Genomic DNA, 56,951 nt, shown 5'->3' on the forward strand with positions numbered 1-56,951 from the left:
CTGGGCGTGACGCTGGGGTTGGGCACGGCCATCATGCTGTTCGTCAATGGACTGTTCCTGGGGGCGCTGGCGCAGGTGTACGCGGCGAAGGGCATGGCCGGCTGGTTCTGGGCGTGGATCCTCCCGCACGGCATCCCCGAGGTGACGGCCATCTGCATCGCGGGCGCGGCGGGGCTCGTCATCGCGCGCGGGCTGGTGGCCCCCAAGGGTCTCACCCGGGGACAGGCGCTGCGCCTGGAGGCGGTGACGGCGGTGAAGCTGCTGTTCGGGACGCTCGCGCTGTTCGTGCTCGCGGGCTTCATCGAGGGCACCGTGTCGCAGATCCATCCGCCCAGGCTGTCGGTGGCCTTCAAGGTGACGTTCGCCCTGGTGGTGGGCTCGGGCGTCTATGCGTACCTGTTCTCGGACTGGCTCCGAGACTCCCACCCGGCCGGGCCGGGCCCGGACGCTCCCCCGGCGTCCTGACGGGCATCGTGGGCGACGGGGCCGTGCTACACGGGGCGGGTGCTGCTCCTGCCCCCGCTGCCGCCCCTGCCCGAGGTCCTCATCGAGTGCCCCCGCTTCTCGTTCGTGAAGCGGCGGGCGGATGGCTCGGTGGACTTCGTGTCGCCGGTGCCGTGTCCGTACAACTACGGCAGCATCCCGGGGCTCGTGGCGGATGATGGAGACCCGCTCGACGCGGTGGTGCTGGGCGCGCGGCTCGCTCGCGGGCAGCGGGTGCGGCTGCCGGTGGTGGGCGTGCTGGGCTTCGTCGACTCGGGGCGGGGCGACCCGAAGGTGATTTGCGGCGCGGCCCCGATGAGCGCCGCCGAGCGCGCGGGACTGGAGTCCTTCTTCCGCGTCTACGCGCTCTTCAAGCGGGGCCTGCACCTGGTGCGCGGCAACGACACCGACACCCGCTTCACGGGGTGGCTGCCGGTTCCGTCAGTGTCTTCCGCATCCTGAGGACGCGGTAGCTCAGCTCGCCCAGCGCCATCGGCCCCACCCACGTCTCCGGCTGGAAGCCCTCGCGCGTCCAGAAGCGCAGCGCCGCCGGGTTGGGCTCGGCCACGCCCACGCGCAGCACGTGCTGGCCCGAGGCGCGCAGCCAGTCCTCGTAGCCCGCGAGCAACCCCGCGCCCAGCCCGTGTCCCCGCGCCCCGGGCTCCAGGAGCAGCAGGCCGAGGTACGCCTCGCCTCGCGTCGGGAAGTCCTGGAGCCCCTCGAAGAGGCCCACCCACGCGCCCGTCGGGTCCACGAGGGCGAGCAGGTGCCCCTCCTCGGGCGTCACGCCAGGAGGACGCTCCAGGGTGAGTCGAAGGGCCTCGTCCGCACGCGCGGGGCGGCCGTAGCACAGACGGAAGAAGTCCTCGCAGCGCTCCATCAGCGGCTGGAAGCGCTCGGCCTCGGCGTCGCCGATGCGGTGCGCGGCGACGTCGCCGGATTGAAAGAGCGGGTGCATGGCGGGGTTAGAGGACGCCCCGGGCCTTGATGTCGAGGTAGCGGTTGACGGCCGCGAGGCTCAGGTCATCCGGCTGCACGTCGAGCATCTGCACGCCACCCTGGCTCACCCGCGCCTTGAGCACCTCGCGGTCCGTGAGCAGCTCCGAGGCCACCGCGTGCTGGAAAGACTCCTCGGGGCCCGGAGGCGGCGTGCGCAGGAGCTTCTGCAGCGCCGTGTCCTTCACCGACAAGCACAGGGGCACGTGCCGCCGCGCGAGCCGGTGGAGCGGGGCCACCATGGTGGACGCCTGCTCCTCGTCGAGGAAGTCCGTGAAGACGCACAGCAGGCTGCGCCGCGTGAGGCGGACGTTCAGCTCCTTGAAGAGGGCCAGATAATCCACGTACGTGAGGCTGGGCGTCGTGGAGTAGAGCGCGTCCACCATCTTCCGGTACTGCGTGCGCCCCGCCGCGGGCGGCAGGTACGTCTTCACGCCGTCGGCGAAGACGGCGAGCCCCACCCGGTCTCCGTTGCGCACGGCGACGAAGGCCAGGAAGAGCGCGGCGTTCACCGCGTGGTCCAGCTTGGTGAGCCCGTCCACCTGCGCGGCCATGGAGCGGCCCGCGTCCACGCAGATGAGGATGGACTGCGAGCGCTCCGACTCCAGCACCCGCGTCACCGGCCGTCCGCGACGGGCCGTGGCCTTCCAGTCCACGTCGCGCGCGCTGTCTCCCTGCGCGTAGTCGCGCAGTCGCGCGAACTCACTGCCGCGTCCGTCACGGCGAAGTTGCCGCAGGCCCAGGTTCACCAGGTCCAGCGCGGCGCCGGACAGGAGCAGTCGGCTGGCGCCTCGCAGGTCCGGGTACACCGAGAGGGTCTGCGTGGTGGGGAACACGCGCTCGTGGAGGACGAGCCCCAGCGGGCCCGACACGCGCGCGGTCACCTCCGTGAAGTCGAAGCGGCCTCGCCTCGCGGGCGTCACCCGGTACACCCAGCGCGTCTCGCTGTCCGGGGGCAGCTCCAGCGTGGCCTCGTCGGGCACGGCGGTGAAGGACTCCGGCACGCCGTCCTTGACGCGCACCCGGGCCGTCCGGCCGCCCCGGTGCACCAGCCGCAGCTCCACCTTGTTGGGCACGCCCACGTTGAGCCGCTGCGGCAACACGCGCCGCGCCTCCAGCCGCACCGCGCGCGCCCACAGGAAGTCCAGCACGGCGAGCGCCAGGGCCAGCGCGTCCAACGCCAGCACGGCGCCGCCCAGGCCGGGGAAGAACCCCGCGGCCATCATGGGCACGGCCAGCAGCGCGAACAGCGCCCAGAGGCGCCCGGTCGGAATCACCGGGGGACCTCCACCGCCTGCACCACCTCGCGCAGCACGTCCGACGGCGTGGCTCCGTCCAGCTCCGCGTCCGGCGACAGCAGCAGCCGGTGCTTCAGCACGGGGCCCGCCAGGAAGCGCACGTCGTCCGGCGTGACGAAGTTGCGCCCGCGCAGGGCGGCCAGGGCCTTGGACGCGAGCAAGAGGTGCACGCCCGCGCGAGGACCCGCGCCCAGGCGGATGCGACTGGAGGTCCGCGTCGCCGCCACCAGCTTGCGGATGTAGCCCAGCACCGGCGGCTCCACGTTGACCTCGTTGAGCGCGGCGCGCGCACCCAGGAGGCCCTCCTTCGTCACCGCCGGGCGCACCCCCGCGCGCGCCAGGTCGCCGGCGTCGAAGCCGCGGTGCACGGAGGCGAGGATGGCGTCCTCCTCCTCGGGCGCGGGGTAGCCCACGTCGATCTTCAGGAGGAAGCGGTCCAGCTGCGCCTCGGGCAGCGGGTACGTGCCCTCCGACTCCACCGGGTTCTGCGTGGCGAACACCGTGAAGAGGGGGGACAGCGGCAGGTTTCGGCCCTCGAGCGAGACGCCGCGCTCCTGCATGGCCTCCAGCAGCGCGGACTGCGTCTTGGCCGGGGCGCGGTTGATTTCATCGGCCAGCAGCAGGTCCGTGAAGATGGGGCCCTTCACGAGCACGAAGCCCTGGGACTTCAAGTCGAACACGCTGGTGCCCAGGATGTCCGCGGGCATCAGGTCCGGGGTGAACTGGATGCGCTTGAAGTCCGAGCCGATGCTGCGCGCGAGCGCCTTGGCCATCAGCGTCTTGGCCACGCCGGGCACGCCCTCCAGCAGCACGTGGCCGCCGGCGATGAGGCCGCAGAGCATCAGCTCCAGCACCTCGTCCTGGCCCACCACGGCCTTGCGCACCTCGCGCAGCACGCCCTCGCGGATGGCATGGGCGGCCTGCACGGCGGAGCCGGTCTGGACGAGCGGGGAGGCGGGGTCGTTCGCGTTCATGGGGTACCGGAAGTGCTGCGCCGGGCCTGGCCGGCGGGGTGGAGACCTTGCCGCAGCGTGGCCGCTCGCGCGGTGAGCTGCTGGAGGTCGGAGTCGTTGTTCACCGTGTCGGCCCGGCCGACCACTTCGCGCAGGCCGCGCGCGAGGTCCTCCCGGCCGCGCTCCTGCAGCGCCTCCGAGACGGCCTTGGGCGCCGCGTGCGCGGGCAGGCCCGCGTGCAGCGCGAACTCCTGGGTGAGCCCTCGGGCGACCAGCTTCGCCGCGAAGCCGTGGTGGCGTCCCTCGCGGTACAGCCGCGCCATGGCGAACAGGGCATCGGTGGCGCCCACGCGCACGGACTCGGGCGGAGGGCGGGGGCGGCCGAAGCGCTTGAGCGCCACGGACCACAGCGCCACGCCCGCGAGCAGCTGGAGCACCGCGAAGTGCAGGCCGTAGCGGCGCGCGAAGTCGACGACGGAGCGCTCGTTGGTGAAGCCGTGGTGGAACTCGTCGAACTCGTACGGGCCGGGGCCCAGCGCCGCCAGGGCGGAGAGCCAGAACTGCGCGTTGTCCGCGCGCGACAGCGCCACGTTCATCGCCAGCTCCGGTGCGCCCAGCACCAGCACCCGGCCCTGGCCGTGAGGCACCACCGCCGCCACCATGCGTCCCAGGCGCTCGTCCTCGAGGACCGGCACCGCGGTCGTCGGCAGCTCCAGGTACGCCTGCACCTTCACCTCCACCCGCTCCACGCCGAGCGTGTAGGGGGAGGGGAAGGGGGGCACCAGCGTGCGCATGGGCAGCGTCGTGTCGGCCTTGATGAGCTTCACGCTCAAGGCGTCGAGCAGCGGGTTCTCCCGCGAGCCCCAGGGGACGTAGACGGCGGAGCCGCCCGCGGACACGTGCGTGAGCAGCTCCGTCACCTCGCGGTCGTCGAGTGCGCTGGCGCGGAAGGTGTTGAAGCCCGTGCGCGGCACGTCCTCGTCACCCAGACCGGCGTCCGGCTCGGCGGCGAGCTGCGTCTGCTCCAGGTCATCCTCGCGAGCGCCCTGCACCTCCACCGCGAGCAGCACCGGTGTCGTCGAGCCCGTCGTGCCGATGCGCAGGTCCGCCATGCGGCGAGTCACCGGCAGGCCGCTCTCCTCCGCCAGGAGGTACAGCGCGCGCGCGCCATCTTCCTGCGCGCGGTAGGTGGACAGCGTGTCGGCGAACTCGCCACGACGCGCGCTCGAGATCAGCATCGAACCGAGCACCACGGTGAGCACCAGGCCGCCCACCGCGAGCAATGGGAGGCGGTCACGCACCGGCGGCCTCCCGGCGAGGGCGCGCGGTGCGCATCGACGTACTGACCACGGCGAGCACCCCATGGCCCACCATCAGCTCGAGGCGGCGGTCACGCACCGGCGGCCTCCTGGGGCGTGGGGGCGGCGAGCATCGGCGCGCTGAGGGCGCGGAACTCCTGGTAGCCGCTGCTGCCCACCGGCGTGTTGCCGTACCACGCGAAGTCGAAGCGCAGCGTCAGCTCCCGGAAGCGGGGCTTCCACTCCATGCGCCCCTTGAACTGGCTCAGGTAGTCCCAGTTGGACAGCGTCACGTCGTAGAGGATCGCGCCGTCGCGGTGCAGTCGGGACAGCAGTGCCAGGTAGAGGCTGCGCACCGCCTCGCGATACTCGCCCTTCGCGGCCAGCTCGTCCGCGAGCTGCGCCCAGCCCTCCGGCGGACGCGACAGCGCATGGCCCGCGTCCCCCGCGAGCGTCGAGGCGTCCAGGGTGGACACCTCCAGCCCCTCGCCCGCCTTGCGGCGCACGTTCTTCTTCAGCGCGCTCCAGAGCACATACAGCAGCACCGCCACCGTCAGCGTCGCGATGACCACCACCAGCGTGTTGGCCACGGCGCCACCGGACACGACGGGCGGCGTGAAGTTCCGCGTGGGCGGCGCCTCGTCCCGCTCGAAGAGCTTCTTGAGGAACTCCCCCAGCCAGGTCGTGAAGCGGCGCCACCAGTCGGGAGGCTGGGTTGGCTCCGGGGGCTCCTCGGCGGCCTTCTCCACCGGCGGCGCCACCGCGAACTCCGGCCGCGCCAGGATGTCCCGCGCCCGCGCCGAGGCCTGTCGCGCATCCACGGCCGCCTGCGCCTGCACCGTCCGCGAGCCCTGCTCCAGCCCCTGCTCCAGCGTGCCGAGCGCCGAGTCACAGTCCTCGTCGTCGTAGGCCTGCCGCTCCACCGCGCGCACCAGCCGGTCCAGCTTGCCGCGCTCACCCGTCCCCAGCGCCCCCAGCTTCTCGAAGCGCGCGTCCTCCTCCGGACCCGCGCCCTCGCACACCGTGGCCACCTGGCCCAGCCGACGCACGGCCTCGCGGCTCGACGTCACCGGCGCGCGAGGCGCGTCCTCCTGCGCCCGCGCCGGCGTGCCCGTCAGCAGCCCCAGCCCCAACACCACCGCGAGCATCGCCGCGCTCCGCTGTCCCAGGGGCTTGCCCGTGGAGCGCGGGGGCAGCTGCTGCGCCGCGGCCAGCAGGTCCAACCCCTCCTGGCGCACGCGCCCGTCGACGAGCAGCAGCGTGGCCGTCGCGGCGCGCACGGGCTCGAACAGCGTGAAGGTGAGGGCGGCCAGGAACAGCAGCCACGGCATGTTGTCCAGCGAGGCGTAACGCTCCGCGAACGTCAGGTCCACGCCCAACAGCTTGCGCGCCATCATGAGCAGGAAGTTCAGGCCGATGTGCAGGTTGAAGAACACCAGCACCTGCACGGACATGAGGAAGCGCACCTTCAGCGCCGTGCCTCGCGCCGGGCCCAGGAGCCGCGAGCACTGCCCGTACAGCCGCAGCACCGAGCCGCGCCCCTCCATCACGGCCGCGTAGCCCACGCTCTGCGCCGACACGACGAAGAACGCGATGCCCAGCGTCAGGTTGAACAGCAGCCAGTTGAAGACGAAGAGGTACGCCACCGCGACGAAGATCGAGGGCAGCCTTGCCAGCACCGCCTTCAGCGAGGCCCACGTGGTGGGCTCCGCCGGGCCCAGCAACACCGCCTGCACATGGTGCGCGGCCGCGCTCTGGCCCACGCCCCGCGCGAACCACGCGAGGGTGAACGCCAGCGACGGCAGCACCAGCGAGTGCCCCATCCGCGCCGCCTCCGCCAGGTACAGCACGGACGCGATGACGGCGGCTCCCCCCGGCAGCGTGAGGGCCCAGACGCCCGTGCTCCGGGCGCACAGGCGCAGCGCCGCGTCCATCACCGCGATGGCGTTCCGGGGCCGCAACTCGAGCGCGGAGACGGCCATGGCTCAGCCCATCACCAGGTGGAGCGTCATGTAGACCGCCCCCCAGACGATGCCCAGGCCCGCCACGGCGAGCAGGCCGCTGCCGACCGTCCACTCGCGTCGCTCGGCGGGGCCCTCGAGCGCCTGGAGGCGTCGCCCCAGGCAGCTCGCGCAGCGGTTGATGCCCTCGAACTGCGTGGTGCACTCCCGGCAGATGACCCGCCGGCACTCCACGCAGACACCGAGGCCGGCGCGCTCCGGGTGGTAGTGGCAGCGGCCCGAGCCCTGAATCATGCCGCCACCTTAAGCAGAGCCGGGCCCGCCACACCACCCCCAGCGCGCGGCTCAGAGCTCGTCGAGGAACTCGTCGTTGTAGGTGTAGCGCGACAGCCGCTTCACCAGGGCCTCCATCGCCTCCACGGGCTTCACCGCGAAGAGCATCTGCCGCAGCTTCTTCACCTTCTCGTACTCGCGCTGGGTGAAGAGCTTCTCCTCCTTGCGCGTGCCGGACTGGGCGATGTTGACCGCGGGGAAGACGCGCTTCTCGGCGAGCAGGCGGTCCAGGGTGACCTCGGAGTTACCCGTGCCCTTGAACTCCTCGAAGATGACCTCGTCCATGCGGCTGCCGGTGTCGATGAGCGCCGTGCCGATGATGGTGAGCGAGCCCGCCTCCTCGGTCGCCCGCGCGGCGCCGAAGATGCGCTTGGGGCGCTCCAGCGCGCGGCTGTCCACGCCGCCGGACATGGTGCGGCCGGAGTTGTCGACCTCCTTGTTGAAGGCGCGCGCCAGCCGTGTAATCGAGTCCAGCAGGATGACCACGTCCTTGCCCGTCTCCACCAGGCGCCGGGCGCGCTCCAGCGCCAGCTCCGCCACCTTGAGGTGGTCCCCGGTGGGCCGGTCCGAGCTGGACGCGAGCACCTCCGCCTTGATGCTGCGGCGCATGTCCGTCACTTCCTCGGGCCGCTCGTCGATGAGCACCACCATGACGTGCGCCTCCGGGTGGTTGGAGATGACCGCCTGGGCGATGCGCTGGAGCATGATGGTCTTGCCCGTCTTCGGGGGCGCGACGATGAGCGCGCGCTGTCCCTTGCCGATGGGCGAGATGAGGTCCAGCACCCGGGTCACCATCTCCTTGTGACCGTTCTCCAGCTTGAGCCGCTCGGTGGGGTCCACCGACGTCAGGTCCGCGAAGTGCGGCAGCCGGGACACGCCCTCCAGCGGGCGGCCGTCCACCGTGTCCACCTTCTGGATGATGCCCTTGTTGCCGCGCATCTGCGCGAAGGCCGTCAGGTACTGGCCCTGACGCAGCCGCAGCTTCTGCACCAGGTTCTTGGGCAGCTCCGGGTCGTCCGGCGCCGCCAGCAGGTTGCGCTTGAGCTGGCGCAGGAACGCGTTGGGCCCCTTGACCTCGGTGTCCAGCACGCCCTCCACCGGCGCCAGGTTGGACTGCTGCTGCGCCTGACCCTGGCCGCCGTGGTGCTGGCGCTGATGCTGCTGGCCGCCGCCGTGGCCCTGATGCTGCTGCTGTTGCTGGGGCTGCTGCTGGCCCTGCTGTTGCTGCTGCGCCTGGCGCTGCTTGTACTGCTCCAACTCCTGCGGCGTCAGGAAGACCTGGACCTGCTGGCCGTCCGGGCCCGCCGTCATGCGGTACGCCTGACCCTCCGGCGTGAAGAGCACCTGCGCGCCACGACGACGACGGCGCCGACGGCGGCGGCGTCCCCCGGGCTGACCGGGCTGGCCGGGCTGGCCGCCCGACGCGGAGGCGCCTCCGCCTTCGCCCTCGTCGCCACCCTCGTCGTCGCCTTCGTCGCCGTCGTCATCCGCCTCGGGAGGAGGGACGGGACGGGCAGCCGCGGGCGGCGGGGTGGCATCACGGGGGTCGCGGTTATCGGAGTTTTCGCTCATGAGGTTTCCAGACCGTGTGCGCCCCTCACGGGCCATCCCGAGGGGAGGGCGGGGGGACGCAGGGTGACTCAGGCTGTGGGACAGGAAGCCGGGCGCGGGGCCTTCGAGATACGCGAAAGGCCGAACCGCCGGTCCCTGGAACACCCTGGTGGCCCAAGGCCGACCGGAGTGCGGAGACAACACTAACAGAGGAGGCTCGCGGCGCTCCCGGTTTTTTCAGCCGGTGTTGGCGGGCCGACCTCGCGGCCCGCCTGGGGGTTGCTCAGCGGACGGTGAGGGTGAAGGGCATCATCGCCTTCATCCCCGGGCGCAGCATCTCCAGGTCCACGCCCGCCTGCCGCGCCAGCTCCCGCAGGGCGGACGGGAAGGGCTCCACGGGAGCGGGCAGCAGGGCGAGCGCCGCCTGCACGCCCGGCTCCCCGCCCAGGCTGGAGAAGAAGCCGCGCGCCTCGCCCATCAGCACCAGGTCCAGCTCCTCCGACGCCGGGACGCCCGCGTGGCGGCGGGCCGACTCCACCGCGTCCTGCAGGCCGCCCAGCCGGTCCACCAGCCCTCGCGCCAGGGCGTCATTGCCGCTCCACACCCGGCCGCGCGCCACGGCGTCCACCTCCGCCTTGTCCTTCTTGCGCACCTTGGCGACCTCGGTGATGAACATGTCATAGGACGTGTCCACCCACTGCTGCACCGCGGCCTGCTGCTCGGGCGTCCACGCCTTCCACATGCCGAAGACGTCCGCCATGGGCGAGCGCGAGAGGGTCTGCTGGCTCACGCCGAGCTTCTCGCCCAACAGGCCCTCCAGCGCGGGCTTGAAGTAGAAGACGCCGATGCTGCCGGTGATCGTCGTGGGCAGCGCGAGCACCTCCGTGGCGCCCATGGCCGCGTAGTAGCCGCCGGAGGCCGCCGCGTCGCCCATGGAGGCGATGACGGGCTTCACCTTCGCCGCGTCCACCACCGCCTGGTACATCAGGTACGAGGCCAGCACCTCGCCGCCGCCCGAGTCCACGCGCAGCACGATGGCCACCACGGACGGGTCCGACTTCGCCGCCTCCAGCGCCCGCACCACCGTCTCCGCCCCGGCGATGCGGCTGAAGCCCAGCGGGTCCTCGCGGCTCTTGCCGCCGGCAATCGTCCCCAGCACCGGCACCACCGCGACGCGGCGGCGCGTGCCCCAGCGGCCCTCGCGCTCGTCGCGCGGCGCGTACGTGGCGCTGAAGCGCCCGCCCGGCACCAGCTCGCGCACCTTGCCGTCCAGCTCCGAGGGAAGGATGAGGCCGTCCAGGAAGCCCAGCTTCAGCGCCAGCTGCGGCGTGGCAAGCCCCGCGGCCCACAGCTCGTGCAGCTTCTCCACCGGCACGTTGCGAGCCTGGGTGACGGCGCGCTCGTACCAGGCCACCTCGTTGTCCAGGTAGGCGTTCACCACCTCGCGCGAGGCCTCGCTCGGCTCGGTGAGGGTGAGCTGCTCGGGCGCCGTCTTGTACTTGCCCACCCGCGCCACGTCCCACGTCACGCCCAGCTTCTGCATCGTCCCGCCGTACGTCTGCAGGCTCGCGGCCAGGCCGTTGATGGGCAGCGACGACTCGGGGAGCGCGTAGACGCGCTCGGCGGCGGACGCCACGAAGTAGCCCAGGTCATCCGCCGACAGCAGCACCGCCATCACCCGCTTGCCGGACGCGCGCAGCCGCAGCACCGCCTGGCGCAGCTCCTCCGCCTTGCCCCAGTCCACGCCGGGCAGGCCCTCCATCTTCAGCACCACGCCCGACAGCCGCTCGTCCTTCGCCGCCAGGTCCAGCCACCGCGACAGCCGGAGGAACGGGTCCGCCTCGCTCACGCCCAAGAGCGACAGCAGCGGACTGCCGCCGCCCGCCAGCACGTCGTTGAGGTCCAGCATCGTCACCACGCCGCCGGGCGGCCGCAGCGAGCGGTAGTTCTCCGTGGACAGGCGCACCTGCGCCACGTGGTTCGTGCCGTTCTCCCCGCCGCCCGCCGCGTAGGTGAGGCCCAGGTGGCCGGTGTCCACCGTGACGGCCAGCTGGAGCGCCAGGGGCACCGCGTCGACGAAGCCGTGGGACACGCCGCCGCCCAGCCGCAGGCCCGGAATCACCTCCGCCTGCAGCGTGTACGTGGCCTGCCCCTGGCGGAAGGCCCCCTCCGAGAAGAGCCAGTCCACGCCCAGGGTGAAGCGCTCGCCCAGCGGGCGTAGGCCCAGGCCGAAGTCGTACGCGCGCTCAATCTTGAAGGCGCCCTCCCGTGGGGCGTTGAGGTTCCTGGCCACCGCCGCCAGCGACAGGTAGCGGGCGGGCCGGGCGGTGAGGCCCACGTCGAAGGTGTCCAGCGAGTCCACGTCCTCGTCGTCCGAGCCGAACGTGTGCCAGGACGCGCCCAGCTGCAGCGTGGGGGCCCCCAGGGACAGGCCCAGCGACGTGCGCCGGTAGTCCGGCCCGTGGCGGGGGCGCATCCACTCCATCGACGCGCCCAGGCCCAGGCCCAACAGCTTCGCGCCCAGGAAGACGCCGTCGGCGGTGCTGTCCTGCTCGAGGTTGCGCTCGTGCAGGTAGAACAATTGACCGGAGCGCACGAAGCCCAGGCCCGCGGGGTTGAGCGACAGGGCCGTGGCTTCGTCCACCAGCGCGGCGCCGGTGGGTGGCAACGTCAGCCCCCGTGAGGGCAGGGGGGCCTGGACGATGGAGCTCGTCTGGGCGAGCGCGAGCGACGGGAGCAGCAGGAGGGCGAGCAGGCGCATAGAGCCCCGGACTCTAGGCATCGCCCGTCCGGGGACAAGCGCCTCGTGTCACCAGTCCTCGGTTCCAGACACCCCGTCGAGCGGATCATCCCCGGGCTTCTTCGTCTTCTCCTGCTTGCGCGTCCGGCCGCCGCGGTCCTCGGCGCCCCAGTCCTCGGTGCCGCCCCGGTTGTCGAGCGGATCCGAGCTGCGCACCACCTTCTCCCCGCCGCCCTCGCTGGTGTTCACCAGCTGATTCACCATGCGCTCCATCTCCGACTTGAGCTGACCGAACTCGTCGCCCTGGAGCACCACGCGCCGGCCGCCCAGCTTCCGGCCGTTGCGCAGGTCGTAGTAGCCCAGGATGAGCTCGGTGCCCTCGCCGTGGCTCCTCACCGTGCCCACCATGGCCCGCTCCAGGCCCAGCGACTTGCCCAGCCCCGCGACGCCGTTGGCCTGGCTGATGCCGCGCGACACCTCGCTGGCCACCCGGTCCAGCTGCGCGTCATAGGCCTTGTACGCGGCCGTGGGCACCAGCTCCGTGCTCACCTCCACGTCATCCGGCGTCACCTCCATGAGCTGGCCGTACTGGCGGAAGCCGGGCCGCTCGACGCGCAGCAGGTGCTTGCCCACCGTCAGCGCGGGAATCGTCACCGGCGTGTAGCCGGCCATCTCCCCGTCCACGTAGACGCGGGCGCCGGCGGGGCGCGACTTCACCGTGGCGCTGCCGCGCAGCTGGGACGTGCGCCCGGTGGCCACCTGCACGCGCAGGGCGATGAAGTCCCGGCTGAAGCGCTTGGGGTTGAGCTCGAAGGTGGGGGACACGGCGATGAGGTCGATGAGGACCAGCTTCGCCTCCTCCACGTCACCGCGCAGGTGCAACAGCGCCGCGTACAGCGCCAGCGACTCGCACAAAGGCGAGCAGCCGCGCATGGCCGCCGGAGCGTTCTGCAGCTCCTTGAGCGTGGCGCGGACCTTCGTCTCCGCGTCGTCGTACTCCTTCTTGTCGAAGGCGGCGGCGCTCTCCGAGTAGCCCTTGCGCGCGCGCTCCATCGCGGACTGGGCGTTGGGGTCGGCGGGCAGGCCGAAGATCTCCTCGGACTTGCGGACGGTGAACCCGGCGAAGTTCCCCAGCGCCTCGTTCATGTAGCCCTCCATCTTCACGCTGCCGGACTCGGCCGCGGGGTCCATGGGGATGAGGAGGCTGGTGGCGCGCCGCGCGGGTGCGGGGGACGCCGCCAGGGCGAGCGAGGGAAGCAGGGCGAGGACGAGGGCTCTCATGGGGTAACCTCAGAAACGAGCGACGCGAGCGGGCGAACCGTCATTCAACCCGGAGCTCAGAAGCCTGTTCCTCCGGTGATGGGGTTGAACGGGCGGCCCTTGTCCTGGGTCGCCACGAAGACGGCGCCCGCCGTGACGGCCGCGGCGCCTCCGACGACGGCCCAGAACCAGGGCCGCTTGAGCAGGGACTGGCCGGACGCGCCGCTCTCGGCGACGCGCGGGGAGATGGCGCCCTGGATGAAGTCGCGCGCCTGCTGGGCGGCGGCCTCCGGGCTCTGGTCGCGCTCGCGGCCCGACAGGTCGATGTCCACGCCGCGCAGCCGCGCCTGGGTGCGCACGTCCCACGCCTGGAGCTCCGCCTTGAGCCGGCCCTTCTTGTCCTGCGACACGGCGGCCACCACCACGTAGCGCGCGTCCAGCCGGTCGGCGATGGCGGCGGTGTCCGGCGGCAAGGTCTCGCTGTCGAAGGCGGCCTGGGAACCTGCGCGCACGGAGGCGTCGCGGATGGCCGTCAGTCCCGGCCCGGGGCTGAGCTCCGCCTTCACCTGCGCGCTCGCGCCGGACTTCACCTCCGTGTACTCGGCGTGGGGCGTGTGGCCCGGCAGCGTCACCACCACGGCGTGGTGGCCGGCGGGGACCGTCACGCCCCTCAGCGGCGTCACGCCCAGCTCCTGGCCCCGCACGCTCACCTTGGCGCCCGCGGGCTTGGACTCCACCACCAGCGTGCCGGCGGGGCGCGCGCCCACCTCCGCGCGGGCGTCCTCGAAGGCCTTCTGCACGTCCTGTCCGAAGAGCGCCTTGTCCGGACGGGTGGAGGGCTCGGCTACCGCGGCGCGCACGAACGCCGCCTTCGCGCCCGCGGCGTCGCCGTTGAGCAGCCTGGCGGCGCCCAGGAAGAGGTACGTCTCACCCAGCCGCTCCGGGCGGAAATCGCCGGGGGACTTCTCGTACGCCTCCGCGGCGGCGCGGAACTTCGTCTCCGCGGCCTCCGGGTCCAGGTTGTCGTACGCGGCCCGGCCCTCGTCGTAGAGGCCATCCGCCTGCGTCAGCGGCGTCGGCTCCGGGGGAGGGAAGGCCGTGCCCAGGTCCACGAACGGGATGTCCCCGCCGCGCTGCAGGTGCCTCGTCAGCTCCCCCTCCAGGCGGGCAGCGGCGTCGGAGGCGGCCGGCGTGCGGGCCACCGAGAACAGCGCCACCGTGCCGGACGCCACCGCGGGGGTGTTCGCCAGCGAGGGCCGCGCGTTGGGATTGACGGGCTCGTGGGGCTTCGTCGCCGGAGGCGGCACGGGCGTGGCCACCGTGGGCTTGTCCGTGCCGACGGGCTTCTCCGGGGGCGTGGGCTGCTCGGGCTCACCGAAGACGAGCGGCTGCGGCGACTCGACGTCCTGGACGTCCGTCGGCTCGGCGGTGACCGGGCTCTTCTGGCCCTTGATGCCGGGCTTCTTCTTCTTCGCCTTCACCACCTTGCTGGAAGGGGTGGCCTTCTTGCGCGCGGCCTTCTTGCGCGTCGTCTGGGCGTGGGCGGGGAGGACGGCCAACAGCAGCGTGAGCAGCAGGGCGAGTCGGCGAAAGGTGTTCACGGCGTCGGAATCTAGCCGAGCTAGAAAGGGCCGTCACGAGCCCCCGCCTCGGCCCTCGGGGCAACACCCGGGGTGGCGGGGACTCGCGGCAGGATGACGGATGGCTAGACGTCCAGCGCCTCGACCTCGCCGGCGCGCTCCATGATGAACCGGAAGCGGGCGCTCACGTCCCGGCCCATCAGGTCATTGATGACGCGGTCCGTCTCGATGGGGTTGTCGATGGTGACCCGCAGGCTCATCCGGTTCTTCACGTCCAGGGTGGTCTGCTTGAGCTCGTCGGCCGTCATCTCGCCCAGACCCTTGAACCGCATGATGTTGGGCTTGGCGTTGCCCTTGACCTTCTCGCGGATGATGCGGTCGCGGTCCGCCTCGTCCAGCGCCCAGTACGTCTCCTTGCCGATGTCCACGCGGAACAGGGGCGGCTGGGCGATGTGGATGGCGCCGCTCTCGATGAGCGGGCGCAGGTGGCGGTAGAAGAAGGTGAGCAGCAGCGTGGCGATGTGGTGGCCGTCGCTGTCGGCGTCCATCAGCAGGAACACGCGGCCGTATCTCAGCTTGGAGATGTCGAAGTCCGCGCCGATTCCGCAGCCCAGCGCGCTGACGATGTCCTGGAGCTCCTTGTTGCCGGCGACCTTGTCCGTGGACGCCTGCTCCGCGTTGAGCACCTTGCCGCGCAAGGGGAGGATGGCCTGGGTGCGCCTGTCCCGGCCCTGCTTGGCGGAGCCGCCTGCGGAGTCACCCTCCACCAGGAACAGCTCGCTGACGTTGGGGTCCGTGGACGAGCAGTCCGCCAGCTTGCCCGGCAGGTTGAGCCGGTGGCTGACGGCCGTCTTGCGGCTGACGGCCTGGGACGCGGCGCGGCTGGCCTCGCGGGCGCGGGCGGCCAGGATGATGCGGGCCACCACCGCCTCGGCGACGCTCTTGTTGTCGTTGAGCCACTTCTCCAGGGCGGGGCGCAGCACGCCGTCCACCTGGGCCGTCACCTCGGGGTTGTTCAGACGCGACTTCGTCTGCCCCTGGAACTGCGGCTCCACCACGTAGACGGACAGAATCGCGGTGATACCCTCGCGGATGTCCTCCGCGGTGAGCGACACGCCCTTGGGCGTCAGGTCGTGCGTCTCGATGTAGTTGCGCACCGCCTTGACGACGGCGCCGCGCAGGCCCGCCTCGTGGGTGCCGCCCATGTTGGTGGGGATGCCGTTGACGTACGAGCGGATGTGCTCGTCGGTGGCCTCCGTCCAGCCCAGCGACGCCTCCAGCCGCACGCCGTTGTCGCGCGAGTGGTAGAACGTGGCGCTGCCCGCCGGCACCAGGGGCTTCTGCCGCTCGGCCACCACCTTGGTGAGGTACTCGGCGATGCCGCCGTCGTGCTTGTACGTGACGGACGTCGCGGGGCTGGCGGTCTCATCCTTCCAGATGACCGTCATCCCCTTGTGCAGGTAGCTCTTGGCCTCCAGCCGCTCGCGCACCAGCTCCGCGTCGAACTTCAGCTTCTCGCCGAAGATCTCCGGGTCCGGCTCGAAGGTGATGGAGGTGCCGGTGCCGCGGGCGGCGCCGTCCACCTTCAGCTGGCTGGTGGCCTTGCCGCGCGCGTACGTCTGGACGTACTTCTTGCCGTCGCGCTTGATTTCAATCGTCAGCTTGCGCGCGAGCGCGTTGACCACCGAGCTGCCCACGCCGTGCAGACCGCCGGAGTGGATGTAGTTGCCCTGCTCGAACTTGCCGCCCGCGTGCAGCGTCGTGAGGATGACCTCCACGGCGGGCTTCTTGAGCTTGGGCATGATGTCCACGGGGATGCCGCGCCCGTTGTCCACCACGGTGATGCTGCGGCCATCCTTGTGGAGCACGACCTCGACGGTGGTGGCGTGGCTGTTGATGACCTCGTCCACCGAGTTGTCGAGGATCTCCCACAGCAGGTGGTGATAACCGGTGCTGTCGGTGCCGCCGATGTACATGGCCGGGCGCTTGCGCACCGGCTCCAGGCCCTCGAGGACCTGGATGTCCGCGCCTGTGTAGCTTTCCTTCTTCGTCGCCATGGCGTCCTCTGGCTAATCCTTCTTCTCGGGCAACGGGATGAAGACGACGGGCCGGGCCACGTCCTCCACCGCGTCGCGCTTGGACATCTCGTGGCCCTTGCCGCCGCGGCCCGTCACCCCGTACTTGGCGGGAGCGAGCTGCAGCTTGCGGCCCTTCTGCGTGTCGAAATCGATCTTCGCGTCCTTCTGGTTGGGCGCGCTGACCAGGAACTCCACCACCTGGTCGTCGTCATCCACCTTGATGACGGTGACGCCCTTGCCGGGGCCGGCCAGCTCGTTGACCTCCGCCACCTTGCACACCAGGGCGTTGGTCTTCTTGGTCAGCACCGCGAGCAGGTCCTTCTCTCCCGCCTCGCGCACGCCGATGATCTCATCGCCCTCGCCCGTCTTCGCGTAGCGACGGCCGGCGCGCGTGGAGACCTCCAGGTGCGGCTCCAGGAGGAAGCGCATGCCCATGCCCTGCTTCGTCACGCCGACCAGCTTCGCCGGGGCCTCGAGCCGGGCGTCCAGCGACCAGGCGGCCACCACGCGCTCGCCGTCGTCGAACTTGAACAGCTTCTGCACCGGGTCGCCGTAGCCGGTGGACGCCGGGATGTCGTTGAAGCGGGTGACGTACGCGGTGCCGAAGTTGCTGAACAGCACCAGGTTGGCCTTGAGGCTGCCGGCCAGCACCGCCATCACCGCGTCGCCCTCGCGCAGACGGGTGGAGGACGGGTCCTTCACCTCGCGCACGCGCTTGACCCAGCCGTCGCGGGTGAGGACCACGTGGGCGTCCTCGTCCGCGATGAACGCGTCCGCGTTGAACTCCACCTCCTCGGAGCCCGCGCCGCCGATCTTCGTGCGGCGCTTGTCGTTGTACTGGCCCTTGATCTCCCCGAGCTCGTCCTTGACGGTGGACCAGACCTTCTTCTTGTCCTTGAGGATGCCCTCGATGCGCTTGATCTCCGCGCGCTTCTCCTTGAGCTCCTTCTGGACGACCAGGATCTCCAGGCGGGCCAGCTTGTAGAGCTTCATCTCCAGGATGGCGTCCACCTGGAGCTCGTCCAGATGGAAGCGCTTCATCAGCTTCTGGGCCGCGTCCTGCTTGCCCTCGGACTGGCGGATGATGCGGATGATCTCATCCAGCGCGTCGTAGGCCTTCTCGAAGCCCTCGAGCAGGTGCACGCGCTTCTGCAGCTCGCCCAGCTCGTGCTGGAAGCGGCGCGTGACGACGGCGAAGCGGAAGTCCAGGAAGTGCTGGAGGATGTCCTTGAGGTTCAGCCGACGCGGCGTGCCGACCTCCGGGTTGTCCTCGCTGGGGACCAGACACGTCAGGTTCACGCCGAACGTCGTCTGCAGCGGCGTGTGCTTGTAGAGGTACGCCATCACCAGCTCGGCGTTGGCGTCCTTCTTGAGCTCCAGGACGATGCGCACGTCCTTGGTGGACTCGTCGCGCACGTCCACGATGAGCGGCAGCTTCCGCTCGCGCACCAGGTCGCCGATCTTCGAGACCAGGGTGGACTTGTTCACCGTGTACGGGATGGACGTGATGATGATCTGCGTCCCGCCGCGCTTGAGCTCCTCGGTGTCCCACTCGCCACGGATGCGGACGCTGCCCTGGCCCGTCTCGTAGATCTCCCGCAGCTCCTTCTTGTCGTTGAGGATCTGCCCGCCGGTGGGGAAGTCCGGTCCCTTGACCCACTTGAGCAGGTCCTTGGTGAGCAGCGTCGGGGTCTCGATGAGGGCCACGAGCGCGTCCACCAACTCGCCCAGGTGGTGGGGCGGGATGTTGGTCGCCATGCCCACGGCGATGCCCGTGGTGCCGTTCATCAGCAGCTGGGGCACGCGTGCGGGGATGACGATGGGCTCGTTGCGGGTGCCGTCGTAGGTGGGCCGGAAGTCCACCGTCTTGCGCTCGAGCTCCCCGAGCATCTCGGTGGCGAGCTTGTCCAGGCGGCACTCGGTGTAGCGGTAGGCGGCGGCGGAGTCGCCGTCCAGCGAGCCGAAGTTGCCGTGGCCGTCCACCAGCGGGTAGCGCAGGGAGAAGTCCTGCGCCATGCGCACGAGCGCGTCGTAGATGGAGGCGTCGCCGTGCGGGTGGTAGCGACCCATGATGGCGCCGACGACCTGGGCGCACTTCTGGTACTTCGTGTCGAACGACAGGTTCAGGTCGTTCCACATGCCGTACAGGATGCGGCGCTGCACGGGCTTGAGGCCGTCGCGCACGTCCGGCAGGGCGCGCGAGGTGATGACCGACAGCGCGTAGTTGATGTACCGGCGACGCGCCTCGTCGGCCAGCGAGGCCGGGACGAACCCATCACCCCCACCACCGGAGCCCGCGGCACCACCCCCGCCGCCCGAGCCCCCCTGCTTCTTTCGCGTCTTCAATTCGGCTTCTGCGCGCATGCTCTTCGAACCCAGGTGAGAACGTCTCGTACCCGAACGCGGTGCGTGACTCGCGCACTCCGCGCCATGGACTCTGAAATCTTCAACAAAGCGGCGGGACTACCATGCCCCCCTGACAAAGGGAACGAATTCGGGGGGTTGCACGTACTCCGAGGCATCCCACCTGAATCTCCGTCCAGGCCCGCCTCCGAGTGGAACATCTCTGTAACCCCCTGAAATTCCGGCGGCCGGGGCACGCGAGACTCCCCAGCGGGCGGGACGGTGGGTGCGGGTAGGATGGGCCGGCGAGGGACGCTTTGGACCCCGTGGGGTAGGGGGACCAGGGATCGTTCGGCCGCCCGGCTGCCTCCTGATGCGCCGTGTCACGGGCCTTCGTCAGGACGCGGCGCGGCCCTGTTCTTCCGGGTTCGGAAGGTGCTCGGCGGAGGGCGTCCGCTCGCCTCCGTGGCTGCTTCCCCGGCCCGCGCCGAGCACCGAGTAGAGCGCCGGGAGCACCAGCAGCGTCAGCAGGGTGGAGGACAGGACGCCGCCCACCACCACGGTGGCCAGCGGTCGTTGGACCTCCGCGCCGATGCCCGTGTTGAGTGCCATGGGGAGGAAGCCGAGCGCCGCCACCGAGGCCGTCATCAGCACCGGACGCAGGCGGGAGACGGCGGCCTCGCGGAGGGCTTCGGGGAGCGCGCGGCCCTGGCCGAGCAGCTGCCGCAGCCGGGACACCAGCACCATGTCCCCGAGCACGGACACGCCGCTGACGGCGATGAAGCCCACCGCGGCGGAGATGGAGAACGGCAGCCCGCGCGCGAGCAGCGCCAGCACGCCGCCCATCAGCGCGAAGGGGACGCCCGCGAAGATTCGCAGCGTGTCCACCCAGCGGCGGTACGTGAGGTGGAGCAGCAGGAGGATGAGTCCCAGCGCGATGGGCACCACGAGGGCCAGCCGCGCCTGGGCCCGCTCCAGGTTCTGGAACTGGCCGCCGTAGCGGAGGTGGTAGCCCGGCGGCAGCTCCACCTTCGCCAGCGCGGCGCGCACGTGGGTGACGAAGCCGCCCAGGTCGCCGTCGCTCACATTGGCCTGGATGACGATGCGCCGCTGGCCCCACTCGCGCTGCAGGGTGGTGGGGCCGGACACCTCGCGAATCGTCGCCAGCCGACCCAGGGGCACACGCTCACCTCCGGGCGCGGTGACGGGCACGGTGGCCAGCCTCGTGGGCTCATTGCGGTACGCCTCGGCCAGCCGCACCGCCAGGTCGAAGCGGCGCTCGCCCTCACGGACCTCGCCCACCACGCGTGTGCCCACCGCCTCCACCACGTCGAGCACCTCGCGCGCGGCGATGCCATGCCGCGCGATGGCGGCCCGGTCCACGGTGACCTCCAGCACGGGCTGACCCGTGAGCTGCTCCAGCGTCACGTCCGTGGCGCCGGGGACCGCGCGCACCAGCGCCTCCAACTCGCGCGCCTTGGCCTTGAGCACGTCCAGGTCATCGCCGAACAGCTTGATGCCCACGTCCCCGCGCACGCCGGCGATCATCTCGTTGACGCGCATCTCGATGGGCTGGAGGAACGCCATGCGCATGCCGGGCAGGTCCGCCAGCTCCGCCTTCATCTCCGCCACCAGCTCCTCCTGCGTCGCGGCGCGCTTCCACTGCTCGCGGGGATGGAGCGTGACGAACACGTCGGACAGCTCGATGCCCATCGGGTCCGTCGCCACCTCGGCCGTCCCGGTGCGCGTCCACACGCGCGCCACCTCGTCGGGGAACCGGCTCCGGAGCACCTTCTCCACCTGCCCGCCGTAGCGCACCGACTCGGTGAGGGACACCTCGGCCAGGCGCACGGTGTTGATGACGAGGGTTCCCTCGGACAGCCTCGGGACGAACTCGCGACCGAGCCCCGTGGCCGCCAGCCCCGTGCCCACCACCAGCAGCCCCGCCACGATGAGGACCGTGCGCGCATGGGACACGCTCCACTCCAGCAGCGGCCGGTAGCCCCGCTGCAGCCAGCGCACGAGGCGCGGCTCGGGGTGTCCTCGCCTGCCTCGCTCCAACGCGAACGACGCGAGCACCGGCATCAACGTCATGGACAGCAGCACGCTGCCCAGCAGGGCCAGGATGACGGTGAGCGCCATGGGACGGAACAGCCGCCCCTCCACGCCCTCCAGTGCGAGCACGGGCAGGTACACCACCATGATGATGAGCTCACCGAAGAGCGTGGGCTTGCGGACCTCCACGGCCGCGTCCCGCACCACCTGCTTCAGGCTCCGTCCATCGCGGGCGCCGGCCAGGTGCCGCTCCGCGTTCTCCACGAGGATGACGGACGAGTCCACCACCAGCCCGAAGTCGATGGCGCCCAGGGACATGAGGGTGCCGGCGATGCCGAAGCGCAGCATGCCGCTGAAGGCGAACAGCAGGGACAGGGGAATGGCGGAGGCGACGATGAGCCCCGCGCGCCAGTTGCCCAGGAAGAGGAAGAGGACGGCGATGACCAGCAGCGCGCCTTCGAGCAGGTTGGTGCGCACCGTGCGCAGCACCAGGTCCACCAGCTCCGTGCGCTCGTAGACGACGTCCACCTGCACATCGTCGGGCAGGCGCTGCTTCACCTCGTCCATGCGCCGAGCGAGCGCCCGCGTCACCACGTGCGAGCTCTCGCCCATGAGCATGAAGCCCAGGCCCAGGACGACCTCACCCTCGCCGTCCGCGGTGGTCGCGCCTCGACGAATCTCGTGCCCCACCTCCACCTGGGCCACGTCGCGCACGCGCACGGGCACGCCGTCTCGCGCGGCCACCACCACGTCGCCCACGGCCCGGCCATCCTCCAGCACACCGATGCCGAGCACGAGGCTCGCTCCACCACCGCGCTCCACCATGCCGCCGCCCACGTTCGCGTTGTTCGCCTCCAGGGCCCGGTACAGGTCGCCCAGGGACAGGTCGAACTGTCGGAGTCGCTGCGGCTCCACCACCACGTGCCACTGCTTCTCGCGGCCTCCCCAGGCATTCACCTCGGCCACACCGGGCACCGCGCGGAGCTGGGGCGCGATGACCTGGTCGTGCAGCGTGCGCAGCTCCTCCAGGCTCCGGCTCCTGCTCTTGACCAGGTAGTGGAAGACCTCGCCCAGCCCCGTCGCCACGGGCCCGAGCGTGGGTGCCTCGATTCCCGGAGGCATCTTCACGCGGCCCATCCGCTCCGAGACCTGCTGCCGCGCGAACCACACATCCGTGCCGTCGCGGAACTGGAGCGTCACCTGCGACAGCCCGAACTTGGAGATGGAGCGCAGTTCTTCCAGCTGCGGCAGTCCCGCGAGCTGCTGCTCGAGCGGAATGGTGAGCTGCCGCTCCACCTCGACGGGCGAGAGCGCGGGCGCCACCGTGTTGACCTGCACCTGCGTGGGGGTCGTGTCGGGGAAGGCATCGAGCGGCAGGGCCCGGAACGCGAGCAGCCCCGAGATGACGAGCGCCACGGTGCCCAGCAGCACCGCGCCACGGTGCTCCAGTGACCCATCGATGATGCGCGTGAGCATGGGCTACGGGCCTCCTTCCTCGCAGCAGCCCGCGCCGATGGAGTCCTTGAGCACCTCGGTCTTCAGCAGGAAGGCGCCCGTGGTGACGACCTCCATGCCGGGCCGCAGGCCCTTGACCACCTCGACCTCGTCACGCGTGCCCGCGCCCAGCTCCACGGGGACAGGCTCGTAGAGTGTCTCGTCCTTCTTCACGAAGACGAGCACCTGTCCCTTGGCGCGCTGGATGGCGGAGTGGGGCACCATCAACGCCTCGTGCTCCTCGGCCACTTGAATCCGCGCGCGCAGGAACATGCCGGCCTTGAGGGCGCGGTCGGGGTTGGGCAGCTCGACGCGGGCGCGCACCGTGCGGGTGGCGCGGTCCACGGAGGCACCCACGCGGGTGAGCGTGGCCTCGCGGACATCTCCGGGCAGGCCCTCGAAGCTCAGCGTGACCTTCTGCCCCGAGCGCGCCTGCGCCGAGTCCGCCTCGGGAATCTCGAGCAGGGCCCAGAGCGTGGAGAGGTCGGCGACCTCGAGCAACGTCTGTCCCGCGGCGACATGTCGGCCGGACACCGCGTCGCGAGCCACCACCGTCCCGGCGAAGGGCGCGGAGAGATTGTAGAGACCCTCGCTGCTCCCCTGTGACGCGCCCGCCGCGCTGAGGGACGCGCGCGCCGCTTCACGCTCGCCCTCGGCCGCGGCGAGCTCGGCCCGGGCCTGCTCCAAGTCCTTGCGAGGGCTGATGCCGCGCTCCACCAGCTCCTGCTCTCGCGCGAGCGCCGCGCGTGCCGTCTCCAGTCGCGCGAGGGCCGCGGACAGCCGCCCCTTGTCCTGTCCGACGGAAGGAGAGGTGAGCGCGAGCAGGGGCTGGCCCGCCTTGACGTCGTCGCCCTCGTCCACGCGCACCTCGCTCACCAGCGCGTCGCCTCGCGCGGACAGTCGCGCCAGGCGGTTCTGGTTGAAGGTGAGCTGGCCCACGACCTCCAGCGAGCGTGCGAAGTGCCTGCGCTGGAGTCGATGCGTCTGGAGTCCCGCCTCCCGCGCGGTGTCTGTGGAGGCCAATCGGATACGTGTGCCGGGCGTGGGGAACAGCGGCATCTCGGCGCCCGCGGCCTTCACGAGCTCCGGGTGACAGAAGGGGCAGACCGACTCCGGCAAGCCGTGCTCGCGGCAGTAGTCACCCGCGGCGATGAAGCCGGCCACCAGCTTCGGGTTGCATTGGGTGCACTTCGATTCGGGGACCGCGTGCTCCTTGCACCAGTCGGCGGGCGTGGCCGGGGCGGTGAAGGAGAGCGATGGGTTGCATTGACGGCAGTGGGACTCGGGCAGCCCGTGCTCGTCGCACCAGTCGTCCTGGGCCTTGTAGACATCGACGAGGTCGGGGTCGCACTTCGTGCACAGCTCCGAGGGCACGCCGTGCTCGCACAGCGTGACGGCGCGAGTCTCGGGGGACGGGGGCCCCGCATCGGAGGTGGTGCTCTTCGCGACCTCGGGCTGGGACGACTTCGTGCACGAAGCGCCCAGGACGAGCAGTCCCGCCAGCGCCAGGAGACCGATGCGGGGGCCCATCTACTTCACGCCCTTCTTGGCGAGGTCCGGGTGGCAGAGCGAGCACTGGGACTCGGGGCGCTCGTGCTCGGCGCACCAGTCGTTCTTGGCCTTGAAGACCGCCGCGAGCTTCGGATTGCAGCGCGTGCACAGCGACTTCTGCACGCCGTGCTCACACTTGGGCTTCTCGGAGGCCTGCGACTGCTGCGCGGGCTTGGGCTCCTCGGCCGACGCGGCGAGGACGGGGAAGGACACGAGGGACACGACGAGCACGAAGGTCTGGAGGGAACGCATGACATGACTCCGGCCAGGGCGGTACCCCGGCGGCGTATGTCCGCGCGGGAGTGCGCGGAGGGTGGCTTCAGCTTCAGCGGGGCAGCACGGTGACGTGCGCGTCCGCGCGAGACCCGGGAAGGGGACTCGCTGGACACACGTCTCCCGTGAGGGGCGGAATCACCCTCTGGGAGGCTGGAAGATGTCGCGTCCCACGCCGTTTGGGAGCAGCACGTCAGGGTGGACGTGGATGGGGGGCCGGACGAGCGGCTCCTCCACCTGGCTCACGAAGGGCAGGGGCGCGGGCGCGGCCCTCAGCGGGCAGCAGAGGCACAGCGCACAATCCGTGGCGCAGTCCGAGCAGTCCCCCGACCCGTTTTCCTCTTCGCAGTCCGCGTGCGTGTCCGATGCGAAGGCGAGCGTCTGGAAGACGCCACCCGTCATCAGCACGAGGAGGAGCGCGAGGGTGCGCAGGAGGAACCGCATCGACCCGAAGGCTTACTGGAGGTCTCCGCGGAGAGTCAACGCGACGGGGCCGACACTGGTACGGGGTGCTCGCGGATCAACTTCTCCAGCAGGCGGCGCATGGCTCGGGAATCCCACGCTCGAGGCCCCGAGAATCGAGCGACCAGGCGCCCGTCCACCACCAGGACGCTCTGGGGCAGGGTGTCCACGCCGAACGCGCGGGCGACCTGGTGTCCCTCGTCCAGGCGCAGATGCAGCGCGGCGGGGTGCGGCCCTTCGAAGAAGGTCTCCACCGCCTTCGCGTCCGTGTCGTGGCTGAAGACGACGACACGCAGCGCGTCAGGGGGCGCTTCGGCCAGCGACACGAGCTGCGGCGTCTCGGCGCGGCAGGGCGGACACCACGTGGCCCAGAAGACCACCAGCAGGGCCCGCGAGTCGGGGACCTCCGCGAGCCGTGGGGCCGGCCCTTCGACCCGGAGATAGCTCGGAGGTGGTGGCTCCGTCCGACACGCGGTGAGCGGCGACGAGAGGAGCAGTGCGGCGACACCGGCACCGAAGCGGGAGCCGCGCACCCGAACTCGAAGGTGCGACGGACCCGTGTGAAGCCGCGAGTACTGGGAGCCTCGCGCGAGCACCTTCACCGCGCACCTCCGGAGGCGATGACGTGATGGCCCCCCGGCACCCGCCGCTCGATGGCCCCACCCCCGGACGGGCCCCGACGCACGCGCCCTGCGAGCCCATCGCGGGCCCGAGGACGCGACACGTGTGGAGACGGGAACGTCAGGGGTCGGCCTTGGGCGCCTTGCCCCAGTTGCCGTCCTTGAAGATCTTCACGTTGCCCTTGGCGCCGCCTCCGCCAATCAGGCCCGTCACGTTGGCCTGGATGGGCTTGCCACCGGGCGGCTGGTAGACGACGCGCGCCTTGCGGCCGGCGGGGATGGACGGGTGGGTGCTGTCGATGAGCAGGTAGACGGTCTTCCCATCGGACTGGATGCGGTCGGTGTCGTGCTTGTGGCTCAGCTCGGCGAGCAGCTCGCCGTCGTCCACGCTGCTCGCCTCGTTGTTGAGCAGGCGCACCTTGACGCGCAGCCAGTTCTTGGCGCCCTTGCCGCTCTCCGTCGCGTACTCCCGCACGCCCTGGATGATGACGGCCAGGTCGGCGCCGTTGCCCGGCGCCCCCGCCGCGAGCTTCAGGCCCGTCTGTTTGCTGGAGTCCGCGTCGATGAGCAGCGTGGCGTTGGCACAGCGGTTCTTGCATTCCTCGCCCCACGGCTCCTTGTCGAAGCGCAGGCGCATGGCGAAGTCGCTGCCCTGGGGCGCGATGACGGCGTCGACGATGACCGGACGCTCGCCGTCCGGAGGCGCGGTGTACTTGAAAGTGGACCGTTCCTTGGCGACGACGCTCGAGCCGGCGAGGAGGGTACAGGCGAGCAACGGCAGAGAGCGCTTCACGGGGTGTGGACCTCCAGGGAAAAGACGTCCATTCAAGTGGGAAGCGCCCATGCCTTCAAGTCTTGGGCGTTAGAGTCTCCCCGGGAGGTGTGAGAGATGCGGAATCCCTACGTGCGTCAGCTCAAGTTGGGCCCCATGGACAACTTCGTCTACCTCGTCGGCGCGGCGGACTCGCCCGACGTCGTGGTGGTGGACCCGGCGTGGGACGTGGATGCGATTGAACGGGCAGTGGAAGAGGACGGCAAGCGCCTGGCGGGCGCGTTCGTCTCGCACTGCCACTTCGACCACATCAACGGCCTGCCGGACCTGCTCTCCCGACACGACGTGCCTGTCTACGCGCAGCGGGCGGAGGTGGAGTTCTCCGCGGAGCTGCGCGAGCTCTCGGGCGCGCTGCGCCTGCTCGGGCCCGGAGACGCGGTGCCGGTGGGCGCCGAGACGTTCCATGCGCTGCACACGCCCGGACACACCCCGGGCTCGCACTGCCTGCTCGCCGGAGACGCGCTCGTGTCCGGGGACACGCTGTTCATCAACGGGTGCGGGCGGTGCGACATGAACGGCGGCGACCCGGAGGCGATGTACCGCTCCTTGTCGCAGGTGCTGTTGAAGGTCCCGGACTCCACGCGCCTGTGGCCGGGGCACGACTACGCGGATGTCCCGGTGGCGGCGCTGGGCGAGGTGCGCCAGAAGAACCCGTACTTCTCCTTCCCGGACGTCGCCTCGTTCGTCGCGTTCCGCATGCGCCCGAGGAAGTGAGCGCCTGGGCCGACGCGGGACCGGAGGCGCGAGGACACGCCTCCGGCCCGCTCACGTCACGACGGGACTACCAGTAGACGGCGACCGACGAGACGCGGTCGTTCCACGAGTGCCAGCGGCGGAACGGCCAGAAGCCCGTGTACCAGCCGTAGCTGCCCATGTTTCCGATGGCCCACGCACGGCCGACCCACAGCACGTGGCCGCCGAAGTAGGAGTGCTCCGTCATCAGCGTCCAGCGGCCGCACTGGGTGCTCCACATGGAGGAGATGCGGTCATTCCACCAGCCCAGCGTGTTGTAGCCCCAGCCCGGGTAGACGGAGAACGCCGCCCCGCCGTACCACGAGTGCTCGAAGAAGACCGACCAGGGGTTGCACGGCGCCATGCCCGTGGTGGGCTGCTCGGAGGGGAACTGGTGGGTCTGCTGGAAGTACTTCGTCAGGTCCGCGGTGGTGCGGAAGCCCTGCACCACGGCCATCGCCGCGGAGTTGCCGTCGAGCACGTAGTGGGACAGGTGGATGTCCCGCTCCTGGAGCTGCTGCGCCGTGTAGCGCACGCCGTCGACCAGGATGGGCAGCTCCGGCAGGAAGCCCTCGACCGGCGCCTGCTCGATGTCCTCACGCGGCGCGTCCCGCAGGACCTTGCTCAACGGGATGCGCGCCAGCTCACCTTCCTTGTTGGGGAGGTCGCCCGTGTTGTGCTCGGGCACCGGCTCGATGTTCTGCGCGAACGCCGCGCCCGTCGACAGCAGCGACGCCAACACCAGTGAACCCATCACTGACTTGAGATTCATTGCCTGCTCCTGGGGTGTGGGGATGACAGCGGCCCATCCCGGCCGCGTCGCCCGCACTCATAGCGTGTCTGTTTTGTGGCAGACAAATCAGTGAATTTTTGTTTAGCGGTTAATTCGTGACTCACGTTCCACTGGACCTGGGGCGCGGCTGTCGCGGCGCCGAGCGCGTACATCCGCGTCGGCGCGACACGTGCCCGTGCGCGTCTGGAGAATGCCTGTCGTGTTGGAAGGGGAGGCCCGTCGCTCCCAGGGTCGATTCAGGCGGAGATGAAAGAATCCAGCCTGTCTTGCCTCATGGGAGCTGCGGGCCTGTAACCGGTTACATTCGTTGCTGGGCGGGCATCCAGTCCCAGAACGCCTGCGTGCCATACGACTGGGACCCGCCGGTGTGCGCGCTGCCCGTCAGGACGAGGTGAGCGTGTCACCCGGTGCGCCGATGCTGGTGGCGAACGGGGCGATGGCCGCCACTTCGTGGTGATGGTGAACAGCTCCGACTCCGTCGTCGCCCGGCCCAGTTCTCCCATTCCGTTGAGGTGGATGAGGGTGGGGTAGCGCTGCGTCGACGTCAGGTCGTCGGGGAGGGCCGCTCCGTCACGCCCTCCGGGCCCGGGAGCCCACGGGGGGCATCTGCAGGCCCTGGGGCCTCGCATGGAGCGAGCGGTAGGCGGCGATGGAGAGCAGGCCCACCGCGAGCAGCGTCCACAGGGCGGCCCAGACGACGGCGGGCACGTAGGTGAGGTCCGCGAGCAGGGCCGCGTCGCTGCGCGAGCGCACGGCGCTGTTCCACAGGTCGTCGCGCAAGTCGAACACGGCGTACAGCGCGGTGAAGGCGGCGATGAACAGGTTGACGAAGTCCACCGCGCCGTCCGGCAGCCACTTCGCGCCGATGCCCATGACCGCGGCGGTGCCCACGCAGAAGGCCAGGGTGAAGGCGTCCCCCGCGTAGAGCAGGCCCATCACGACCAGCCACACACACGCGGCCCCCAGCACCCACCGGCGCAGCCGGAAGCGGAAGGTGGCGAGCAACAGGCCCGCGCCGGCCACCGCGCTGCCCAGGTAGCCGCCCGAGTACACGGCGATCTGCCGCAGCATGCCCGGCGGCAGGCGCGACAGGCAGGAGCCCGACTCGTCGGCCGCGAGGTGGATGCGGTCCACCGAGCCCCCCACCAACAGGGTGGCGAGCGCGTGCCCGCTCTCGTGCATCATCACCACCAGCAACTTCAGGGGCCAGAAGACGGGCGAGTACCAGAAGTACCAGCCGACCCCCAGCATGACGAGCAGGAGGGCCAGGCGGCCGAAATCGAGCTGTGCACCGCTGGCGGTCTTCATCGGTACCGGGGCCTCCCCACCATGGGACACCCCAACACTTAAGTCGGGTCCCTCTTCCCGGGAAACTCCTGGCTTGCCGCGGGGCGTCGTGACCTCAGGCGGATGTCGCCTGCGGGCGCCGGACGGGGTAGGGATGGGGCATGAAGAAGACGCTCCTCCTGCTCTCGCTCGTGGCTGCCCCGGCGCTCGCCGGGGAAGGGAAGTGGACCCCCCAGCAGGTCCTGGAACTGGACCCGGCCTGGCTGCGCGCCCAGGGCCTCCAGGTGCCCCCCAAGAAGCTTTGGGACCCCAAGCGCGGCACCGGCCTGCTCGCGGGCGCGGTGAATGTGGGCGGGTGCACCGGCGCCTTCATCTCCGACACGGGCCTGGTCATCACCAACCACCACTGTGCCTTCGGCATCATCCAGGAGCACAGCACCCCCCAGCGCGACCTCATCACCCAGGGCTTCCTGGCCACGGAGCGCAAGGACGAGCTGCCTGGCAAGGGCGCGCGCGTGCAGGTCCCCCGCAGCTTCACGGACGTGACGGCGCAGGTGCTGGCGGCGGTTCCCGAGGGCGCGGACGACACGGCGCGCTTCAAGGCCATCGAGCGCAAGCAGAAGGAGCTGGTGGCCGAGTGCGAGAAGCGCCCCGCCACCCGCTGCCAGGTGTCCACGTTCGACGGCGGCGTGAACTACACGCTGGTGGACGCGGTGGAGCTGCAGGACTCGCGGCTCGTCTACGCCCCGCCGCGCGCGGTGGGGGAGTACGGCGGCGAGGAGGACAACTGGATGTGGCCGCGCCACACCGGCGACTTCGCCATCCTCCGGGCGTACACCGCGCCGGACGGGACGTCGGCGGCGTACAGCGACAAGAACGTGCCCTACAAGGCGGAGTTCTTCTTCCCGCTGTCCCCCGAGGGCGTGAAGCCCGGTGACTTCGTGATGGTGCTGGGCTACCCGGGCCGCACCTACCGCGCGCTGCTCGCGGAGGAGATGGCGGAGCGCCAGTCGCGGCTCTACCCGCGCATGCGCGACGTGTTCGGCGAGGCCATCCGCATCCTCGAGGAGGAGGGAGAGAAGGACCCGGCCGGGAAGATCGCCGTGGCCTCCACGCTCAAGGGCCTGCACAACGTGTACAAGAACGCGGGCGGGCAACTGGCGGGGCTCAAGCGCGGGCGCATCGTGGAGAAGCAGCGCGAGGCCGAGGCGGCCGTGGCGGCCTGGGCGACGAAGAACAGCGCGAAGTGGGGTGGGGCGCTGAAGGCCCGCGAGGCCCTGCTCGCCGAGCAGAAGGCCACCTCGAAGGTGTTCGAGCGCGAGTTCCTGCTCGGCGCCACGGGCCGGCTCGCCCGGGGGCCGTCGCTGGCGGTGACGCTGGCGCGGCTGGCCACCGAGCGCGCGAAGCCCGATTTGGAGCGCCGCCCGGCGTACATGGAGCGCGAGCAGGTGCGCATCAAGGACCGCCTGGAGCGCGAGCAGAAGAACGTGTTCCTGCCCGCGGAGAAGCGGCTCCTGACGGCCTTCGTGCGGCGCGCGCAGGCGCTGGGCGCGGACGAGCGCATCGCCGCGGTGGACAAGCACTTCGGCAAGACGTTCGTGGAGAAGGACGTGGCGGCGAAGGTGGACGCGATGTACGCGGGCACGCAGGTGCTCACGCTGGCCGAGCGGATGAAGATGGGCACGGAGACGCTCGCGCAGCTTCAGGCTCGCAAGGACCCGCTCCTGGCGTTCGGCCTGGACCTGGCGCGTGAGCAGGAGGCGCTCGACGAGGCGCAGGACCGTCGCGACGGCGCGTCGTCGCGGCTGCGGCCCGACTGGCGCAAGGCGGTGCTGGCGCATGCGGGCAAGCCCGTGGCGCCGGACGCCAACGGGACGCTGCGGGTGACGTTCGCCAAGGTGCAGGGCTACTCGCCGCGGGATGGCGCGGTGTACACGCCGCAGACGACACTGTCGGGCATGCTGGCCAAGCACACCGGCGAGGAGCCCTTCGACGTGCCCGAGCGCGTCTCGAAGGTGGCCGAGGCGAAGCGCCATGGTGCGTGGGCGGACAAGAAGCTCAAGGACGTGCCGGTGAACTTCCTGTCGGACGCGGACACCACGGGTGGCAACTCGGGAAGCCCCACGGTGAACGGCCGGGGACAGCTGGTGGGCGTGAACTTCGACCGCGTCTGGGAGAACGTGGCCAACGATTTCGGCTACAACCCGGAGGTGGCTCGCAACGTCAACGTGGACGTGCGCTACGTGCTGTGGATGTTGGACCAGGTGGAGAACGCGGACGCCCTGCTGCGGGAGCTGGGCGTGCGCAAGGGCCCGCCGGTGGCGGGGGAGACGCGCTGATGACCGAGCCGGCGGACACCTCGTTGGCACTGCCTGTCTTCCGGCCGGAAGAGCAGGTGTGTGGCAACTGCAAGCTGTGGAGCCCTCACTCGGTGGATGAGCGCCGGGGGTGGGTGGGGCCCTGCCGGCTCCAGTCGTCTCGGGGGATGTTTCCGCCGTCCGCCCCCATCTGTGACAAGTACGCGCCCCGGGGCACGGCCGTGGCCCCGGCGGCGCAGTCCCCCTCGCGCGAGCGCGCCGCCCGGAGCGTGGCCCCGGTGGTGATTCGCCGCCGGGTGGCGGACCCCAATGAAGTCATCGACCTGGAAGGGCTGAGCATGACGCGTGAAGAGCTGATGGACATCTTCCGGGAGGCGTCGGGCCTCGCCGAGGCGCCGCCGCTCGCGGGCAAGTGGGAGGGCGGCACGGTGCGCCTGGTCCCCGGCAACCCGGAGCTGCAGGCGAAGGATTTGCCCATCGACAACCTGTTCCACAAGGTCGTCATGGTGCGCGACCGGCTGCGCGTGCTCGAGCAGAAGCTCAACGCGCACCCGAAGCTGTCCGACGCGGAGAAGGTGGAGATGCAGAGCTACATCACCCGCGTGTACGGCTCGCTCACCAGCTTCAACGTCCTCTTCAAGGACAAGGGCGACCAGTTCGTCGGCGCCAAGGGTGACGAGTAGGTGCCTCAGGGGCGCTGGCCGCGCTCCTCGAGCAGATCGAAGGTGCGCTGCCGGGCGCGGTGGAGGGTGCTCTTCACGGTGCCCTCGGGGATGCGCAAGAGGCGCGCGATTTCGGGGTACGTCAGGCCGCGGACCTCGCGCAGGTAGAGGACCTGGCGCTGCTGCTCGTTGATGTCCTCGAGCGCGGCGGTGAAGTGCCGTTCCATCTGCGTGCCCATGGCCTGCCGCTCGGGAGAGAGGGGCTCGGCGGGGTCGTGGCTCAGGCGCTCGCGGCGCTTGCGTGCGCGCAGCCAGTTGATGCTGCTGTTGACCATGACGCGGTGGAGCCACGTGGTCCACGCGGCGCGCCCGCCGTAGCCGGGCGACTTCCAGGCGAGCCGGGCGAAGACGTCCTGCACGACGTCCTCGGCGTCATCCGCGTCACCGACGATACGGCGGGCGATGGCGAGCGCGCGGGCGCGGTGCTCGTTGTAGAGCTGCGTGAGGGGCGGAAGGTCGATGGCGGCGGCGTGCATCACGGGTGGGCTCCTGGGCACCCCAGCGGGGACCTCCCTTGGAACGAACCACCCGCGAAAAGGGTCTACGCGCCTGTGTGACGGTTTTTTCTCACCGGGCGCGACGAACCTCGCCCTTCAGGGCAGGGTGGCACCATGGCCCATTTCGAGGACCTCTCGCCGTGCGCGTATTTTCCAGGCGGGGACGACCGGCTGGTGGCGGTGGGGTGGCTGGAGCGCGAGCATCCCTTCCCGCGAGGTGAAGTGGACGCGGACTTCTTCGCGGCGCTCGTCCGCCTGTGCGTGGAGCCGTGGCAGCCCGTGGTCTTCGCCGGGCGGCACGCGTGCTCGTTGTGCCGCTTCTCGGGTGGGCCTGGGGCCCTCTCGTATGACTCCCTGACGGTGTCACTCGGCAGCGCGAACGTCTTCGTCCCGGATGGGGCGCGTGTCTTCGTCGCGCCCACGACGGTGCTGCACTACCTCGATGCGCACGGGTACACGCCTCCACGCGAGTTCCAGGAGGCGGTGCTGCGGTGTCCTCCGATGCGCTCGATGCCGTACCTTCGGGCGCTCAAGGAGAGCGGACTCTCGTTCCGGAGGTGAGGCGGGCTCCCCGTGCCCCGCGCGATGTCCGCGAGGCACGGAGGAGGGGACGCCTACTCCTGCTCGTCCTGTTTCGTCAGGCCCCAGTCCTTCAGGCGCTTGAACAGGGTGGAGCGGGCCACGCCCAGCTCGCGGGCCACGCGCTCGCGGTTGTTGTTGTACCGGCGCAGCGCCGCCTCGACGATCTGCCGCTCGAGCTTCTCCAACATCTGCTCCAGCGTCATCCCCGGAGGCAGCTCGGGCACCGCGATGCCCGTCTCCTTGTTCATCTCCTGGTCGAACGTCAAATCGTTCGCGTCGATGACCGGTCCCTTGCGCAACAGCAGCGCCCGGTGCACCACGTTGCGCAGCTCGCGGATGTTGCCCGGCCACGTGTGGTTCTGGAGCCGGTCCATCGCGGACGCGGACAGCTTCACCGTCTGCCCTCGCGGCGAGTACAGCTTCACGAAGTGGTCCGCCAGCGCCGGCAGGTCCCCCTTGCGGCTGCGCAGGGGCGGCAGGTGCAACGGAATCACGCAGAGGCGGTAGTACAGGTCCTCGCGGAACTTGCCCTCGCGCGCCGCCGCCAGCAGGTCCAGGTTCGTCGCCGCCACCACCCGCACGTCCACGTGCATCGGCCGGCTGGCGCCCACCCGCTTGATTTCGCCGCTCTCCAGCGCGCGCAGCAGCTTCGCCTGCAAGTCCAGCGGCAGCTCGCCAATCTCATCCAGGAACAGCGTGCCGCCGTCCGCCTCCTCGAAGGCGCCCTTGCGCGCGTTCGCCGCGCCCGTGAACGAGCCCTTCTCGTGGCCGAACAGCTCGCTCTCGATGAGCTCCTTGGAGATGGCCGCGCAGTTCACGGGGATGAGCGGCCGGTTGGCCCGCTGCGAGCACTGGTGGATGGCGCGCGCCACCAGCTCCTTGCCCGTGCCGGACTCTCCGAGAATCGTCACCGCCGCCGTGGAGGGCGCCACCCGCTCGATGAGGTCCGACAGCCCCTTCACCGCGTTGTCGCTGCCGATGATGCCGTGGAACGACGTCGGCTCCTTGCGGTTGCCCGTCGCCGCCGCCTCGAGCACCAGCTCCGTCTCGCCCACCCTCAGCGTGGTGGGCAACGACACCTCCGCCTCGAACACGCGCACCGGCCCCAGCCACGTGCCGTTCGTCGAGCGCAGGTCCACGACGTGGAACGTCCCGTCCCGCCGCGTCACCTTCAGGTGCTTGCTGGACGCGAACCGGTCCTGGAGCACCAGGTCACATCCCGCGTCCTTGCCCGCCGTGAAGCTGTCCCCCGAGAACCGGTGCACCGTCTCGTTGGGGCCCTGCTTCACGCGCACCTGCGCCGGCTGCCAGCGCAGGGACTGCGCGTCACGCGCCTGGATGGACGTGGTGTGCCCCACCTCGGTGGCCACATCGGCCCCCTCGCCGCCGCCGCTCAGCCGGAACACCGCGCGCCACTGGCCCAGCGCCAGGTCCGCGCCGTCCGGCAGCGCCGCCTCGGTGATCGACGTGCCGGACACCGTGGTGCCCTTGCCCGACAGGTCCTGCACCCGGCACTCCACGCCGTCCCACAGCAGCGCCACCTGCTGACGGCTCACCTCCGGGTCCGGGATGGCGACGTCGCTCTGCTCGCCGCGACCGAGCACCAACCTCGCCCGGTCCACCCCCACCCTCAACACCTCCTCGCCACGACGGAAAAACACCAGCTCCGGCATCCACGGCCCTCCTGTGCGCCCGCGCTTTACACGTCCCGGCGCGCTGACTTCAACCACCACGCCCCGGGAAGGGCGCACCCGAGCCGTCGCCCGCTACCGCCGGGGCAGGAACGTCGGCCGGTTCAGGAACCCGCCGAGCCTGGCCGCCCGGAAGCTCGGGTCCTTCTTGTCCGGAGGGAAGATGGTGATGCCCGCCGCCAGCAGGCCCAGGCGCTTCTGCGCCTCCGGGTCCAACCGCAGGTTCACATCCATCGCCGGCTCGCTGTACTCCAGCCGCTTGCCCAGCTTCAGCGTGCCCGTGGCCAGCGCCTCGATGTCCTCGCCCTTGAGCTTGAGCTCCTTCACCGTGCCCAGGCCCTTGTCGAAGTCGATACGGCCCACCAGCGCGCCGAGCGCCACCTGCGGCAGGTCCATGGGCATGGAGTTGCCACCGCCCATCGGAATGGAGGCCTTGCCACCCTTGATGATGAGCCCCTGCGTGTCGAGCAGCAGCTCCCCGTTCGCCAGGGACAGGTCCGGCTCCGGGCTCTTCCCCTTGGGCAGCGTCAGGGCCAGCGTGCCGTTGATGACGCCGTCCAGGTCCACGCCGAGGAAGCCCGGCAGGTTGCCGCCGCTGACCTTGAGCCCGTCGATGTCCGCGCGCACCTTCGAGTCACCCAGCAACCCCACCGACGCCGTCACCGTCCCGCCCATCGCGTTGGCGCGCACCGCCACGCCCGGAGGGAAGAGGGTGGGGCGCACCGCCAGGCTGTCGATGATGACCGCCTCGCCCAGCTCCGCCGCGCCCGGCAGGCCCTCGCCGCTGATGAGCTTGCCGAGCAGGTCCGCGCTCAACGGCTGGGGCGGCTTGCTCACCCGCACGTTGGTGGCCGTGACGCCGGACAGCCCCGGCCGCAGCGAGCCGATGCGCACCGCCAGCCCCGCCTGCGCCGCCTCGTTGATGATGCGCGCGCGCACCGTCTCGTACGGGAAGGTGAGCAGCAGGCAGAGGATGAAGGCCACGAGCGCGAACGCGCCGTAGCCCAGGATGACCTTCCAACGAGCGGGCTTGGAGTCAGAGGACATAGGGCTATTGCTTCATCCGGTAGGTGGCCACCGTCGTCCACGCCGTCAGCGTGTCGTTGGGCCTCGGTTCGATGCGCAGGTACTTCACCTTCACCACGCCCGGCCCGCTCTCCACCGTGCGCATGAAGTCCGTCAGCTTGCGGAGGTCCACGTCGGAGAACGTCAGCTCCACCGAGCTCTCCATGATCTTCCCGTCGCCGATGCCCACGTCGCCCTTGGGCGTCATGTTGGGCACCTGCAGCCCGGCCGCCGTGGCCTTGTCCTCGATGTAGGTGATCAGCTGCACGTTGCTGGACGTCAGCTGCGTCTCCACGGCCTGCCGCGACGCCTGGGCCTCGCGATAGCTGGCCGCCAGCGCCTGCACCTCCTGGAGCTTGCCCAGCTTGTCCTCGGTGCGCTTGCGGTAGCCGGACGCGCTGTTGGCGAACGTCATCAGCACCACGAACACCACGAACACCGCCACCGCCGTGCCGGCGATGGCCACCATGCGCCGCTCACGCTCGCTGAGCCGCTCGAACCACGTCTGCAACGGCGCGAGTGCTTCCTGAAGTCTGGCCATGACTAGCTCTCCCCGCCTTCCGCCCCGGGGCACTGCACCTGGACGTCCAGACGGAACGTCACCTTCTGTCCGTCCCGCGTGCGCTCCACCTTGCCCTGCTTCACTTCCTTGAAGCAGGCGTGGTTCCTTAGCGCGTTGGACAGCGTGTCCACCTGCTTGGAGGAGTCCGTCTCCCCCTGGAGGATGACGCGCTCGGTATCAATCTGGATGCGGTCGAACTTCACCGGGATTTCCTTGGGGACGTGCTCGGTGACCTCCGCCAGGAGGTTGACCGCGGACATGCGCGGCAGCGCCGCCGCGGGGCTCTCCACGCCCTTGAGCATGTTGAGCGCGCGGTTGTAGTCCTTCTCGCACCGCCCCAGGATCCGCTGCGTCGTCTCGCACAGCGCCGCGTCCACCTGCGCCTCGCGCCGCGACAGCACCGAGTTGCGCACCACGCCGAACGCGATGAGCAGCAAGAGCAGCGTCGCCGCGAAGGACGCCAGGAGGCCCAGCTTGTCCTTCACGTAGTCGAAGTCGCCCTTGAAGGCGAGCTCGCCCCGGCGGTAGTTGAAGCGCGGCGCGCGCGCGCCCGTCGCGTTGCCTCGCAGCGCGAGCGCGTACGCCTGCGCCGCCGTCGGCTGGTCGTCGGCGGCGATCGCCTCCGTCGTGTCCGCGGGCAGCGCCAGCACGCGCACCGGCAGGTTCAAGTCTCGCGAGAGCTGCTCCGCGAGCCCCGGCATGCGCGCGGTGCCGCCACACAGCACCAGCGCGCCCACCTGCTGGCGGGTGCGCGCGGTGAAGGACTTCAGCGTGGGCCGCAGCTCGCGCAGGACCGGCTGGAGCCCCCGGGTGAAGGCCGCCGCCGCGCGCTCCGCGTCCGGCCCCTTCGCCGCGCTGGCCAGCGCCCCGTGCTGTTCCTTCCAGTGGTGCGCCTCCGCCAGCGACGTCTGGAACTCCGTGGCCAGGGCCTTGCTCAAATCCTTGCCGCCGCCGGCGAACGTGCGCGCGAAGCGGACCCCCGTGCCCGGCGTGCCGATGGCCACCGACGTGCGCTCGTGGCCCAGGTCCACGATGGCCACCGCGCCGCCCTCGTTCGCGCCCTCGAAGAGCCCCGCCGCCTGCTGGAGCAGGTTCTGGTAGGCGAGGCCGGGGTGCGTGACGACGCGCGGGTCCACCTTCAGCTCCGCCAGCACCTCCAGCAGCGCCTTGAGCTCCTCGGTGCGCACCACGCCGACGAGCAGGTCGCTCGCCCTCTCCTTGCCCTCCAGGTCCTTGTGGCCGACGACCTGGTAGTCGTAGACGACCTCGGAGATGTCGAACGGGAGCTGGCTGCCGATTTCGAACGGCAGCGTCGCGTCGATGCGCTTGCTGTCGGAGAACGGCAAGGTCAGCGTGTGGGTGATGAGCGCGGGGCCGGGCAGGGACACCACCACCTGGTCGGCGTGGCCCGGCGGCAGCTTGCCGAGCAGCTCCGTCACCGCGGCGCGCAGCGTGTCGGCGCGCTCGCCTTCCTGAGCACGGCGCACCTCCACGTAGCTCCGGGTGGCGTGTCCCTTCGTCCGCGCCTCCAGCACCACGCCCTTCACGGCGTGGCTGCCCAAATCGAGGCCAAGAATGCGGGCCATGCTATTCCTCTCTCCAGTACAGGAGCTTGCCCAGCGTGTCGTCCAGCCGGACCACCGCGGTCAGCGTCTTCTGCACGCTGCCCGCCTCTCCCACGGATTTGATGGTGAACGTCTGACTCTTGTCGCCGATGAGGCGGTTGCCCGCCACGTTGGACTTCACGGCCGGATTCACCACGATGCCGGCGCTCTCCACCACCGCCACGAAGTCCTGCACCGCCATGCCGAAGAAGCTGAACATGCGCGCCGAGCGGATGCGGGTGATGAGCTCGTTGAGGAACACCGGGTCCCTCAAGCGCGGGTCCGGCCGGGCCGGGTCCGCCACCGACATGATGGCCAGCCCCATCATCACCGGGTCATCCGTGTTGATGTTGGGCCGTGAGTTGATGTCCGGATACACCGTGAGCCTGTCACGGAAGGCCGACATGAACTGGTCATTCACCCCGTGCACCCGGTACAGCTCGTCGACGCTGTCGAACCGCGCGTTCTTCGGCTCGTAGCTCGGCTCGTACCGGCTGTAGGGCGAGCCCTCGTCGGAGAAGCCGGACGGCATGGGGTTGACCGGGTCATTGCGGTTGATGGCCGAGCCCGTCTCGTCGTCGTCCGCGTAGTCCTTGATGGCCAGCATCACGTCCTGCGGATTGCTGCGGACCTTGTTCGCGTCGTCGCGCTCCCACAGGAACTCGAAGCGCTTGTCCTCGAGCATGTCCAGCATGCGCAGCGCGGTGGGCAGCGCGTCGCCGGCGCCCGCCATCAGCCGGTGGACGTTGAGCTTCTCCTCCTCGTCGGAGATGGTGGACAGGAAGCAGCCCTCGAAGCCGCCGAACGAGCGGCGCGTCATCTGCGCCGACATCTCCTTCGACGCCGGGTCCTCCTCGCCGTCCATGCGGAAGTTCCCGTCGTCCTCGTCCACCGGGTCCAGGGGCGGCGCGTCCTCCTTGCCGTTCTCCAGGCCCTCGCTCTTCACCAGGCCCTTGAGCATGTGGCAGTCCACGCGCGCCATCCGCCACAGCTGGAGGTTCAGGCTGGAGGGCTGGGGCGTGTTGCCCTGCGCGCCCACGTTGCCGCCCAGAAAGCCGCTGAGCAGCGACGCGGGGTTGGGGATGGGCGTCGCGTCCACCTGCTTCTGGAAGCGCAGAAGCAGCCGCGACAGCGCCACGCCCGAGCGCGCCATGTAGTACGCGCGGACCTCGTCGCGCTGGTTGGCGGCGAGCTGCAGGTCCACGCGGCTGTTGTAGGCGAACTCGGTGGCGATGATGGTGAGCAGCGCGATGGACACCACCGCGATGATGAGCGCCACGCCGCGCGAGCGCCGCTCGTTCGCGGCCGCCGAGCGCGGGGCGGGCCTGGGACGTCGCCGGGACGTCTGCTTGGGGAAGGGCAGGGGCATCAGTACCTCGGCAGCTCCGTGTTCAACATGATGCGCGTCTGGGTGCTGTAGCGCGCTTCCTTGCCCGTCTCGTCCACCGCCGTCACCGTCACCCGCACGCGCGTGGGCAGGATGCTCTTCTGCTCGGGGCGCCGGGTGTCCCACTCGTCATCCCACTCCTTCTTCTCGGAGTTCCAGTACTCGAACTCCAGCTTCTTCACGCCCTCCAGCAGCACGTCCGTCGTGCCGCCCCGGTCCATGCGGTCGTCCACGTTCGGGTTGACCCGGCGCTTGAGGTCCTGCCGCCCGCGCGCCGTCTTGTCCTCGGACGCGTCCACGAAGTACTCCACCACCGCCTGGTCGGACTCCTTCACGTCCGTGTACAGCCGCTGGTGCGCGAACGTGGTGAACAGGAGCCGGTCGCTCTCCCCGACGAAGTTGCTGGGCCGGTCCTGCTGGTCCCGGAAGCGCTTCAGGTCGAACCGGTCACTGACGTACGCGGAGCCGATCTCCCGCGACATGCGGTTCATCGCCACCCGCAGCTGCCGGTAGCGGTCCGCGTCCGCCTCCACCGTCTCCTTCGCCGTCAGGCCCGTCTGGAAGGCCATGGCCACCACCGTGCCCATCAGGGCGGTGATGGCCACCGCCACCATGACCTCCATCAGCGTGAAGCCACGCACGCGCCGGGTCATCGGTCGTTCCTCATCAGGCCGCCGCCCAGGTTCGGAATCTGCGGACGCCCGCCGCCCATGCCGGGCGGGAGGATGCCTCCCGCGCCACGGCCGCCCTGCTGGCCGCCGTTGGCCCGGTTGAGCCACTCCGAGCGGCGCATCAGCGGCTTGCGCGTCTGCGGATGCAGCATGACGCCGTTGGGGCCGGGGATGGGGTTCTGGACGATCATCCCGGGGCTGTCCGGGTCCACCCACTGGTTGTCCGCGCCCGGCGTCTGGCCACCGGCGTTGGGCGTGAAGCCGCCGTTCCTGTCCGAGCCCGGCCCGAGCGACACCACGTGCGTCACCAGGTCGATGCTCTCCAGCTGGGTGCCCTCCTGCCAGTACACCGTGAGGTGCACCTCGCGCACCGTCTGGGTGAGCTGCTGCACCATCTGCGTGAACATGGGCTGCGCCATGCCCATGGCCGCGCCGCCCAGGCCGCCGCCCGCGGGCTGCGGTCCGCTGGAGCCGCCCTTGCCATCCTTGTCGCCGCCGCCACCGCCGCCGAAGAGGCTGGCGATGCCGCTCATCGGGTCGCTCGAGTCCCCGCCGATGGGCAGGTTGAAGAGCGCGCCGATGAGCTGGTCGGGTGACACGCCGTCCAGCTTGGGCGCGATGATGCGCGCCTTCCACTTGAACTGGGGCCAGCCCTCGTCGGAGAAGTCGCCCGACTCCTCGTCGTCGTCGGGCGTGAAGCCGTCGTCGTAGAGTTGCTGCTCCACGTCCGTCATCTTCGAGCGCGCCAACAGCGAGGCCACCGTGAGGCGCTTGGTGTAGACGTGGTTGGCCACCGCGCCCGCGTTGAGGTCGAAGATGGCCATCAGCGCGAGGCCGAGGATGGCCAGCGCCACCACGACCTCCAGCAGCGTGAAGCCCCGGGCCTGTCTCATCGCGGCACCTCCAGCGCCTCGCCCACGATGTTCACCTTGCCGGTGAGCGGGGACACGTCCAGCGTCCAGATGTTGTCGCCCTGGCTCAGGTAGACGTAGGCCTTCTCCGTGTAGCCCTGCGGGAAGAAGTAGAGATACGCGACGCCGCTGTCCACGGCCTCTCGCTGCTGGCGCGTCCACACCGACACGCGCACGTCCGAGGGCAGCTCGCGCGGCGGAATCTCCTCCGACGTGAAGGACGAGAAGCGCGACTGGCTCTCCACGCGCTGCTTCTCCGCCTCCATCAGGTCCTGCGCGCTGACCGTCTCCCCGGCCGAGGCCACGTAGCTGCGCCGCTCCTGCCCGTTGCCGGAGCCGCTCCGGTTGGAGCGCCGGGCCCGATCCCTCTCGGAGTTCTCGTCGCGCAGGGCGGTGTCGCGGTCCCTCGCCGTCGTCACGCCGCTCTCCGCGCACTCGGCGTGGTAGCGCGTGGCCTTCTCCTCCTTGGCCTCCGGAATCTCGAACACCAGCCGGCACGTCTTGCCGCGCAGCGCCGCCGAGTCGTAGAGCGAGCGGATGGTGCCGGCCAGCTCGCCGGCCGCGCCCTTGGCCTTGGCGCCGGTGAGCGAGCCGATGCCCATCACCGCCGCGGAGAACAGCATCGCGACGATGATGATGGCGATGGAGATCTCGATGAGCGTCAGGCCGCGCTCCTGGCGCCGCCGTGTCGCCGTGCTCCGCGTCATGGCTGCCCCCAGTCCGCCAGCACGCCTCCGCTGCTCAGGTCCGCGTCCAGCCCCGCGCCGCCCTGCTTGCCGTCCGCGCCAAGCGAGATGACGGCGCCGCTCTTGCCGTCCATCCAGTAGACGTACGGGTGGCCCCATGGATCACTGGGCACGCCCTCGATGAGCTTCGCCTCGATGAGCGGGGTGAAGCCCTCCTCCTTGGAGGGGAAGTGGCCCATCAGCCGGTGGTGCGCCTTGAACATGCCCTCCAGCTTGCGGATCTCCGTCCGGGCGCGCCGCTGCTCGGGCGCCAGCGTCCGGTCCTCCGTCGCGTAGACGAGGGCGAACGCCAGTACCGTGGCCACCAGGAAGATGCCGCCCAGGATGAGCTGGCCCGACCGGTTCGGACGGGCGCCCCCCGCGGGTGAGGACGTCGGGGATGTCACTGCGCTCTGCTCGTTCATACCCAAGTCCTGTCAACACACGGGGCGCGCCGGTTCTTCACTTGGTGGCGGCCCCGTCCGCGGACGAGATGTCCGCGTCGTTGCCCTCACCGCCGGCCGTGCCGTCCGCGCCGTAGGAGATGATGACGGGCTTGCCGCCCTCGTTGAGGTACACGTAGTCGTTGTTCCACGGGTCCTTCGGCATCGACTCCAGCGACTGCGTCTCCACCAGCGCGTTGAGGCCCGCCGACGTGTCCGGGTACTTGCCCTTCTTCGTGTAGTAGAGCTTCAGCGCACCCTGGATGTTCTTGATGTCCAGGGCCGCCCGGTCCCTTCGGGCCGCCTCGAGCTGGGGAATCACCGCCACGCCGACGGCGGCGGCGATGAGGCCGAGGATGGTGATGACCACCATGATTTCGATGAGCGTCATGCCCCGGCGGTTGCGGCGGCGGCGCTGCTGCTGGGTGTTCTGGTTCGTCTTGTTCATGTCTCTCACCTCGGGGTGACTTTCTGGCAAGCCACCGCTTCGTGTTCTGGACTTCCTGTCAGGGGACCCGGGGGACGTCCACCACTCCGGGAGGGGGCACGGCGGCCCGGGGGCCGTACAGCCGGGCCCCCACCGTCACCAGCGCCGCGGCGACGGCGATCATCGCCGCCAGCGTCACACGCTGAATCCAACGGTCTAACGTCTCATTCGTCATGGGCGTCGCACCTCACCGGATGGCCGAGTTCACCTGGAGGATCGGCATCAGGATGGAGAGCGCGACGAATGCAATCACCGCGCCCATCACCACGATGAGCAGGGGCTCGAGCAGCGAGGTGAGGGCGCCGATGCGCACGTTCACCTGCGTCTCGTAGTTGTCCGCCACGTTGGTGAGCATCTCCTCGAGCTGACCGGAGCGCTCGCCGATGGCGACCATGTGGTAGACGAGCGGCGGGAACTCCCCGGAGCGCTTGAGCGGGTTGGCGATGCTCTCGCCCTCGCGGATGGAGTCGCGGGCCTTCTCGACGACCTCCGCCAGCACGGTGTTCGTCATCACCGCCTTGACGATGTCCATGGCCGCCAGGAGCGGGACGCCGCTCTTGAGCAGCGTGGACAGCGTGCGGGCGAAGCGGGAGATGGAGAGCAGCCGCACCAGGTTGCCCACCACGGGCGCCTTGAGCGTGAAGCGGTCCCACTTGGGCTTGCCCTTGGGGCTCACCGTCCAGCGCATGAACAGCCAGCCGCACAGCACCATCACCGGGACGGCGATGAACCACCAGTCCTGGAAGAAGTTGCTCGTGGCGATGAGCATCCGCGTGCTCAACGGCAGCGTGGCCTTCATCGTCTCGAAGATCTTCGTCACCTTCGGGACGACGAACACCATCAGCGCCACCAGGATGCCGCCGCCCACCACCATCATGATGGCGGGGTAGAGCATGGTGCTCAGGATTTTCTGCTGCAGCCGGGCCTGGTTCTCCGTGAAGTCGGCCAGGCGCGTGAGCACCGCGTCCAGGGCGCCGGACGCCTCGCCCGCGCGCACCATGTTCACGTAGATGCTGGGGAAGATCTTGGGGTGCTGTCCCAGCGCGTCCGCCAGGGACGAGCCCTCGTTGACGCGCTGCTTGATGTCGGAGAGGGCGCGCTTGAAGCGCTCCTTCTCCACCTGGTCCACCAGGGCGGTGAGCGACTCCACCAGCGTGACGCCGGCGCCCAGCAGCGTGGACAGCTGCCGGGTGAAGATGGCCACGTCGTCGGTGTTGACGCGGCCCCGGCCCAGCTTGCGCAGGTCGATGTCGCGCGCCACCTGCGCGGCGTTGGCGCCCTTGGACACCGCGCCCCGGCTGCCCTCCGCCTGGGCGAGCACGTCCGTGAGGAAGATGCCGTCGGCGCGCAGCTTGGAGCGCAGCGTCTTGGGCGAGTCGGCTTCCAGCAGGCCCTTGATCTGCTTGCCCGCGGAGTTGAGACCTCTGTACTCGAAGACCGGCATGGCTCGATGACCCCGGCCCCTCCCAGGGAGGAGCTGTCGGTTACATGTCCTCCTGGGTGATGCTCAGCACCTCGGCGATGGTCGTCTCCCCCAGCGCAATCTTGCGCGCGCCGTCCTCGAGCAGGGTGATCATCCCCTTGGAGGTGGCGGACTTCTTGATGGTGGAGGCGTCCACGTTCTTCAGTACGAGCTGGCGCACGTCGTCGTCCACGGGCAGGAACTCGTAGATGCCCGTACGGCCTCGGTAGCCGTTGCGGTTGCAGGTGGGGCAGCCGACGGCCTTGTAGATGCGCTCGGTGCCGTAGCGCTCCTTGAAGGAGGCGCGCGAGTGGCCGATCTCCTTCAGCTCCGCGTCCGTGGGCTGGTAGGGCGCGCGGCAGTCCGGGCACACGCGGCGCACCAGGCGCTGGGCGAGGATGCCCGTGAGCGACGACGCCACGAGGAACGGCTCCACGCCCATGTCCACCAGACGGGTGACGGCGCCGGCCGCGTCATTGGTGTGGACCGTGGAGAGCACCAGATGGCCCGTGAGCGAGGCCTGGATGGCGATCTCCGCCGTCTCCTTGTCGCGGATCTCACCGACCATGATGACGTCCGGGTCCTGGCGCAGGAAGGAGCGCAGGCCTTGGGCGAAGGTGAGGCCGATCTTGGGGTTGATGGCCATCTGGCCAATCCCCTTGAGCTGGTACTCCACCGGGTCCTCGACGGTGAGGATGTTGAGGTCCGGGGTGTTGATCTTCGACAGCGCGCCGTAGAGCGTCGTCGTCTTGCCGGAGCCCGTGGGGCCGGTGACGAGGATGATGCCGTGCGAGCGCTTGATGACGGCTTCCATGGCGTGGAGCGTCACCTGGCTCATGCCGATCTCCGCCAGGTCCAGCAGCGTCGCCGTCTTGTCCAGCAGACGCATGACGATGCGCTCCCCGTTGGTGGTGGGGATGGTGGACAGACGGATGTCGATGTCGCGGCCGGCCAGCTTGATGCGGATGCGGCCGTCCTGCGGCAGGCGCTTCTCGGCGATGTTGAGCTGCCCCATCACCTTCACGCGGCTGACGATGGCGTTCTGGTAGCGCTTGGGCGGCTTGATGACCTCCTGCAGCACGCCGTCCACGCGGAAGCGCACGAGCAGCTCGCGCTCCATGGGCTCGATGTGGATATCGCTCGCGCGCTCCTTGGCGGCGCGGAAGAGCACCGAGTTCACCAGCCGGATGACCGGGGCCTCGTCGTCCGTGTCCAGCAGGTCCTGCGGCTCGTCCAGCTCGTGGGCGATGGCGTCCAGGTCCTGCGTCTCCATCTCGTCGACCAGCTGCTCGGCCTCGTTGATGGAGCGGTCATAGACGCTGTTGATGGCGTCGGTGATGGTGGTGTCGAGCGCCAGCCGGGGGCTGATGCTCTGGCCCAGCAGCAGCCGCGCGTGGTCCAGCGCGGACGTGTCCAGCGGGTCCGCCACCGCCAGGACCACGCTGTCGTTCTCCAGCGACAGCGGGAGGATGTGCGCCTGCTTGGCGAAGTTGATGGGGATGCGCTTGACCAGCTCCGCGTCCACCTCTTCGGTGAAGATGCGCGCCAGGTAGGGCAGGTCCAGCTGGTGTCCCAGCGCCTTGGCGACGTCCTCGGCGCTGACCGCCTTGAGCCCCACCAGGACCTCACCGATGCGTCCGCCCTTCTCCTCCTGGAGGGCGAGCGCCTCGCGCAGCTTCTCCTCGGTGAGCGAGGGGACGAGCGCGCGGAGGATCTCCCCCAGAGGCCTGCCGCACAGGAAGGCCTGGCCGTGGGAGACGACCTGGGTGGAGTCGTTCCGGGCAGGGGCCGCGCCGGACGCGGCGGTGGCGAGAGTGGGGTCTGCGGTCACGTTCATGGGCTCTATTCCCCGGTCTCGGGCTGGATGCGCAGGCGCTCGGGCGACGCGTCTCCGGTGGACTCCGGAGCCGGCGCTTCGGGCGTCTGCGGCGCCGGAGTCGCGGGGGCTGACTCTTCGGAACCGGCGGGAGGCAGCGGCGCTTCCCGCACCTCGGGCTCGGGCGACACGGGGGCCGGGCCCCGCGCGGGCGGCACGCTGTTCGAGCGGCCGGCCGGCGGGGTGTTGGAGCGGGACGGCGCCGACGAGTTCGGCGAGATGACGCGCTCACCCGACACGCCCGGGCCGCCATTCTCCGCGCGCTGGCGCTCGCGCAGGACGGCCTGGTTCATCTTGGACAGCGGGCCGGGCTTGCGGCTGAAGTCCACCGCCACGTCGTAGCCGGGCACCTGGCCGTAGAACTGCTCCACGAACTGCTGACGCTCCTTCATCTTGCGCTCGAAGATGACGCGGAAGTCCTCGGGGCCCCGGATGATGTAGGGCGTCAGGAACAGGAGCAGGTTCGTCTTCGTCTTCTTGCGCGTCGTCTCGCGGAAGAAGTTGCCGATGATGGGGATGTCGCCCAGCACCGGGACCTTGGTGACGGACTCGATGGTGCGGTCCTGCATGATGCCGCCCAGCACCACCGTCTCCTGGTCCTTGGCGATGACGGTCGTCTTCGCGCTGCGCTTGCTGGTGGTCGGGCCGAGCACCGCGTCGTTGGAGGCGATCTCCTCCGTCTGCTCGGTGATGACCATGCGGATGTAGTCGCTCTCGTTGATCTGCGGCTTCACCGTCAGCTTCAGCTCCACGTTCTGACGCTGGATGGGCGCGTACAGCGAGCCCAGGCCGCCCAGCGCGCCGAGCAGCGACGTGTTCAGGCCGCCCGCGCCGCCGGCGGTGCCGGTGCCCACGCCCGTGCCCAGCGACGAGGGCGAGAAGCCGGACTGGAAGGGCACGTTCTGGCCCACGGTGATCTCCGCCTCCTCGTTGTCGCTGGTGAGGATGTGCGGCGTGGACAGCACGTTCACGTCGGAGCTCTGCTGCATCGCGTGCAGCACCACGCCGAAGGCGGGGATGTCCAGGCCCAGCTTCTCCAGCGCGGGGATGACGGGGCCCTGCAGGCCCGCGAGGAAGCCGCCGAAGGACGCCAGGTTCGCCAGGCTCAGCGACGGGGGCAGGCCCGAGCCGGTGTTGTTGGTGCCGATGAGGCCGGGCACCGCGCCGTCATCCGTCTGCAGCGAGAAGCCGCTGTGCAGGTTGACGCCGTACTCGGCATTGCGGTCCAGGTTCACCTCCATGATGACGGCCTCGACGAACACCTGGCGGCGGGGCGTGTCGAGCTGCTGGATGACCTGGACGATGTTCTTGTAGTCCGACTGGCTGGCGACGATGACGAGCGAGTTGGTGCCTTTGTCGGCGGAGATCTTCACCTCGCCGCTGAACAGCTCCGCCGCCTGCGTGGGCGCGTTGCCGCGCGGCATGCCCGGGGGGAGGTTGGGGGCGCCCGGCGTGCGGGGACGGTTGGCCGTGCCCTGCGCCAGCGACTGCAGCGTGCTCGCCAGCTCCTCCGCGTTGGCGTTCTCCAGGTAGTAGACGTTGATGCGGCCGCCCGTGCCGGACGGGATGTCGAGCTGGGTGACGATCTCCTGGATGCGCTCGAACGCGGCGGGGCTCGCCACGATGATGAGCTTGTTGGTGCGCTCGTCCGGGATGATCTGCGACAGCGTCACCGGGCCACCGGCGGACTCGCCGCCCTGGGAGGGCTGGGCGACAATCTCACCGCCGGGCTGACCCGCGGGCGGCACGCCCTGGGTGAAGTTGCCGGGGCGGGTGGCGCCGGGGCGCGCGCCCTTGCTCTCGAACAGCTTCTGCACCGTGCCGGCCACGTCCTGGGCGCTCGCGTACTGCACCTGGATGACGCGCAGCTCGTCGCTGGCGGCGCGCGAGTCCAGCTGGTTGATGAGCCGCTCCAGGCGGTGGATGTTGGAGCCCACGTCGTTGACGATGATGGTGTCGGGCGGGTACGGGATGGTGTCGCCGTCCTTGGACACCAGCTGCTGCAGCACGCCGCGCAGCGGCTCCACCTCCACGTTGCGGATGCGGAACAGCTTGGTCACCATCTGCTCGTTGGTGGTGTACGGCTGGCCGTCCTCGACGATGGTGGGGATGGGGTTCTGCTTCGCCGAGCGCTTGTCGACGATCTTCATGAAGCGGCCGTACTGGTAGACGGCCAGGCCGTTGGCGTCGAGCGAGGCGAGGAACGCGGAGTAGAACGCGTCCGCGTCCACCTCCACGCGGCCGTTCTCCGGGCCGATGATGGAGATCTTCCCGCGCACGTTCTCCGGGAGGATGAACGTGCGGCAGGTGGCGTCCGCCACCGTCTGCACCAGCTTCTCGATCTCCACCTTGTCGAAGTAGATGCCGTAGCGCGCGTTGCGCCGGGCCTCCTCGCACGTGGGCGTCCGGCGGGGCCCTTGATTGGCCTCCTCGGCGGCGCCGGGGGACTGGGGCGTGATGGTCCGCTCACCGGGCGCGGAAGGCGCGGAGGTGCCGGGCGGGGTGGGGCGGCGCTGGGCCTGCGCGGGGACGGCGAGCGCGAGGCACAGGCAGAGCATCCAGGACGGGAGCGTCTTCATGGAGGAGCGGGCGCGACGTGGGGTTTAACGGACGTTGTAGGACTTGCGGATCGGCGCGCCGTTGCGCTCGATCTCGATTTCGATGCGGGAGGAGTCCTTCATCTTCGAGTAGACCTCGAGCGCCTTCTCGGGGCTGTTGAGGTCGAACCCGTTGATGCGGCGGATGACGTCGCCGTTCTGGACGCCGATCTTCGAGTAGATGGAATCCGGGCGGATGGAGAAGAGCTTGAACCCCACCGCCTGACCGTCCTTGAAGGCCGGAACGATGCGCGCCTGCATGGCCACGTCGTTGAGGTTGTTGAGCGTCTTGTCGATCTCCGCGCGCGGCACTTCGTACTCGTTGTCGCTGACGGCGCGGATGCCGCTGGGGGACGCGGTGTTGGTCTGCGCCACCGGAGGCGTCGGCGGGGTGAAGGCCTGGGCGCCGTCACCCGGGTTGCCGTCGATGAACTCCTTGCGGCCCCCGTTGAGGATGATGACGCGCTCACGCTCGATTTCGAGCACGGTGGCGCCCTGCAGGGCGTTGCCCACCATGTACGTCTGCGAGCGCTGCGTCACCATGTCCTGGACCGACGCGAAGGACCAGTCCGGGTTGCTCGCGACGAGCGTGCCGAGCAGCTTCACCCTGAGGCCGCTCTTCACCGGGGCGGCGTTGGGGTCCACCTCCGGCGTCGTGGGCTCCCTCACCGCGACTTCCGGCTCGGGAATCTTGATGCCCGTCACCCGCGACAGGCCCTCCATGTCCGGCAGCGCGAGCGCCGCCTGCGCGGGCCGGTTCGTCGGCGCACGCGCGGTGGCCCCCGAGGACGGCACGGGGGAGATGGAGGATTCGACGAACAGGTTCACCGTCTTCGCCGCCAGCAGCGCGACGAGGAGGATGAACAGCAGGTTCACCGTCCAGAAGTATTTGCGAAAGAAGAGTTCCATCACGCTTCCGAGAAGAAAGCCGGACCCGGGAAGAGCAAGGCAGGTGCCACCCTCGGGTCAGACGGGCCATCCCAAGGGGACGGCCAAGCACGCGTAATTATTCCGAAAAGGGCGGGCACCCCAGGCAGGGGAGCGGGCTGCTCCAGGGCTTGGGACAAATTGTCAAAGCAGGGTGGGGGCCTTTGTGACGGCCTGTCAGTCGTCGCTTCCGGCGGAGGGCTCGCCGCCGGAGGACTGCTCGCGCTCCAGCTTGCGGTAGATGGTGCGGGCGGCGATGCCCAGCAGCCGGGCGGCCAGCGTCTTGTCGCCCTTGGTGTGGCGCAGCGTCTCGTGGATCACCCGGCGCTCCACCTCCTCCATGGGCGTGCCGATGGGGATGACCAGCTGGGTGGCGGCGCCGAGCGGGCCCTTGCGCACCGACTCGGGCAGGTCGCTGGCCTCCAGCACCTCGCCCCGCGCCAGCACCACCGCGCGCTCGACGGCGTGCTCCAGCTCCCGCACGTTGCCGGGCCAGGCGTAGTTCTCCAGCGTCTGCAGCGCCTCCGGCGAGAAGCCGCGCAGCGCCTTGCCGTTCTTCGCGGCGAAGCGGCGCAGGAACGCGTCCGCCAAGAGCGGGATGTCCTCGCGGCGCGAGGCGAGCGCGGGCACGCGGATCTCCACCACGTTGAGCCGGTAGTAGAGGTCCTCGCGGAAGCGGCCCTCGGCCACCTCCTTCTGCAAATCCTTGTTGGTGGCGGCCACCAGCCGCACGTCCACCTTCACCGTCTGGGTGCCGCCCAGCCGCTCGATTTCGCCCTCGGCCAGCGCGCGCAGGAGCTTCACTTGCGCGGGCAGCGGCATCTCGCCGACTTCGTCCAGGAAGAGGGTGCCGCCGTGGGCGCGCTCGAAGCGGCCCTCGCGCCGGGCCACCGCGCCGGTGAAGGCGCCGCGCTCCACGCCGAACAGCTCCGCCTCCAGGATGTTCTCCGGCAGCGCGCCGCAGTTGACGGCGACGAACGCGCCCTTGGCGCGGCTGGAGTACTCGTGCACCGAGCGCGCCGCCAGCTCCTTGCCCGTGCCCGACTCACCCAGCAGCAGCACCGTGGCGGTGGAGGGCGCGGCCTGGCGGATGGTGTCCAGCATGGCGCGGAAGGCGGGGGACTGGCCCACCATGCTGCGCCCGCCCTGGGCGCTCATCTCCGCCAGCTTCGCCTTGAGCGTCTGGTTCTCCGAGACGAGCGCGCGCTTCTCCAGCGCCTTCTGCACCGCCTTCACCAGCGAGTGGCGCTTGAGCGGCTTGGTGATGAAGTCGTAGGCGCCGTCCTTCATCGCCGCCACGGCCGTCTCCACCGTGCCGTAGGCGGTCATCAGCACCACCTCCACGTCGGGGCGGATGGTGCGCGCGGCGCGCAAGAGCTCCTGCCCGTCCATGCCGGGCATCATCAGGTCCGTCACCATCACCGTGACTTCGGGGCGGCGCAAAAGCTCCAGGGCCTCCGTGCCGTTGGCCGCGGAGAGCGTGGCCATGTTCTCCCGCTGGAAGATGCGCGTCACGGAGTCGAGGTTGGCGCGGTCGTCGTCGACGACGAGGACGGTGGAGGTGGTCATGGTGGGGGCCGCACTATGCAATACCCGTTCCCGTCAGGCGTGCTCCTCGTCCGCCTCCACGGGGCCTCCGCCCATGCGGCCGATGTCCTCGCGCTTGACGGAGTCGACGTTGAACTTGCGCGCGCTGGCGAGCATCCGGTCCACGGTGTCGTCGAAGTCGGGCTTGCCGCCGTTCTTCTTGAAGCGCAGGAAGTTGATGCGCGCGACCACGAAGTTCTTGAGGTAGGGGCTCTGCAGTCCCTTGGCCTTGAGGGAGTCGACGACGGCGACGACGGCGTCATCGAGCTCCAGCAGGCGGTCCGCGCGGGCGTCGCGCACCTTCAGCGCGTCCTCCAGCGGTACGTCCATGAAGTCCTCCACCGCCTTGACGAAGGGGTGGTAGGCGCCCGCGGAGTAGCGGGGGCGCTTCTCGTACGCGGCGCCGAGCGTGATGAAGGCGGGCTCCTCGAACAGGTGCGCGAAGGCGGACTCCTTGCCCGCGCGGCCCGCGCCCACGAGCCCCCGGTACATGCGCACCACCTCGAGCGAGCGCTCCTTGAGGTTGTGGGCCTTCTCCGTGTTGAGCGCGAGGATTTGATAGGCCACGTCCTCGTCGGGCAGCAGCAGCGCGACGATGGCCTTGGCGCCCAGCAGCTTGCTCGCGTGCAGGCGGTGGTTGCCGTTGGGCGTCCAGTAGCGGCCCTCCTTGCGCACGGCGATGACGGGGTCCAGGAAGCGGTCCAGCCGCTCCATGGCGCTGGCGAGCCGCTTCACGTGGGGCTCGGACAAATCACGCTGGTAGGGGGTGGGCTCCACCTTGTCGATGGGCAGCACCGCGAGCACCACCGGATGTCCGCCCAAGGGGTCGCGATAGACGCCGAGCACCTCGCCGCCGTCGGTGCGCACCGCCTCGAGAATCTCCGTGGGGTACTCCACCGAGTCGCTGGCCACGTCCTGGGGAGACAGGCCGCGCGACTTCGGTTCCGCCTTCTTGCGGCGGGGCTTCCTGGGGGCGGCGGCGGGCTTCTTCGCTGCGGCGCTCTTGCGTGCGGACTTCGCTGCCATGGGTGCGTCCTCCTCGCGCTGCGGACGAGTGATGTAGCAGCAGACCCTGACACGTCCTCCCCCAGCGAGTGGGGGAGGAGGAGCGCTCGGGCGTCGCCCACGCTAGGGGGACGCGGCAGGTAGGGCTACCCTCCCGACAGGGTGAGCTGTCGGAAGCGGACAGTGGGCGCGCCCACCGTGCCTCCGCGGAACTGGAGGTCGTTCCCCACGCCGTCCAGGTCCTGGAGCATCTTCAGCACGTTGCCCGCCACGGTGACCTCCTGCACCGCGTGCGTCAGCTCGCCGTTCTCAATCCACAGGCCGTTGGCTCCCGCGGACAGCTCGCCCGTGACGGGGTTGGCGCCGTGGCCGAGCAGGGACGTGACGTAGAAGCCCCGGTCCACGCCCTTGATGAGCTCCTCGGGCGAGGCCGTGCCCGGCTCCAGGTAGAGGTTGGTGGTGCCGATGCTCGGCAGCGCGTTGTAGCCGCGCTTGGCGTTGCCCGTGGGCCGCGCCTTCGCCTTGCGCGCGGTGAACGCGTCGTAGAGGAAGCTCGACATGACGCCCCGGTCGATGATGGGTGTGCGCCGCGTGGGCACGCCTTCACCGTCGAAGGGCGCGGTGGCGAGGCCTCGGGGCAGCAGGCCGTTGTCCACCAGCGTGACGTGCTCGGAGGCCAGGCGCTTGCCCTTGAGCGAGGCCAGCATGCTGGCCTGCTGGTGCACGGCGTTGCCGCTGGCGGCCTTGGCCACGCCGGACATGAAGGACGCGGTGACGAGCGGGTCGAACAGCACCGGCACCTGCTGCGTCTTCACGCGCCTGGCGCCCAGCATCCGCACCGCGCGACGCGTCGCCTCGCGGCCGATGGACTCGGGCGACTCCAGGTCACCCAGGAAGCGCTTGTAGTCGAGCCAGTAGCCCTTCTGGAGCTGCCCGTCCGCGGCGGCCACGGGCATGGCGTACATGAACACGTACGTGCCCGAGTAGCCTCCGGCCATGCCTTCCGACGACGCGACGTAGACCTCCGACACGAAGTCCCCGGCGCCCACCGCGTTGAAGGTGCTGACGCGCGAGTCCTCCGCGCGGCCCGCCTTCTCCATCTCCAGCGCGGCCTTCACCTTCCAGTCGCCGGGCAGGTTGGCCACGGCCTCGTCGTACAGCGCGCCGGTGTCGCCGAAGCGGCCCAGGTCCCGCGCGCCGGGCAGGCCGTTGAGCTTGTTGGGCGCGGCGGCCTCGGCCAGCTTCAGGGCCTGGTCCACGAGCAGGTCGATGCCCGAGGGCTCGAAGTCCGACGTGAAGGCGAACCCGAGCCGGTCCTTCGTCACCACGCGCAGGCCCACGCCCTTGGCGGTGGACTGGGTGAGGTCCTCGATCTGCCCTTCGCGCACGCGCACGGTGCTCTGGCGGCTGACCTCGATGAAGGCCTCGGCCTGGCGGGCGCCCTTCTTGCTGGCGCGCTGGACGATTCGCTTCGCGAGCTTCTGGTAGTCCATGGTGTCGGTGCTCTCTCTTCAGACCTGGGTTCCGCCGACGGTGACATTGTCGATGCGCACGGTGGGCAGGCCCACGCCCACGGGCATCGACTGGCCGTTCTTTCCGCACACGCCCATGCCCGGGTCCGGCTGCGGGTCGCACCCCACGCGGGACACGTTCTTGAGCGCCTCCGGCCCCACGCCGATGAGGATGGCGTTCTTCACCGGACGGCCCAGCTTGCCGTCCTCGATTTGATACGCCTCGCTCACCTCGAACACGAAGTTGCCGTTGCTGATGTCCACCTGACCGCCGCCGAACGTGGCGCAGTACAGCCCGCGCTTCACCTCCTTGAGGATGTCCTCGGGGTGGTGGTTGCCCGGCGCGAGGAAGGTGTTCGTCATGCGCGGAATGGGCAGGTGCTTGAAGGACTCTCGCCGCCCGCTTCCGGTGGAGCGCTGGCCCATCAGCTTCGCGTTGAGGCTGTCGTAGAGGTAGCCCTTGAGCACGCCGTTCTCGATGAGGACCTTGCGCTCACCGGGCGTGCCCTCGTCGTCGATGTTGATGGAGCCGCGCCCGCTGGACACCGTGCCGTCGTCGATGACCGTCACCAGCTCCGAGGCGACCTTCTGCCCCAGCTTGCCGGCGAACAGCGACGTGCCCTTGCGGATGAAGTCCGCCTCCAGGCCATGGCCCACCGCCTCGTGCAGCAGGATTCCGCTCCAGCCCGGCGCCAGCACCACCGTCTGCGGGCCCGCCGCGCAGTCCACCGCGCCCAGCGTGGCCACTGCCTGCCTCGCGGCCTCGCGGCCCACGTCCTCGGGAGGGAACGTCGCCCAGTGGGTGAAGGGCACCCGGCCTCCGCCGCCGTACGAGCCCGTGCGCCGCTCGTTCTTCTTGCCCTGCGCCACGACCTGGATGGACATGCGGCACAAATCCTGGGTGTCCTCGGTGTAGCGGCCCTCGGTGTTGGCCACGGCGATGCGGCGCGTCTGGTCCACGTAGGCGCCGTTGACCTGGGTCACCCGCGAGTCGAACGCGCGGGCGGCCTTGTCCGCGCGGGTCAGCAGGGAGGCCTTGAGGGACACCTCCACGTCGGCCAGCGGGGTGGGGACGCGGTAGTGGCTGGGCACGGCGATGCGTGAGACGGGGAAGGCCCGCTCGGAGCCGGTTCCCTGGGCGATCATCGCCGCGGTGGAGGCGGCCCGCAGCAGCGCGGGCTCGTCCCAGTCGTCGGAGAAGGCGTAGCCCACCTTGCCCCCGGAGATGACCCGCACGCCCACGCCCTGGATGAGGCCCGTCTGGGCGCTCTTGATGCGCGACTCCTCCAGCACGACGCTGGTGCTGTGGGTGCGCTCCACGTAGACCTCGGCGAAGTCTCCGCCGCGCTCCATGGCCACGGCCAGCAGCCGCTCGAGCAGCGCCTGGGGCAGCAGGGGGGCGGGCGCGACGAGGCGGACCGCCAGGGGGGCGAGCTGGGAGGTGGAGGCACGCCGGGCCGGCGCGGACACTCGGGGCATTTTGCGGGACTCCCTCGGTGAATCGTTGGGGGTGTGGGAACCTACATAGGAGGGGGAAACGTCCTGAGCAACGGACAATGGCCCCGCTTCTTTCCCCAAGGGCGGGCTTGTCGCATTCCCACCGTGGTGGCGCCGCTTTAAGATGCCGGACGTTTCGGAGACCTGGACCCGACCCCATGCCTGCTCGTCCTCCATCCCCCCCTCGCCCTGGTGCCGGAGGTAAGCCCTCATCCCGGGGCCGCCCTCCGCGCGAGGTGTCCTCCGACGAGGACTTCGCCGCGCCACCCTCCGGAGACGAGGGCCAGCCCGACGGCCCCGCCAACCCGGAGCTCTACGGGGACGCCGAGCCGCCGCGCTCGCGCACGGACGAGACGCGGGTGGCCTCGGTGTCCGACGTGCGCGAGGAGTCCCGGCGTCGCCAGGAGGAGGAGGACGACAACGCGGACGCCACGCGCGCCGGGCCGCCGGTGCAGATGCTGGTGCTGGCGGGGCCGGACCGCGGGCGCAAGAAGCGCTTCCAGGGCGTGCGCATGGTGGTGGGGCGCGGCAAGGACTGCGACTTCGTGCTGGATGACCAGTCCGTGTCGCGCCGGCACCTGGAGCTCATCTACGGCCAGGGCGGCGTGGCGATGCGAGACCTGGGCAGCATCTCCGGCACCCAGGTGAATGATCAGCGCGTGGACGAGTGCACCCTGAAGCACGGGGATGAGATCGCCATCGGCAAGACGCGCCTTCGCTTCGTGGACGAGGCGGAGCAGATCAAGGAGCTGCGCGCGCAGGCGGAGGCCCGCGAGGCGGAGGAGAAGCGCGAGCGCGAGGAGGCCGCGAAGGACCGCGACGAGGCGCGCAAGGCGGCGGGTGCGTCCCGGGGCACCGACGTGGACCCGAATGATCCGCGGCTCAACGAGGCGACCAACGCCAACTACCGGATGCCGGACGAGCTGAAGGAGAAGAACCGCGACGCCAGCGGCGTGAAGAAGGGCAAGGGCGCCATCGCGATTCCCCGGCCGCGTCCGCCTCCGCGCAGCGCCGTCACCGGCGGCGGAGGGAACTCGAAGGCGAAGCTGCTCATCGGCGTGGGCGGTGGCGTGGTGGTGCTGCTCATGCTGGGGCTGATGCTCATCCCCTCGGGACCGCCGCCCCCGCCTCCGGTGGACCCCAACGTGGAGCGCTCGAAGCTCCTGATGCAGAAGGCGCGCGAGGCGGTGCGCTCGGACGACTTCGCCGGCGCGGTGAAGCTGGTGGAGGAGGCGGAGAAGCTGCGCCCGGGCGCGGACGACGAAGGCCTGGGCAAGGCGGCGGCGAAGGAGCTGCTCGTGCAGCAGTCCTTCCAGGCCGTGCGCGAGCTCATCGACGCCAACGACTTCGAGGGGGCCCGCCAGAAGCTGTCCGAGACGCCCCAGGGCACCGCCAAGACGGACGACGTGCGGCGCAAGCTGGAGCAGGAGGTCAAGACGAAGGACGAGCTGTGGCGCATCCAGAAGATGGAGGAGGCGCTCGCGGCGCGTGACGTCGCCACGGCCCAGTCGCTGCTGGAGCAGGTGCCGGAGCTCAACCGGCCCGCGTACTCGCAGAAGCTGCAGGACCTGCAGGCGGAGCTGGCCAAGGAGGCCCGGGACAGCGCGGTGCGGGACAGGGCCAGCCGGGAGCGCAACGAGGAGCGGGCCAAGGAGGAGCGCAAGCGCTTCATCGCGGAGGCCTTCACGGACGTGGAGCGGCGCTTCAACGGCGGCGACTACCAGCGCGCGGTGCTCGAGTGCGACCGCGTGGTGGAGAAGTACAAGGCGGACAAGGACGTGAAGGACCGCTCGCGCCAGCTCAAGACGTTGATTCCCCAGTTCCAGCGCGCGCTGGACGACGCGCAGAAGA

Annotated in this window: 47 protein-coding genes (2 of these 47 running past the window's edge); 7 read left to right on the forward strand and 40 right to left on the reverse strand. The window is 70.3% G+C overall.

The window, feature by feature from the left end:
• Both AC6JA9_RS15275 and AC6JA9_RS15280 read left to right on the forward strand, forming a co-directional pair.
• Positions 1-465: the final stretch of a stage II sporulation protein M gene (locus AC6JA9_RS15275; RefSeq protein WP_223746612.1), read on the forward strand. Its footprint begins 552 nt before the window's first position; only the last 465 of its 1,017 coding nucleotides appear in the window; its start codon lies beyond the left edge, outside the window; its stop codon occupies positions 463-465.
• A 39-nt stretch (positions 466-504) separates the two neighbouring features.
• The gene (locus tag AC6JA9_RS15280; protein ID WP_223746613.1) at positions 505-945 is read left to right on the forward strand and encodes an inorganic diphosphatase; all 441 of its coding nucleotides are present in this window, start codon (positions 505-507) and stop codon (positions 943-945) included.
• Here AC6JA9_RS15280 and AC6JA9_RS15285 read toward each other — a convergent pair.
• From AC6JA9_RS15285 to AC6JA9_RS15370, 18 genes are all read right to left on the reverse strand, one after another.
• Complete coding sequence (locus AC6JA9_RS15285) at positions 902-1,441, reverse strand: GNAT family N-acetyltransferase (protein WP_223746614.1); 540 nt, start codon at positions 1,439-1,441, stop codon at positions 902-904. The genes AC6JA9_RS15280 and AC6JA9_RS15285 overlap by 44 nt on opposite strands.
• Before the next feature lie 7 nt (positions 1,442-1,448).
• Complete coding sequence (locus tag AC6JA9_RS15290) at positions 1,449-2,756, reverse strand: DUF58 domain-containing protein (RefSeq protein ID WP_223746615.1); 1,308 nt, start codon at positions 2,754-2,756, stop codon at positions 1,449-1,451.
• Positions 2,753-3,751, reverse strand: a complete 999-nt coding sequence (locus tag AC6JA9_RS15295; RefSeq protein WP_046712731.1) for an AAA family ATPase — start codon at positions 3,749-3,751, stop codon at positions 2,753-2,755. The genes AC6JA9_RS15290 and AC6JA9_RS15295 overlap by 4 nt, the downstream gene beginning before the upstream one ends.
• On the reverse strand, positions 3,748-5,031 hold the full coding sequence (locus AC6JA9_RS15300) for a DUF4350 domain-containing protein (RefSeq protein ID WP_223783097.1): 1,284 nt from the start codon (positions 5,029-5,031) through the stop codon (positions 3,748-3,750). Before AC6JA9_RS15300 ends, AC6JA9_RS15295 begins: the two co-directional genes overlap by 4 nt.
• Positions 5,032-5,120: 89 nt before the next feature.
• The gene (locus tag AC6JA9_RS15305; RefSeq protein ID WP_223783096.1) at positions 5,121-7,010 is read right to left on the reverse strand and encodes a DUF4129 domain-containing protein; all 1,890 of its coding nucleotides are present in this window, start codon (positions 7,008-7,010) and stop codon (positions 5,121-5,123) included.
• Between the two features lie 3 nt (positions 7,011-7,013).
• Entirely contained in the window at positions 7,014-7,283 is a 270-nt protein-coding gene (locus tag AC6JA9_RS15310; RefSeq protein WP_223746618.1) for a hypothetical protein, read from the reverse strand.
• Positions 7,284-7,334: 51 nt separating this feature from the next.
• Positions 7,335-8,894, reverse strand: a complete 1,560-nt coding sequence (gene rho, locus AC6JA9_RS15315; RefSeq protein WP_223746619.1) for a transcription termination factor Rho — start codon at positions 8,892-8,894, stop codon at positions 7,335-7,337.
• Positions 8,895-9,156: 262 nt separating this feature from the next.
• A complete protein-coding gene (gene sppA, locus AC6JA9_RS15320) occupies positions 9,157-11,634 on the reverse strand; it encodes a signal peptide peptidase SppA (RefSeq protein ID WP_223746620.1) in 2,478 nt (825 codons plus the stop codon).
• A 48-nt stretch (positions 11,635-11,682) separates the two neighbouring features.
• A complete protein-coding gene (locus tag AC6JA9_RS15325) occupies positions 11,683-12,894 on the reverse strand; it encodes a PEGA domain-containing protein (protein WP_267696829.1) in 1,212 nt (403 codons plus the stop codon).
• A gap of 56 nt (positions 12,895-12,950) precedes the next feature.
• Entirely contained in the window at positions 12,951-14,474 is a 1,524-nt protein-coding gene (locus AC6JA9_RS15330) for a PEGA domain-containing protein (RefSeq protein WP_223746622.1), read from the reverse strand.
• Between the two features lie 104 nt (positions 14,475-14,578).
• The gene (locus AC6JA9_RS15335; protein ID WP_223746623.1) at positions 14,579-16,510 is read right to left on the reverse strand and encodes a DNA gyrase/topoisomerase IV subunit B; all 1,932 of its coding nucleotides are present in this window, start codon (positions 16,508-16,510) and stop codon (positions 14,579-14,581) included.
• A gap of 12 nt (positions 16,511-16,522) precedes the next feature.
• Positions 16,523-18,895: a DNA gyrase/topoisomerase IV subunit A gene (locus AC6JA9_RS15340; protein ID WP_497960010.1), complete on the reverse strand. Its 2,373-nt coding sequence runs from the start codon at positions 18,893-18,895 to the stop codon at positions 16,523-16,525.
• Positions 18,896-19,270: 375 nt separating this feature from the next.
• Positions 19,271-22,405 carry an efflux RND transporter permease subunit gene (locus AC6JA9_RS15345; protein WP_497960011.1) on the reverse strand — a complete coding sequence of 1,045 codons (3,135 nt, stop codon included), beginning with the start codon at positions 22,403-22,405 and terminating at the stop codon, positions 19,271-19,273.
• A 3-nt stretch (positions 22,406-22,408) separates the two neighbouring features.
• Positions 22,409-23,953, reverse strand: a complete 1,545-nt coding sequence (locus tag AC6JA9_RS15350; RefSeq protein ID WP_497960012.1) for an efflux RND transporter periplasmic adaptor subunit — start codon at positions 23,951-23,953, stop codon at positions 22,409-22,411.
• On the reverse strand, positions 23,954-24,226 hold the full coding sequence (locus AC6JA9_RS15355) for a hypothetical protein (RefSeq protein WP_497960013.1): 273 nt from the start codon (positions 24,224-24,226) through the stop codon (positions 23,954-23,956).
• Between the two features lie 159 nt (positions 24,227-24,385).
• Complete coding sequence (locus tag AC6JA9_RS15360) at positions 24,386-24,691, reverse strand: hypothetical protein (protein ID WP_497960015.1); 306 nt, start codon at positions 24,689-24,691, stop codon at positions 24,386-24,388.
• Positions 24,692-24,726: 35 nt separating this feature from the next.
• Complete coding sequence (locus AC6JA9_RS15365) at positions 24,727-25,242, reverse strand: TlpA family protein disulfide reductase (protein WP_473566995.1); 516 nt, start codon at positions 25,240-25,242, stop codon at positions 24,727-24,729.
• Between the two features lie 208 nt (positions 25,243-25,450).
• Positions 25,451-26,122, reverse strand: coding sequence for a hypothetical protein (locus tag AC6JA9_RS15370; RefSeq protein WP_408890908.1), 672 nt, complete (start codon positions 26,120-26,122; stop codon positions 25,451-25,453).
• A gap of 96 nt (positions 26,123-26,218) precedes the next feature.
• Between AC6JA9_RS15370 and AC6JA9_RS15375 the strand changes: the two genes are divergently transcribed.
• Positions 26,219-26,875, forward strand: a complete 657-nt coding sequence (locus AC6JA9_RS15375; RefSeq protein ID WP_141323050.1) for an MBL fold metallo-hydrolase — start codon at positions 26,219-26,221, stop codon at positions 26,873-26,875.
• Positions 26,876-26,942: 67 nt separating this feature from the next.
• Here the strand turns inward: AC6JA9_RS15375 and AC6JA9_RS15380 are convergent, their stop codons facing one another.
• A complete protein-coding gene (locus tag AC6JA9_RS15380) occupies positions 26,943-27,665 on the reverse strand; it encodes a hypothetical protein (protein WP_223746631.1) in 723 nt (240 codons plus the stop codon).
• A gap of 591 nt (positions 27,666-28,256) precedes the next feature.
• The gene (locus tag AC6JA9_RS15385; RefSeq protein ID WP_046712749.1) at positions 28,257-28,994 is read right to left on the reverse strand and encodes a M50 family metallopeptidase; all 738 of its coding nucleotides are present in this window, start codon (positions 28,992-28,994) and stop codon (positions 28,257-28,259) included.
• Positions 28,995-29,134: 140 nt separating this feature from the next.
• On the opposite strand from AC6JA9_RS15385, the gene AC6JA9_RS15390 reads away from it, so the two are divergent.
• Together AC6JA9_RS15390 and AC6JA9_RS15395 are read left to right on the forward strand one after the other, a co-directional pair.
• Positions 29,135-31,312: a S46 family peptidase gene (locus AC6JA9_RS15390; protein WP_497960016.1), complete on the forward strand. Its 2,178-nt coding sequence runs from the start codon at positions 29,135-29,137 to the stop codon at positions 31,310-31,312.
• Positions 31,312-31,974: a DUF8685 domain-containing protein gene (locus tag AC6JA9_RS15395; protein ID WP_223746633.1), complete on the forward strand. Its 663-nt coding sequence runs from the start codon at positions 31,312-31,314 to the stop codon at positions 31,972-31,974. Before AC6JA9_RS15390 ends, AC6JA9_RS15395 begins: the two co-directional genes overlap by 1 nt.
• Positions 31,975-31,979: 5 nt before the next feature.
• Here the strand turns inward: AC6JA9_RS15395 and AC6JA9_RS15400 are convergent, their stop codons facing one another.
• A complete protein-coding gene (locus AC6JA9_RS15400; protein WP_497960700.1) occupies positions 31,980-32,489 on the reverse strand; it encodes an RNA polymerase sigma factor in 510 nt (169 codons plus the stop codon).
• Between the two features lie 135 nt (positions 32,490-32,624).
• Between AC6JA9_RS15400 and AC6JA9_RS15405 the strand changes: the two genes are divergently transcribed.
• Positions 32,625-33,071: a DUF7919 family protein gene (locus tag AC6JA9_RS15405; protein ID WP_223783088.1), complete on the forward strand. Its 447-nt coding sequence runs from the start codon at positions 32,625-32,627 to the stop codon at positions 33,069-33,071.
• Positions 33,072-33,124: 53 nt separating this feature from the next.
• Here AC6JA9_RS15405 and AC6JA9_RS15410 read toward each other — a convergent pair whose 3' ends face one another.
• The 19 genes from AC6JA9_RS15410 to AC6JA9_RS15500 all read right to left on the reverse strand — a co-directional run bounded on the left by AC6JA9_RS15410 (position 33,125) and on the right by AC6JA9_RS15500 (position 55,082).
• On the reverse strand, positions 33,125-34,765 hold the full coding sequence (locus AC6JA9_RS15410; protein ID WP_046712753.1) for a sigma-54-dependent Fis family transcriptional regulator: 1,641 nt from the start codon (positions 34,763-34,765) through the stop codon (positions 33,125-33,127).
• Positions 34,766-34,858: 93 nt separating this feature from the next.
• Positions 34,859-35,830: a type II secretion system protein GspN gene (gene gspN, locus AC6JA9_RS15415; RefSeq protein ID WP_046712754.1), complete on the reverse strand. Its 972-nt coding sequence runs from the start codon at positions 35,828-35,830 to the stop codon at positions 34,859-34,861.
• A 4-nt stretch (positions 35,831-35,834) separates the two neighbouring features.
• On the reverse strand, positions 35,835-36,389 hold the full coding sequence (locus AC6JA9_RS15420) for a type II secretion system protein M (RefSeq protein WP_223746636.1): 555 nt from the start codon (positions 36,387-36,389) through the stop codon (positions 35,835-35,837).
• 2 nt (positions 36,390-36,391) lie between these two features.
• Complete coding sequence (pilM, locus tag AC6JA9_RS15425) at positions 36,392-37,996, reverse strand: pilus assembly protein PilM (protein ID WP_473566989.1); 1,605 nt, start codon at positions 37,994-37,996, stop codon at positions 36,392-36,394.
• Position 37,997: 1 nt separating this feature from the next.
• A complete protein-coding gene (locus AC6JA9_RS15430; RefSeq protein ID WP_223746638.1) occupies positions 37,998-39,383 on the reverse strand; it encodes a type II secretion system minor pseudopilin in 1,386 nt (461 codons plus the stop codon).
• Positions 39,383-40,054 (reverse strand): type II secretion system protein GspJ, encoded by a 672-nt coding sequence (locus AC6JA9_RS15435; RefSeq protein ID WP_223783086.1) that lies wholly within the window; start codon positions 40,052-40,054, stop codon positions 39,383-39,385. Before AC6JA9_RS15435 ends, AC6JA9_RS15430 begins: the two co-directional genes overlap by 1 nt.
• Complete coding sequence (locus AC6JA9_RS15440; protein ID WP_223746640.1) at positions 40,051-40,965, reverse strand: type IV pilus modification PilV family protein; 915 nt, start codon at positions 40,963-40,965, stop codon at positions 40,051-40,053. Before AC6JA9_RS15440 ends, AC6JA9_RS15435 begins: the two co-directional genes overlap by 4 nt.
• A complete protein-coding gene (locus tag AC6JA9_RS15445; RefSeq protein WP_223783085.1) occupies positions 40,962-41,690 on the reverse strand; it encodes a prepilin-type N-terminal cleavage/methylation domain-containing protein in 729 nt (242 codons plus the stop codon). Before AC6JA9_RS15445 ends, AC6JA9_RS15440 begins: the two co-directional genes overlap by 4 nt.
• Complete coding sequence (locus AC6JA9_RS15450) at positions 41,687-42,133, reverse strand: type II secretion system protein GspG (RefSeq protein ID WP_267696805.1); 447 nt, start codon at positions 42,131-42,133, stop codon at positions 41,687-41,689. Before AC6JA9_RS15450 ends, AC6JA9_RS15445 begins: the two co-directional genes overlap by 4 nt.
• 37 nt (positions 42,134-42,170) lie before the next feature.
• Positions 42,171-42,599 (reverse strand): type II secretion system major pseudopilin GspG, encoded by a 429-nt coding sequence (gene gspG / locus AC6JA9_RS15455; RefSeq protein WP_223746643.1) that lies wholly within the window; start codon positions 42,597-42,599, stop codon positions 42,171-42,173.
• A gap of 58 nt (positions 42,600-42,657) precedes the next feature.
• Positions 42,658-42,813 (reverse strand): hypothetical protein, encoded by a 156-nt coding sequence (locus AC6JA9_RS15460; protein ID WP_170300454.1) that lies wholly within the window; start codon positions 42,811-42,813, stop codon positions 42,658-42,660.
• A 12-nt stretch (positions 42,814-42,825) separates the two neighbouring features.
• Positions 42,826-44,082: a type II secretion system inner membrane protein GspF gene (gspF, locus tag AC6JA9_RS15465; RefSeq protein WP_223746644.1), complete on the reverse strand. Its 1,257-nt coding sequence runs from the start codon at positions 44,080-44,082 to the stop codon at positions 42,826-42,828.
• 40 nt (positions 44,083-44,122) lie between these two features.
• Positions 44,123-45,937: a type II secretion system ATPase GspE gene (gene gspE / locus AC6JA9_RS15470; protein WP_223746645.1), complete on the reverse strand. Its 1,815-nt coding sequence runs from the start codon at positions 45,935-45,937 to the stop codon at positions 44,123-44,125.
• A 5-nt stretch (positions 45,938-45,942) separates the two neighbouring features.
• Positions 45,943-48,555 (reverse strand): type II secretion system secretin GspD, encoded by a 2,613-nt coding sequence (gene gspD / locus AC6JA9_RS15475; RefSeq protein ID WP_223746646.1) that lies wholly within the window; start codon positions 48,553-48,555, stop codon positions 45,943-45,945.
• Between the two features lie 24 nt (positions 48,556-48,579).
• Complete coding sequence (gene gspC, locus AC6JA9_RS15480) at positions 48,580-49,482, reverse strand: type II secretion system protein GspC (RefSeq protein WP_046712766.1); 903 nt, start codon at positions 49,480-49,482, stop codon at positions 48,580-48,582.
• Between the two features lie 195 nt (positions 49,483-49,677).
• Positions 49,678-51,069: a sigma-54-dependent transcriptional regulator gene (locus tag AC6JA9_RS15485; protein WP_141323066.1), complete on the reverse strand. Its 1,392-nt coding sequence runs from the start codon at positions 51,067-51,069 to the stop codon at positions 49,678-49,680.
• A gap of 33 nt (positions 51,070-51,102) precedes the next feature.
• Entirely contained in the window at positions 51,103-52,113 is a 1,011-nt protein-coding gene (locus tag AC6JA9_RS15490) for a ParB N-terminal domain-containing protein (RefSeq protein ID WP_223746647.1), read from the reverse strand.
• Positions 52,114-52,238: 125 nt separating this feature from the next.
• On the reverse strand, positions 52,239-53,585 hold the full coding sequence (locus AC6JA9_RS15495; RefSeq protein WP_497960020.1) for a TldD/PmbA family protein: 1,347 nt from the start codon (positions 53,583-53,585) through the stop codon (positions 52,239-52,241).
• An 18-nt stretch (positions 53,586-53,603) separates the two neighbouring features.
• Positions 53,604-55,082: a TldD/PmbA family protein gene (locus tag AC6JA9_RS15500; protein WP_223783080.1), complete on the reverse strand. Its 1,479-nt coding sequence runs from the start codon at positions 55,080-55,082 to the stop codon at positions 53,604-53,606.
• Positions 55,083-55,336: 254 nt separating this feature from the next.
• Between AC6JA9_RS15500 and AC6JA9_RS15505 the strand changes: the two genes are divergently transcribed.
• Positions 55,337-56,951 carry the 5' portion of an FHA domain-containing protein gene (locus AC6JA9_RS15505; protein WP_223746650.1) on the forward strand. 404 nt of this gene lie beyond the right edge of the window, so 1,615 of the gene's 2,019 nt are visible here — the first part of the coding sequence; its start codon is at positions 55,337-55,339; the stop codon falls past the right edge of the window.

This window comes from Myxococcus sp. MH1 (genome assembly GCF_059738865.1).

What these genes read in the sequence shown, in the direction of transcription:
- AC6JA9_RS15285 (WP_223746614.1), bottom strand. Translation starts at nt 1,441, where the DNA reads ATGCACCCGCTCTTTCAATCCGGCGACGTCGCCGCGCACCGCATCGGC.
- AC6JA9_RS15295 (WP_046712731.1), bottom strand. Translation starts at nt 3,751, where the DNA reads ATGAACGCGAACGACCCCGCCTCCCCGCTCGTCCAGACCGGCTCCGCC.
- AC6JA9_RS15305 (WP_223783096.1), bottom strand. Translation starts at nt 7,010, where the DNA reads ATGGCCGTCTCCGCGCTCGAGTTGCGGCCCCGGAACGCCATCGCGGTG.
- AC6JA9_RS15310 (WP_223746618.1), bottom strand. Translation starts at nt 7,283, where the DNA reads ATGATTCAGGGCTCGGGCCGCTGCCACTACCACCCGGAGCGCGCCGGC.
- rho (WP_223746619.1), bottom strand. Translation starts at nt 8,894, where the DNA reads ATGAGCGAAAACTCCGATAACCGCGACCCCCGTGATGCCACCCCGCCG.
- sppA (WP_223746620.1), bottom strand. Translation starts at nt 11,634, where the DNA reads ATGCGCCTGCTCGCCCTCCTGCTGCTCCCGTCGCTCGCGCTCGCCCAG.
- AC6JA9_RS15325 (WP_267696829.1), bottom strand. Translation starts at nt 12,894, where the DNA reads ATGAGAGCCCTCGTCCTCGCCCTGCTTCCCTCGCTCGCCCTGGCGGCG.
- AC6JA9_RS15335 (WP_223746623.1), bottom strand. Translation starts at nt 16,510, where the DNA reads ATGGCGACGAAGAAGGAAAGCTACACAGGCGCGGACATCCAGGTCCTC.
- AC6JA9_RS15340 (WP_497960010.1), bottom strand. Translation starts at nt 18,895, where the DNA reads ATGCGCGCAGAAGCCGAATTGAAGACGCGAAAGAAGCAGGGGGGCTCG.
- AC6JA9_RS15345 (WP_497960011.1), bottom strand. Translation starts at nt 22,405, where the DNA reads ATGCTCACGCGCATCATCGATGGGTCACTGGAGCACCGTGGCGCGGTG.
- AC6JA9_RS15350 (WP_497960012.1), bottom strand. Translation starts at nt 23,953, where the DNA reads ATGGGCCCCCGCATCGGTCTCCTGGCGCTGGCGGGACTGCTCGTCCTG.
- AC6JA9_RS15355 (WP_497960013.1), bottom strand. Translation starts at nt 24,226, where the DNA reads ATGCGTTCCCTCCAGACCTTCGTGCTCGTCGTGTCCCTCGTGTCCTTC.
- AC6JA9_RS15360 (WP_497960015.1), bottom strand. Translation starts at nt 24,691, where the DNA reads ATGCGGTTCCTCCTGCGCACCCTCGCGCTCCTCCTCGTGCTGATGACG.
- AC6JA9_RS15375 (WP_141323050.1), top strand. Translation starts at nt 26,219, where the DNA reads ATGCGGAATCCCTACGTGCGTCAGCTCAAGTTGGGCCCCATGGACAAC.
- AC6JA9_RS15380 (WP_223746631.1), bottom strand. Translation starts at nt 27,665, where the DNA reads ATGAATCTCAAGTCAGTGATGGGTTCACTGGTGTTGGCGTCGCTGCTG.
- AC6JA9_RS15385 (WP_046712749.1), bottom strand. Translation starts at nt 28,994, where the DNA reads ATGAAGACCGCCAGCGGTGCACAGCTCGATTTCGGCCGCCTGGCCCTC.
- AC6JA9_RS15390 (WP_497960016.1), top strand. Translation starts at nt 29,135, where the DNA reads ATGAAGAAGACGCTCCTCCTGCTCTCGCTCGTGGCTGCCCCGGCGCTC.
- AC6JA9_RS15395 (WP_223746633.1), top strand. Translation starts at nt 31,312, where the DNA reads ATGACCGAGCCGGCGGACACCTCGTTGGCACTGCCTGTCTTCCGGCCG.
- AC6JA9_RS15400 (WP_497960700.1), bottom strand. Translation starts at nt 32,489, where the DNA reads ATGCACGCCGCCGCCATCGACCTTCCGCCCCTCACGCAGCTCTACAAC.
- AC6JA9_RS15405 (WP_223783088.1), top strand. Translation starts at nt 32,625, where the DNA reads ATGGCCCATTTCGAGGACCTCTCGCCGTGCGCGTATTTTCCAGGCGGG.
- AC6JA9_RS15410 (WP_046712753.1), bottom strand. Translation starts at nt 34,765, where the DNA reads ATGCCGGAGCTGGTGTTTTTCCGTCGTGGCGAGGAGGTGTTGAGGGTG.
- gspN (WP_046712754.1), bottom strand. Translation starts at nt 35,830, where the DNA reads ATGTCCTCTGACTCCAAGCCCGCTCGTTGGAAGGTCATCCTGGGCTAC.
- AC6JA9_RS15420 (WP_223746636.1), bottom strand. Translation starts at nt 36,389, where the DNA reads ATGGCCAGACTTCAGGAAGCACTCGCGCCGTTGCAGACGTGGTTCGAG.
- pilM (WP_473566989.1), bottom strand. Translation starts at nt 37,996, where the DNA reads ATGGCCCGCATTCTTGGCCTCGATTTGGGCAGCCACGCCGTGAAGGGC.
- AC6JA9_RS15430 (WP_223746638.1), bottom strand. Translation starts at nt 39,383, where the DNA reads ATGCCCCTGCCCTTCCCCAAGCAGACGTCCCGGCGACGTCCCAGGCCC.
- AC6JA9_RS15435 (WP_223783086.1), bottom strand. Translation starts at nt 40,054, where the DNA reads ATGACCCGGCGCGTGCGTGGCTTCACGCTGATGGAGGTCATGGTGGCG.
- AC6JA9_RS15440 (WP_223746640.1), bottom strand. Translation starts at nt 40,965, where the DNA reads ATGAGACAGGCCCGGGGCTTCACGCTGCTGGAGGTCGTGGTGGCGCTG.
- AC6JA9_RS15445 (WP_223783085.1), bottom strand. Translation starts at nt 41,690, where the DNA reads ATGACGCGGAGCACGGCGACACGGCGGCGCCAGGAGCGCGGCCTGACG.
- AC6JA9_RS15450 (WP_267696805.1), bottom strand. Translation starts at nt 42,133, where the DNA reads ATGAACGAGCAGAGCGCAGTGACATCCCCGACGTCCTCACCCGCGGGG.
- gspG (WP_223746643.1), bottom strand. Translation starts at nt 42,599, where the DNA reads ATGAACAAGACGAACCAGAACACCCAGCAGCAGCGCCGCCGCCGCAAC.
- AC6JA9_RS15460 (WP_170300454.1), bottom strand. Translation starts at nt 42,813, where the DNA reads ATGACGAATGAGACGTTAGACCGTTGGATTCAGCGTGTGACGCTGGCG.
- gspF (WP_223746644.1), bottom strand. Translation starts at nt 44,082, where the DNA reads ATGCCGGTCTTCGAGTACAGAGGTCTCAACTCCGCGGGCAAGCAGATC.
- gspE (WP_223746645.1), bottom strand. Translation starts at nt 45,937, where the DNA reads ATGAACGTGACCGCAGACCCCACTCTCGCCACCGCCGCGTCCGGCGCG.
- gspD (WP_223746646.1), bottom strand. Translation starts at nt 48,555, where the DNA reads ATGAAGACGCTCCCGTCCTGGATGCTCTGCCTGTGCCTCGCGCTCGCC.
- gspC (WP_046712766.1), bottom strand. Translation starts at nt 49,482, where the DNA reads ATGGAACTCTTCTTTCGCAAATACTTCTGGACGGTGAACCTGCTGTTC.
- AC6JA9_RS15485 (WP_141323066.1), bottom strand. Translation starts at nt 51,069, where the DNA reads ATGACCACCTCCACCGTCCTCGTCGTCGACGACGACCGCGCCAACCTC.
- AC6JA9_RS15490 (WP_223746647.1), bottom strand. Translation starts at nt 52,113, where the DNA reads ATGGCAGCGAAGTCCGCACGCAAGAGCGCCGCAGCGAAGAAGCCCGCC.
- AC6JA9_RS15495 (WP_497960020.1), bottom strand. Translation starts at nt 53,585, where the DNA reads ATGGACTACCAGAAGCTCGCGAAGCGAATCGTCCAGCGCGCCAGCAAG.
- AC6JA9_RS15500 (WP_223783080.1), bottom strand. Translation starts at nt 55,082, where the DNA reads ATGCCCCGAGTGTCCGCGCCGGCCCGGCGTGCCTCCACCTCCCAGCTC.